The following is a 46,582-nucleotide window of genomic DNA, read 5'->3' on the forward strand; positions in this document are numbered from 1 at the left end:
TTCCGATAGAATGCCCAACAACCGAATCCCGCCTCCAATCGTATCATGTTTTTCGGGCTACGTCCAGCGGAAATTTATTGCGTTGTAGTGCTAAATGGATTGCTTCAATCGCCATCGCTTCACCATCTTTCCTGTTCTACAAGAATATTAATACGTTTACATTTACCTCAACTACAATTTTGACCAATCCAACATAGTGGATGTATGTACATGCTACTCAAATTCCTTCCATAGTTCAATAGAGTTCTTCATATGAACGACTTCGTCAAGGTATGGAAGTTTTCAAACGCCGTCCCCCGTGGTACAACAAGCCTTGTCACGCCCGAGGAGTCAGTTTGCACCCGTATTTCACGCCAACTTGACCACAAGTCGGAACTTCACCTAAGCCACCCAAGTAGATTAGGCTGGCTTTGCGCAAATATTGAAGACCGGTCTTCCCAAAGGACAACAGAATGGAAGCACACCCGCACTTGATGCACTGGATGCACACATGGAAACAAGGCGACGAGGCCAGTGCAACGCGCCTCATCGAGCAGTTTCAGCCGCTCCTGCGCAATGTTGCCGCGAAATATCATTCGCTCTCTTATGAAGATGCGTATCAGGAAGCTTGCTTAGCCCTGCTCGAAGCGGCGAAGCGTTTTGATGAGACCCAGGGCACGCCAATACTCTGGTATTTACAGCGCATGGTTCACGCGAGTGTGCATACCGCCATGCGGCGCATCTGGACACACCAGCGCCGGATGGTCTACGTACAGAATCGAGACGAAGACACGGAAACGGACAGTTGGGAGGAACTACCGGACGAATCGTCCGCTGTGGCAACTGCACAATGGGAGGACGCATTCGTGCTGCAGCACTGGATGAAGCGTGCCAAGCTGAGCCCCAACGAGACCCTCGCTGTGTCCGCCCGGCTCAAAGGATGGTCCTTGTCCGATCTCGCTGCGAAACATGGGGTTTCTTCCGAGACAGCGAAAACTTGGAATAAGCGGGCCGTGCGGAAATTGCGACAACAATGGGAGCGTGAGCGGGATTGATGCCTGAAAGCGGGCTTTTCAGGCCTTTGCGAGGCGTTCCATGGGGAGAAAGGTGCGTTATGATGCTTGGCCAATCTGCCGATTTGTTCCTGAGTGGGAGGCGAGCAGAGACGGACATACTAGCGCTACCGTCTGACAGAGAGCTCATTGGACGAACTCGTTGGGTGGAGACAAAACTCCGCCGAGACAAAGGCTCTACTCAGACTTCGCATAGATACGGAGCGCGATGCACCGCGGCAGTAGCGGCGGGACGCTGCAGACTGTTCCGGTCTGAAGGGTTGTCCCGGTCGGTTCTCTGATGGTGGTCGCGCTCCGTCCGGCCATGCCGGGCCGAGTAGACCATGCGTTACAGAAGGCGCCGACGAACTGTAATAATTTCCATGCTCGCGGTGTAGAGAAAGAACGCAATGTACGAGAGGACCACTGTAAACCAGAGCAGCGTCTGCGTTACGGCGTGATTCGGCCAATCGAGAATGACCGAACAAATCGCCGTATAGTAGAAAACGGTCGTCACTTTTCCCCATACGTTGGCTTTCGGGACAGCGCGCTTGCCTTGGAAATAGAAAAATGCGGCTCCGACAATCATGAGGGCGTCTCGGAACAACAATAAGCCGGCCACCAGCCACGGCACTCGTCCGGATTGAATCAGAGAAAACAAGACCGCGACCATCATGAGCTTGTCTGCCAGCGGATCGAGCAATTGACCGACTTGCGTCTGCCACGAAAACCTCCGTGCTAAATAGCCATCGAGGATATCCGTCAGTCCTGCAACGAGCAGGACGAGCAGGGCGACTACTTTGTGCGTGCTGGTCGTCGCGTAGAACGACCAGAGATAAATTGGAATAAGGACAAGGCGAAACAAAGTCAGGATATTTGGGAGATTCAATGGTTTGCCCCCTAGCATTGGAACTTGTCGCTCCCGTTGGACAAGCTCAGAAACATTATACAGATGCATCTACTGGGAGGCAAAAGTGCAACAAGGCGCGCGGAGTAAATGCAATGTGGCAGTCCGTGATGGCGTCAGGGCTTACAGAATATTATTCGCAATTCCCATCATTTGATTGGAAATCTTCAGGCTCTCGGTGTTCAAATTGTACATTTGCTGTGCCTCAACCAAATTGGCCAAATCGTCAGTCGCGTTGACGTTGCTCTCATTGAGAAATCCCTGATGCACCGAATACTGCCCAGCCGGTATAGCCTTCCACCCTGGTGCAACGGCATAGTTCGTGCCGCTCACCGCAATCAGGCTCTGACTTGGCACGGGTACGTCAACCACTTGCAACGTTGGGCCAGCAACGGCCGCACTGCCACTTTGGTCACCAAAGGTAATTTGCCCATCTTGAGCAATGGTCATGCTCGTTGGTTTTGAAGGAGCTAGAATGGGCTGGTTTTTCGTGTCCAAGACGAGGTCTCCGTTTGGCGTGGCTAAAGCAAAAGAGCCGTTTGCCTGCCGACTCCACTGAAAACTCCCCGCCTTTGTCAAAAGCGTCTCTCCACTCGGCGTGCGAACTGTGAAAAAGCCATTGCCTTCGATGGCTGCATCGGTCGAAACACCCGTGGATTTCATCGACATTTGTGAAAAGTTGCTTTCTAGGCCTGTGGCATAGACGCCAGAAGGTGCCCACCAACCGGGCAACGTGTATCGTCCCGCGAGCGCTGGCGCCGTCGCTTGACCGCTCATCTGGCGGGTGAGCGCGTCCGCGAATGAATTCCCTTCACTAGCAAAGCCTGTCGTATTCATGTTGGACAGATTTCCGGCAATCGTGTCGAGCCAAGTGGAGGAAGCGTTCAACCCCGACAGGCCAGCCCACAGTGACTGCATGCCAATTCACCCTTTCGCGCTATCTCAAATATGCCGAGAGAACATGAAGAAAACCATCAAGAACGATGAGCGCACTCGCTCTCCCGTCCGTCAGCGAATACGCCGTTCAGTACTGAGTGCTTTGCCTCACACCTTGCCCACGTCTTGTACCGCCAAACCGAGTGTGGTGTTGATTTGCTGTAACATCAACTCATTCGCTTGGTACTGATTGACGACTTGGAGCATCTGCGCCATCATCTGCGTGGCATTGACGTTACTCTCCTCCAAATATCCTGGTTTCAGCGTACCCGTCCCTGCCGAGAGCTTCGGCAACACGACCGTCGGATTGAAGGAATTATCCACTTGATACTCGGTCGCACCAAGCGGTGTGACTTGTGTCACATCGACATTAACAGTGCCTAGGCGCGCACCAGCAATGGGCTGCCCATTAGCTCCCAACACCCGATAAGACGGCTGCCCGGCTGAATCGTACACGGGGCCCCCATCTGGCGCAAAGAGTGCCGTCCCCGTATAGTTCGCGTTGATGACAATCCTACCGCCTGGAAGGACTTGTCCATTCGCACCCACTGGCAAAAGAGCATGACCTGCTGCGTCGACTAACTCATGATTCTGTGCCACGCTGAAATGCCCATCTTGCGTCAATGCAATACCGTGCGGTCCCTGATTGGACTGGTACGCCACGGCGTAGAACGAATGCGGCCCCATATCCGCATTCGTGCCAATGCGAAGAGACCAAGCCGCCGCAGACACATCGGACGGGTTGGCCATCACTTGTCCTTTGGCATTCTCAAAAAGATAGGATGGATTGCCTTTGGCATCATAATCCGGTCGGCCATCGGCGCCATACAGAGCCTGACCTTGATAACTCGGATTTTTCACCGCATACCAACCGGGCACAGCTTGACCGCTGCTGTTGACAACCGCCAGCGGGCGCCCATTGATTTCGAGGCGACGATTGGCTCCGACTGTCACTTGTCCCAACTCGGAGACCGTGCCTCCTCCGGCACCAGCAGCGACGGCCCCATACGTGCCGATAGGCGTGTTATCGTCAATCGCAACATCCAGATTGCGATTGGTCTTTTTCAACTGGCCCTCAAGCCAGAGGGGAACACCTTCTTGGAAAACCACTCCGGTGCCCATCTTCCCGATGGACTGGCCCATCAGCTGGCCGTTACTAGCCTCGTACAGAGACTGCACAGGGTACTCGGAGGCAGCCCCCAGCGTCTCCTTGAATCCTGGCGTTTCCAAGTTAGCGAGGTTGTTGGCCAGTGCTTGCTGCATTCGCTCGTCCACGACCATGCTGGACGCAGCGGTTGTCAATCCACGAATCAACGTGCATTCCTCCCAGGAAAACAAAAACTCACCGCACACCCTGAAAAGAAGGACGAGACCGCCCGAAGGCGGCAGACCTTAACGCCTTCCTGCCACTTTCCCACCGTTGCGCAAGGCTTTTGTCCGCAAAGCATCGCGCATCTCCAAGAATTTCCCTGTACCAATGACGACGCATTGCATAGGGTCTTCCGCAATGTGGACGGGCACTTGAAGCTCATCGACCATCAGCTTGTCTAAGCCTGCAATGAGCGCTCCGCCTCCCGTCAACATGACGCCTTTATCAAAAATATCGGCTGCCAACTCTGGTGGAGTGCGCTCCAAAACGGATTTCGTCGCGCTAATAATGGCAGCCACCGTGTCTGCCAACGCTTCGCGCATCTGTCCGGCTTTGACTTCAATCGTCTTCGGCAAGCCCGTCATCATGTCACGCCCGCGGACTTCCCTCGACTTGTCATCATGGCCGGGGTAGACCGTGGCCAGTTCTTTCTTCAACTCTTCCGCCGTGCGCTCACCAATCATCAGGTTGTATTCCCGCCGAATAAACTTCACAATCGCTTCGTCGAACTTGTCCCCCGCGACGCGAAGAGAAGAGGACGTCACCACGTCCCCTAGCGACAGGACCGCAATGTCTGTGGTCCCACCACCAATATCCACAACCAAACTGCCACTCGGCTCGAAGATATTGAGTCCAGCCCCAATAGCTGCGGCCTTTGGCTCTTCAATTAAATCAACCTGCTTGACTCCACAAGCCTCTGCGGCTTCTCGAACCGCTTTCTGCTCCACCGACGTAATACCAGCAGGTACACATATCATCAAACGCGGACGCAACATAGAACTCTTTCCAATCGTCTTGCGCAAAAAATGGCGAAGCATGATTTCCGTCACATCAAAGTCCGCGATGACACCTTCACGCAATGGACGAATTGCCACAATATTGCCGGGTGTGCGACCCAACATCTGGCGAGCTTCCTCGCCGACTGCAACGACTTGTTTGGTCACTTGGTCGATAGCCACGACACTAGGCTCATTGAGCACAATGCCCTGCCCGCGCACGTGAACCAAGACATTGGCCGTACCCAAATCTACCCCAATTTCCTTAGATAACATCTGTAGCAAGTCCTCCCTGGTCAATGATGCCTGCTGTCGCAAATGCCGAATACTCACCTATGTCGATGGGTGAAGCCACGGTCATCCAGAGTGTGGAATAGGCCGATGACCTGCATGGCGACGCTCGGTACGTTATTGGCGAATGCGAACCGCACCCGTAGCGTATGCATGACATATGACATACGTTGTCCAGGTTTACTTTCTACAATCCACTACAAAACTCCTGTTCATTCGGCATAAACTTTTTCTGTCTCGAATTCTTCCTCCTCGTCTTTGTGATATTTGAGTTTCGTGGCCTCCCCCCCGCGCAGGTGCCGAATCGATTTGTGATATTCCAAGATTTCCTTCACTCGATTTGCGAGCTCTGGATTGATTTCCGGCAAGCGCTCCGTCAGGTCTTTGTGGACAGTGCTTTTCGATACCCCAAATTCGCGTGCAATGGTGCGCACCGTGTTCCTCGTTTCAACGATGTATTCCCCAATTTTGATGGTGCGCTCCTTGATGTAGTCATGCACTCCCCTCGCCTCCCCGATCCCCGTTGTCAACTGGTTTGGTGCCTGGTCTGATACACTATATGAGACGATGTACACCGTATTCCTGGGGATGCGCCATCCAGGCGAATTAGCTCTTCCTACTTCCTGCAATCTCCGAATCTCGCTGTCCTACGCGCCGGGAAATAATCTGGGAAACTTTCAGCCTATTGGACATCCTGCAGGGGGCCATCTCGCCCTGAGAGCGCGCGCAGACACCCGCACAAAGCAAATAGAGAGAGTCACCTTCCGGTGCTCTCTCCGTCATGTCCTTCTCTATAAGTTATTTATCGTCACGTTCTTTATCGTCCAGTTTTCGGTGGTCGACGGTCCGCTCGCGGAAAACGGCTCAGGCTTGCTGATGAGATAGACGAGACACGCGTTGACGGCGACGAGACTTTCCAAATTCGACAAAACTCAGCATGAACAAGGCGACGAGCGGCGCAAGGTTGACGTCTGTGCCAAGTCCTCCGAGCACGCCAAAATCTTGACCCATCCACCACGCGAAAAACAGGAACACAAGTGAGACCACGACCGCTACGTGGCGAGTACGCTGGAAGTAGAGGAGCACGGCAACGGCCAACATGAGCGCACTGGCGATGGCGTTGACGAGGACTGGGTGAGCCGTGACAACGCTCATAAAGCTGTCGATCCCGCTGGCAACCCAGTGCGGCTGTGACATCTGCAACTCGGACGTGAGGGCAGAGCGCCATTCGGCGGCAGACCAATACCCGTTGACCGGCGCAATCTGCCACAGAACGCCTAAGACCCACAAGCTGATGAGCATCCACAGGCCGATGGTGCGAATGTACCCCTCAATCCACCACCGCTTCGGCAACATGAGGAGGACGGCCGCGAGCACGTACATCAGCACTCCTCCAGGCGTACCCTGCATAATAAAGGACGCGCCATTGGCAAATGTGTTGCCGAAACCTTCGCCAAACGCCCAGACGAGGGTTCCCCAGATGATGGAGGCGCCAAGCGCAGTCGGGCCAATCCAGGGGTTCTTGCGGTAGACGAGCAGCAATGCTCCGATAAACAATTGAATGGTGAGGCTGTCGATGTTGCACTTGACAGGGTCTTTACTCCAAAATTCCATCAGCCCATGTTGCCACGACAACAGCGCAGGAATTTGAACATTGGCAGCAGACCCTAGTACACCTGAGACGAACGAATGCGTGAACATCATCGGTTGCGCTTGGAGAATCCCTGCAAGCAGCCACAGACCACCGACACCATACCAGAGAATGTTGTACCCTATGGGCAACGACTGCTCAATTTGTTGCCGCCGCTCCGCGCGCAGGCGGCGTTTAGCGGCCGCCGGAGTCTCCGGCACGTCGCTGCCGATGGCTTCCTCGAGCTTGGCAGTATCGTCGTTATAAATTTGCATAGCAAGGCGGGCACCGTATCGAAAAATGAGTTCCGAAAAAATCCAGACAAGTCCAAAGACTATGAGGACATTAAACATAAAGTGATAAGGCGAGATGGGCCCACTGGACATCAAGTAAATCTTCCCCCTCTCCGTCGACCAAACGGCCTGCGATGGCTTTTCCACGCGCAACTACAAGCGCAACGAGCCGTTTTGACATCTTGCGCCTAGTATACCTGCTCAGAGCAAAACTCCACCGCCAAGGACCACAACATCTGTGGATAAATGGTGAAAAAAGCACGGATTCCGCCTCATTTCGGAAGAAATGGGGAGCGGATTTCCGCGCCATCTGGGTGTCTCAGCAGTTCTTGCCGAAACTGGCCGTCCATCGACGGAGCCCTCTGGTGACACAGTGCGTCGGCGTCTGCCGACACACGTCGGTTCTTTCTAAACCTTGATAGTCTTCCGGCTGACAATGACAGTCTTGCAACTTACAATTTTGGAAGCAAGTCCATCGGGTTTTGGACCTTGCCATCCTGGTTCACTTGGAAGTAGAGATGGTTGCCCTGACCTTCCTCGAATTGGCACGTACCGCTGGTACCAATCGCCTCTCCTTGGCTGACGTCTTCGCCTTGCTTGACGGAGACATCTCCGAGGGATTCATACTTTTCCACATATCCGCCGGGACTCGAGATTTCGACCGTCTCCCCGTAGAGAGGGTTCTTCTCGACCTTCGTCACTTGCCCACTGAGAGCGGCCGTGACGTTGAAAGCGGCTGCCGTATCGCTCTTGATGTCAATTCCTTGGTGCGCGTAGTACGAATTATCGTACTTGACAAGTGCGGCTGCTTGTTCGCTGGCGGATCCGTTCGGCTCAAAGTACCCTAGACTCACCTTAAACCCGGTTCCTCCGCCCACTGGCCAAACGAACGTTTCTGCTGCTGTCGTGGGTGCGGTGGTATTCGTGTCAATGGCGTTGGGTGACACGGCCGGTGCCGCGCCGCCAAACTGAGTCTTGGCGTACACGAGACCGATGATGACTGCGGCTGCCCCAAGGTACAAAGCTGGGTAAAGCCAACGGCGACTGCGAGTAGTGCGGGTGCGCTTTCCGACCGGAGCCTTCAGATTTGGCTTCTCAGGTTCGGGCGCGCTGTCATTCGTACCATGACTTCCTTGTGATGGAGTAGGATGCTTTTTGTCATCCATATGGCGCTCACCTCAATATCGAGTGTCGCCACGCTCTCTCCAATCTATACCTGTTTCGTAGGCACAAGTCACAAGAATTCACAATTTTTCTTATCTAGCAAAGATTGCAGGAGGAAGTGAACTGCCGAGGAACGACACATCGGGTTCATCCTTGGTGCCCGGATAGAAGGTGGCGAGTATGGCCCCCCAAGTTTCCCCTTGCTCCGCGAGCGCGTTGGCTTCATGCAGACTCATGCCAACCTGAAGACCGCGACCTTCGCAGAGAAAAGAGAGGGAATGCGCGGAGGCATGGACACGAAAGGCAAGCGACGGCAAATGGAGCTTCGCGGCGAAGGCAGACGCCGTCAACGCCTCTTTGCCGACCTGCACCTCCCGGACCACTCCGCTCTGGCCCTCATACCGCACATCGACCAACTTGGACATGGCAGCGCGAGACTTGGGCAGCGGATTCGCCGGGAAGACCGCATCCCACTCAGCGGGATCGACCTTGATTATTTCTTGGTGGCGGGGAGATGCGGCATCTGCAGGACAAGGTACGGAGGGAAGGTAGGGGATGTCTTTTCCAAACGCCTGCAGTGCGCTGACGGTGTGCCCTCCCGAAATGGGGAACTGAAACGCGAGAATCGGACTACCGTGATACGTCACGACCATGCCATCCGTGCGCTCAATACTCGTCTGCAATCGCGCAATAAACAAGTCGGCTGCATTGCCATACGCTCGTTGCACTTCTGATGCGCTCCACATGGGCAAATCGGTTTCGGGACTGTCGGTCAAGTCATCATGATGGCTCGCGGCCAGACCATCGCCTTGGCCGTGCAGCATGTCCGCCCGAACCGCGTACGTCCGGCAAGCGACTGCCGCCGCTTCCATCGCGGCCATCTTCGACTTGGGCGTGAGTTCTGCCGATAAAACCTGCAAAATGTAGTCGTTCATCGGCAACATTTGGCTTTTGCCCGTTTGGATGGAGTATACGCTGAGCAGAACGCGCGCATCGGACATGTGTGTCCAACTCTCTGTCCCGCGAAGTGGACCGGCGTGGGCCACCATGGCAGCGCCCGTCGGCAGTCCGACGGCACCCACCACCAGCGCAACAACGGCGCCCACACTGCGAATCGCATGCCGACTCGAATCCGAACGTCGCCACCACCACCTACCTACGGCCCGCAAGCCCTTCTCTGTAGCCTCTAGGCAACGCACCGCGGATATACGCTGTGGACGCTTTGGTCGACCGCTTCGACCGCGCCGACTTGTGCGATGCCCAGCGTGCCGGCGCCCGCGAACACTCTGTCGTGGATATTGAGTTGGCATACGGCTCTCTCCCCATCTCTATGAAGTCTATGGGGGAGTCTATGACGCCGATTGATAGATTATGCACTCTTGTGGCGAGAAAGAAACTCAGGCAGATTCTGCTCCAGTGTCTTCGGTTGGCGTCTCCAAGCGGCGAATGTGAGCGCCAAGTTGCTGGAATTTCGAAACGAGGTTGTCATACCCACGGTCAATGTGGTGAAGACCGAGCACTTCCGTCTCGCCTTCGGCGACCAATCCAGCAAGCACCAGTGCTGCCCCAGCGCGAAGGTCCGTTGCCGTGACAGCGGCACCCGACAGTCGGTCGACGCCTTCGACAATCGCCATCCGTCCCTGTGTGTGAATGTTGGCGCCCATGCGCGCTAGTTCAGCGACGTGCATGAAGCGATTTTCGAACACCGTTTCTGTCACCGTGCTGGTTCCTAACGCCACTGACAGCGCCGCCATGATTTGCGCCTGCATGTCCGTTGGATACGACGGATAGAAGTGAGTTTTCACGTCAATCGCGCTGAGCCGACCGCGCTCTGCAGGCCACACGCGAATACCCACGACTTCATCCTCCACCCTAGCTCCCGCTTCTTCGAGCTTGGCGATGAGAGACATCAGGTGGTCAGACACGGCATTCTCGACGTACACTCCGCTGCCGAGAAGTGCGCCGGCAACGAGGAATGTGCCTGCTTCGATTCGGTCAGGTATCACCGTATGATTAGCTCCGTGAAGCCTCGTGACGCCATCAATGCGGATGGTATCCGTCCCTGCTCCACGAACGCGAGCGCCCATTGCGTTGAGGTAATTTGCGAGATCTACATTTTCGGGTTCTTTCGCGGCATTCTCAATGACGGTGTGGCCTTTGGCAAGCGACGCGGCCATCATGAGATTCTGAGTGGCACCGACACTCGGGACATCCAAATAAATGCGAGCGCCGCGCAAGCCTCCGGCTGGAGCCTTGAGGTGAACGTAGCCGCCCTCATGTTGTGCCACAGCTCCCATTGCTTCAAAGCCTTTGATGTGTAAGTCGACCGGACGATTGCCGATGTTGCAACCCCCGGGGAGGGAAATTTTCGCCTCTTTGAAGCGCGCGAGCAACGGCCCTGCCACTACGAACGAGGCGCGCATGCGGCGCACCAAATCCTGCGGAGGCTCCACGCTATGTATGCGATTAGCCTGAACGCGAACCGACGTCCCTCGCCTCTCCACTCGTGCGCCAATCGATGAGATGGTCTCTGCCATGTTGCATACGTCCAATAAATTGGGTACATCGTCTATTTGACTCATCCCGCTCTCGGCCAACAAACTGGCAGCAAGGAGTGGCAAGACTGCATTCTTCGCACCGCCTACACGAACGGTACCAGAGAGGGGAAAGCCTCCCTCAATCACTAACTTTGGCATGCCGTAACCCCCGTTATTTACATGACCGTAGTCTCTCACGAAGCGTTACGAGGACGATTCTTCATCAGTACGTTGTTGTAATGATGGGCGTTCCGACCAAGACGTTCGTGTCTTGTTGATATCCGTCATAGTGAACAGCCACTTGCAAGTTCATGCGATGGTCGTTGGTTATAATATAGGTCAATTGCCGCGGAGCATACCCGGAAATACTCGTTTCCAGTCCACCACTCTGAAACGTTTGGAGTGGAACCGCGCCAACCGTGTGTAGTGCGTGGTACGCCAAATTTTCCGCATGAACGCCCATGATTTTAGCATCGAGATGCCCAATCAGACAACTACTGATTTGTGGCGGTTGACCTTCGCTCTGAAGGGCCGCCTCGAACCGCCGCTCATCGCGGACGAAATTCGCTTCGCTGTATGCTCGGTTCTCATCGGTTAAAACCAGAACGGTGGAAGAGTCGACCAATTCTCCGGCCGAGGTTCCCTCCACAGAGGTGCTTGGCGCAAACGACGTGAGGACGATGTTGACCTGGCCACCAGACGGCAGTCGGCCTGAGGCGAGCACGTAGTGTTCTACCGAACTTGCCTGCATGGACCATTTCGCGTTCTGCACGCCCATTTCCTGCACTAATTTCTTTGCGGCGCTCATTAATTTTTGTTCACTAGAGAACGTATGGTTCAATCGCGACCAAGCATTTAGCAAATACTCGCTCGGCGTGGCTCCAGTGGCTGCCATAGTTTGGCGAAGAAAGTCGACCTCGCGAACCGCGAGACCTTGGCTGCGACTCGTTGCTGCTGCCAGCGCCCCCGCCGTGAGCTCCCCTCTGCTCGTTTGGTTTGCAGTTTGGTTTGCGCCCTGTGTGACAGATGTCCCTGCTGCCTGCAAGCTACTCGACTGCTGGACCGCCTCAACGGGATGAGTCCAGAGAATCAGCGCCGCGGTTCCGAGGGCAATACCCCACATCCAGCGTCTCCGTACTTGCTTGCGGCGCTTCGCAGTCCGTCGTTTGGTGCCTGTTCCTGCCATCGTTTCGTTTCCCCCGTTTCGCATCAACTCTGTTCTTCTGCAGTGTTGACGAAACGGGCTACTTCTATACGATGTCTCTCATGCTTATTTCATTGAGTCGCTAGAGCATTCGCCGTATGTGAGTCCAATACGGGGGTGCTCTCTGTAAAAGCTCAGAGAAGACGCATGACGTCAACGCTGTAAAGAAACAGCGCCGCCAAACCAGTCCACAAAAAACCACCGAACATGGCCATGAGAAAGCGGAGCATCTGCGCTTGCGATGACAGCGGCAGGCGTGTAAAAGACTCCCACTTCAAGACGCCGAGCGCCCACCACGTGAGCAGGAGCCCGACGAAGAAAAAGAGCACGAGGACAAATCCTTCCGATGCTAAGGAGACATTGTTGGCGCTAGACAACACGGTGAGCCACCTCCCAGAATGCTAGAACCACTGTACCAAAGCCAGTGGATGGAGCAAAATTCCGGGTACTACGCCGAGTGCCACCGTACCGAACAGACAGAGGGCGATAACAATCCCAGTGGCAACTGGCACAGGCGTCCTTCCCTCGGCCTGCCCTTGCGCTGCATCGCCATAGGTCGGCAGCGGGGACTGAAACATGGTACGAATGAGACCGAAGTAATAGAAGAAGGACAGCACGCTGGTGGCAAAAAGCACAATGCCAAGCCAAAGCACGCCCGTTTGTACGGTCGATGTGAAGATATAAAACTTGCCCACAAATCCGCCAGTCAGCGGCATACCAGCCAACCCAAGTAGAAACACAATGAAGCTGGCCGCAAGCCACGGAGATTTTTTTGCAAACCCAGTCAGCCCATCCGCCATCGTCACATCTCGGTGGTGTTCAAGGAGATGCAGGACCGCGAAAGCGCCGATGGTCAGGAACGTATAGACTGCGAGGTAAAAGAGCAAATTGTCGTAAAGGTCGGGCCACTCACGCACGGAAGCCGTACCAAACAATGCGATGGGAATGAGAAGATATCCCGCTTGAGCCACACTGGAGAACGCAAGTAGGCGGCGCAGATTGTGTTGTGTCAGCGCGAGCCAGTTGCCCGCCAACATCGTGATGGCCGCGAGGACCGCAATGTAGGGAAATAGGTCGTGCGCGCCCCCGTTAAAGATGTAGACCAAGACGCGCAGGGCGAGGGCAAAAGTAGCTGTCTTCGAGAGCGTCGAGATGAGCGCGGCAACAGACGATGGCGCGCCTTCGTAGGCATCAGGCGTCCACATGTGAAACGGCACTAAGGAGAGCTTGATGCCAAGTCCGACAACGATGAGCAGAAACGCGATGACAGCGATAGCTGCATCGTGTTGCCACAGCGACAAACTCGCTTGAGCGAGTGCGTAGAGGCTGGTCTGCCCGGTCAATCCGTAAATGAACGACACGCCGTAGAGGAAAACGGCAGACCCTATACCACCCATCACTAAGTACTTCATGCTTCCTTCCACGGAAGCCTGTCGATGCCGTTTACGGAGTGCAACCAAGACATAGGAACTGACCGACAGAAGTTCAAGCCCAATGTAGAGCGCGACGAGATTGACCGCAGTCACCATAGCCAGCGCCCCGACCAGAGCGAATAAAAGTAGAAATGAGCTTTCTCGAGGCATCTCCTCCGACTCATTGACATCCAAATGGAGGAGCAAGACAAGCAGTCCCGTGGCGAGCAGCAGCATGCTCGAGACCGTCGCCAGACCATCCGACACCATCGTGTCGAGGCTCAATTCGGGCGGTACGGACATCGTGTGAACGAGCACTACCCCCGCGACCACCACACCGAGGGCTGCGAGAAGGACGATAAATTTGCGCGATGCCGCTGGCAAAAAGAGTTCTAGCACCATGACCACAATGGCGGTCATCCCGACCACGAACAGCGGTCCCATGGTCGTCCATAGATGAGCTTGAAGAAGCGTTGCGAGACTCATGGGTCACCCTCCTATCGGCAACAAACGGTGGACGGCCGACAAGAAGACGTGGCCGAGTGGATAAGGGACAATTCCGATGAACAGTACGAGCATCGTCAAAAGGGCGATAGGCCACCATTCGGCCATGCGGGCATCTTCATACGCGGCTGCGGCCGCTCGGTCCGTGAACGGACCAAACGTCGTTTTGCGAATGGCCGTCAGACTATAGACAGCAGACAGGATGAGTCCGAGCAATCCGATAAAGGCAAAGGTCGGATGCACTGCAAAGCCTCCGAAGAAGGACTGAAATTCGCCGATAAAACCACTGGTAAGAGGCAATCCCAGGGTTGCGAGAGCGCCGAACAGCAGAAATCCGGACAAAATAGGCAAGGGTTTAGCGAGTCCAGAGAGTTGCCGCCACTCCAGAGTCAAGGTGCGCGCTTTGACACGACTCGTGGTGAGAAGCAACAAAGACGTGATGAGCCCAGAGGACACCAACAGAAACATGGCCCCTTGTATCGCATCGGCTTGCATCGTCCCGATGGCGAATAAGACCAGCCCCATGTGCGAGATGGACGAGAACGAGATGAGCCGCCGCCAGTCGCGCGCCGACCACGCGGCAAACGCTCCATAAAGTAAGTTTCCAATTCCGACGGTCGCCAGCACATAAGTGAAGATTTTTACATCTGCTGGCATCATGCCCACGCCAAAGCGCAGCAAAGCGTACGCGCCAGTTTTGGTCAAGACGCCACCGACGAGCATGGCGGTACCCGTATCCGCATTTTTGATGGCGTCGGGAAACCAATTGTGGAGAGGTACAAACGCCTCTTCAATGAACACACCAAGAAGGAGCAGTAAAAATATCCACTGCGGTGCTGAGTAATGCGCTGAAAGAGCAGCATTGGCAGTCGCAACTCCCTGCGCGCGCGCCGCCAATTGCTGATAGCCCAACGTGAGAGGTTCGGCCATCGTTGCGGCAGAGGAGAACGCAAATCCGACCAGTGACACAATCAGAAAGACGCTTGCCACGCCGCGATACAGCAAGAATTTTATGGCTGTACGCTGGCTGTCGGCCTCCGATAAGCGCAAGAGCAGAAAGAACGTTGCAAACAGAGTCACTTCGATGGCGAGCAAAAAGGTGAAGATGTTCAGCGCCGTGAAAGTAGCAAACACTGCAAACGACGCCAGTTGCACCCACATGGCGCGCGCCTTGCCGAGACCCTCAGGAACTCGGGTAGATACAGCGATGAGCCAGAGAACGACCGCTGCCAAAGACAACAAACCGAGCGACAAACCATCGATGCCAAAATTCAGACCAATCGTCAAATTCGCGCCATGCCAGGCATCGGGGAATGAGAACCAAGGCAGGCGAACCACCGCCTGATAGTGACTGCTCGCCGGATGAAACCGCGACCATAACGCGCCAACGGCTACCAGCGCAACGCTCTGCAAGACGATATGGATGGCCTGATACATCCTGTCCGAGAGGCGAGGCAACAGCGCCGTGGCAAGGAACCCAATCCATGGTGCGAACAAAACAATCCATAGCAAGAAGGCCATCAGAAGACACCTCCGACTCGAAACACGGCAACGACCAAGAAGACAACCAATCCAACCAAGGCAAACGTGCCGTAGGTCTGAATTTGACCCGTTTGCGTGTAACGTAGGACGTTGCCAATGCCATAGAAAAAGAGTCCCACTAGGCGAGTGAGGCCTTCGATGAGGTATCTGTCAACGAGATCGACCAAAGCAGCCAGTAGTTTTCCGCCTCGAACAACAGTCCAACTGTATACCTCGTCCACGTAGAACTTGTTGCGTGAGAGCGCGTACCAAGGTTTGAACGCGGAGGGAACCTTTCGAAACCCTTTGCCTCCTCCATACATCCAGGCAGCAAGACCGATGCCGCAGAGCCCTACGGCTAGGCTGATGGCCATGGACGTGAGCGGCCAGTGACTATAGCTGGCAGGAATGGGCTTGGGAGTTTTTGTGGCTGTCAGAAAGCGGCTGAGAAAATCGTCGTTCCACGGCGTGTTGATAAAACCCGCAAACGTGGCAAAAAGGCCGAGGATGACGAGAGGAACGGTCATCACCCATCCGCCTTCGTGGGCATGTGCGTGCAAGTCTTCATCCCGCGGTGCACCAGCGAAGGTCAAAAAGACCACGCGGAATATGTAGAAAGCAGTACAGAACGCAGCGATGAGTCCGAGTAGATAGAGTACCCAATCGCCTTTCGCCATGGCTGCGCCGAGAATCGCGTCTTTTGACCAGAATCCGGCGAACGGGAATATTCCGGAGAGCGCCAGAGCTCCTGCCAAGAAGGTGTAGAAGGTGATGGGCATCTTTCTTCGAAGTCCGCCCATCAAGGCGAGGTCCTGTGTACCACCGAGCGCATGAATCACGCTACCTGCCGCGAGAAACAGGAGTGCCTTGAAGAATGCGTGGGTGAAGAGATGAAACACCCCATCGGCGTAAGCGCCGATGCCGAGCGCCAACATCATGTAACCAAGTTGGGAGACCGTGGAATAGGCAATGACTCGTTTGATGTCCTGTTGGGTGATGGCGATGAGCGACGCAAACAAAGCGGTCACCGCACCGACGTAGGCGACGACCGTCATGGTCACATGGGACTCAGCGAAGAGCGGGAACTCACGGGCGACTAAATAGACGCCCGCCGCAACCATGGTCGCCGCGTGAATCAGGGCCGACACAGGCGTTGGACCTTCCATGGCATCCGGCAGCCAGACGTGCAGAGGGAGTTGCGCGGATTTTCCGACAGCGCCGATAAAAATGAGCAGTGTGGCAAGGGTGACAAGATACGGCTCGCTGAGCCATGGCAAGGCGAGCGTCCCGTGCCGCGCAAGTATGCTGTAGTCGGCATCGTTGAACGTGCCCGCTGCAAAGCCGAGCAAGAGAATGCCCGCAAACAGGCCCGCGTCTCCAATGCGTGTGACGACAAACGACTTGCGAGCCGCGCGCGCGGCCTCCGGCTTGGCAAACCAGTAACCCACCAATAAGTAGGAACACAGTCCGACCATTTCCCAGAAAAGATAAAGTTGCAAAAGATTCGGCGAAAGAACGAGTGCCAGCATCGAAAAGACAAATAAGTTCAAGTAGCTGTAGTAAATAGACAACCTCTCGTCCGTCCGCAGATACCCGTAGGAGAACATAAACACGAGAATCGAGACGAACGTGACGATGACGAGCATCAGTGCCGTTAAGGCGTTCACTTGAATGCCGACATGAATCGAGAACGATGGGAGCACAAGCCAAGGTATCACCTGGCGAAGGACGACTCCCGGATGGGCGTGAACGTAGAGGAACAACACGATGGCAAAGACGACGGACGGAATGAGCAAGACGACCGAAATCGTCGCGTGAAACGCTCCCGGAAGGCGACGGAAGAAAAACGAAATAACGCCGGCTAAGAGCGGGAAAAGAGGTACCAGCAGAGCGAGCATGGACACAAAATCACCTCCACGGCGACAGCAATCTTACTTCTTTTGCGAATCTGCGTCTTTGACCTCCGTCGACTTGCGCAAGCGAAAAAACGCGAGCACGAGCGCGAAACCAACGGCGATTTCAGCAGCTGCCACCGTGATGCTGAACAGAGCAAACACTTGTCCAGTCAAGTTAGGCGCAGCGCCGAGACGGGAGAACGTCACGAGATTGATGTTGACGGCACTGAGCATCATCTCGATGGAGACGAGTACCATGATGAGATTGCGTTTCGTGAGAGCCCCGTACAGACCAATACAGAACAGGACTGCTGCAAGCGCCAAGAGAGATGCGACTGGCATATGAATCATCGGGAGCTAGTCCTCCTTTCTTTCGCGCGCGATGAGAACCGCCCCAACCAAGCTCACCAAGAGAAGCAACGACACCAACTCGAAGGGAATAGTGTATTCGCGAAACAAGTCGAGTCCGATGGCGACTGGATTCGCGTAGCCGTGATTGATGTGACGACCATCCCCAACGACCCAGTGGGTGCTGCGAATGACCAGCAGCAAAACCGCTCCAAGCACCACCGCGCCGATAGCCGAGAACGCTTTCTGCAGACTCCAGCGCGCCTCTGGTTCGACCGCCTCATGGTTGGTCAACATAATGGCAAACATCATCAGAATGGTGATAGCTCCGGCATAGATCATCACCTGGGCAATCCCCACAAAGTCAGCGCCTAAAAGGAGAAACAGAACTGCGCAACCGACGAAGACGCCGCCCATGGCCAGCACCATGTATATGACTTTGCGAAAGTTGAGCATCATGACGGCACAGACGAGAATGACGAGTGACACCAAGTAGAAGACAAGGGTGTCGAGGTGCTCGAATGCGCTGAAGTTCATTCCGTCACCTCCGCGCCGTCTTCGCCGAGCACAGCATCCAAAGAGGGAACGCGGTCCGGGTACTTCTCTTCATACTCCTCCTCACTCTCTGTCAACCACTGCATGTCGAGTTTCAGGTGGTCTCTCGATTCCACCGCCAACTCGAACGTATCGGACATGAGGATGGCGTCGGTTGGGCAGACTTCCACGCAGAGGTCACAGAGAATGCAAATCTCAAAGTTGATGTCGAACGTATCGATGTGCATTTTGCGGTTCTCATCGCGCGTCCCCGATAGCGTGATGCAGTCGGTAGGGCAAATGCGCGCGCACTGGTTGCAGACGATGCACAGGTCCGGAATAAACCGGTGAACCCCGCGGAAGCGGTCCGGCAACTCCGGCATGACTTCCGGATATTGCAAGGTGACTTTTTTCTTTGGCAACTGTCCCATGGTGACGCTGAGCCCCTTCAAAAAGCCGAGCATGGCGACTCCCTCTTCCTAATGATTTCTCGTGTCTGTAAAATCCAAATAAAACACGTTTACCAAAGCGTTGTGACGATAGCTGTCCCGACCAAATTGAGCATGGCGATAGGCAGTAGCACCTTCCAACTGAAACTCATCAGTTGGTCGACACGAATGCGCGGCATGGTGGCGCGCAGCCAGAACTGAAAGAAGATAAAGGCGAACACCTTGATGGCAAACCACAGCCAGCCCGGCAAAAATGGACCGCTCCAACCTCCGAGGAACAGTGTGGCCGCCAGACAGCCCATCGCAAAGACGTACACATATTCAGTCAACATGAAAAACGCGAAACGAAAACCAGTGTACTCCACGTGATAGCCAGCAACGAGTTCTGACTCGGCTTCGGGCAAGTCGAACGGAGTCCGATTCAACTCCGCCGTGGCGGCTACGAGAAAGACGCAAAAGCCGACAATCTGCGGAACGACATACCAAACCGTGCGCGACTGCGCGAGGACAATGTGGTTTAAATTGAGCGATCCGCTCATCAGCGCCACACCTACCAGCGACATGCCGAGCGGCACCTCGTAGGAGAGCATCTGCGCCGCACTCCGCATACCCCCGATGAGCGCGTATTTGTTGTTGGACGCCCATCCCCCAAGCATGACCCCGTGAATCGTGATGGCCGAGAGAGCCAAGTAGTACAAAAGTCCCACGCCAAAGTCCGCCGTGAAAATGTGTCGCATGGTAAAGGGAATGACGGCGAGCGTCATAAACGAAGGCACAAAGGCGATAATGGGCGCCAGAAGGAACAAAGACCGGTCTGCCTTCTCAGGCACAATATCTTCTTTAATCAGGAGCTTGAAGATGTCGGCGAAAGACTGCAAAAGTCCAAAGGGTCCGACACGATTCGGGCCGATGCGCCCCTGCATCCAGCCGATGACTTTCCGTTCTGCGTAAATGGTGTACGTGACCACCCCGAGTGTCACTGCGAGTGTGACGATGGCACCGAGAATCATGACGAGTACGTGTGGCCATGTAACCGGGCCGTGTTGCCACAACCAAAGGGCTGGCATCAGGCATCCACCTCCCCAAGCACAATGTCGACCGCGCCGAGAATAGCAATCAGGTTGGAGAGACTCTGACCACGCAGCAACTCTGGCAAAAGTTGCAAGTTCACGAACGACGGTTTGCGAATTTTTAGGCGGTATGGCTTGTCTTTGCCATCCGCTACGATGTAAAACCCTAGTTCTCCGCGCGCACCCTCCACGCCACAGTAATATTCTCCCGCCGGAACGCGAATGATTTTCGGAACCTTTCCAAGAACCGGACCATCAGGCATCTGGGCAAGGACCTGTTCGATAATCCGCAAGGACTGTTCCATCTCCAGCAAGTGCAAATAATAGCGGTCGAAACAGTCACCATGCTGTCCTACCGGGATGTCGAACTCAAAGCGGTCGTAGATGCTGTACGGCCGATTGCGCCGCAAATCCCAGCGCATCCCCGTGGACCGGAGATTGACGCCGCTGATGCCGTAGGCGAGGGCGGTCTTGGTGTCAAACACACCAATCCCCCGAACGCGATTGAGAAAGATTTCGTTTCCGGTGATGAGTCGGTCATACATCTCCAACTTGCCCTTCATCCAGGGGACAAAGTCTCGCACGTCGTCCAGCCAACCTTCTGGCGCATCGTATTTCACACCGCCGATGCGCATGTAGTTGTAAGTCAACCGCGCTCCACAGATGCGATTGAAAAGCTGCACAATTCGCTCTCGCTCTTGGAAAGCGTAGAGAAACGGAGACATGGCACCGAGATCGAGCAAATAAGCGCCGATAAAGAGCAGGTGCGATGCAATCCTCTGCATTTCCATGACGAGTACGCGCAAATGCTCGGCGCGCTCGGGAACCTCTAAATCGATAGCCGTCTCGACGGTGTGGCAGAGGGCGTAATTGTTAATCATGGAAGCGAGATAGTCGAGCCGGTCCGTGTAAGGAATAATTTGTGTGTACTGTAGATTCTCCGCCAACTTCTCTGTGCCGCGGTGAAGATAGCCGATGACCGGGTCAGCCTCGACGATGGTCTCACCGCGCGCCCGAACCAACAGGCGCAACACGCCGTGCGTGCTCGGGTGCTGGGGCCCAACGTTGAGCAGCATCTCCTCCATGCGAATGTCGTCGACCGCCGGGCCGCCGTAGGGCATGGGTGCATGTCCCTGAGCGGCGGGAGCGGAGTTTTGCGCCGCAGCGCTCCCCTTCTCTGACCGCATGGGTTCGCGGTCCGTCCCATTAGGAATCAGCGCCATCGCGGTTTACCTCCTCGGTCAGGGACGGATCGACAAAATCTTTGCGAAGCGGATGCCCCACGTATTCATCCCACATCATGATGCGGCGCAAATCCGGATGGCCCGTGAACTCAATGCCAAACAGGTCGAACATCTCGCGCTCTTCCCAGTTGGCTCCGGGGTGCACGGAGACAATCGAAGGGACGCTCGCGGCTTCACGCTCAGTGCGCGTCTTGATGCAGACCATGTGCCCGAACTTGGTGGACTCCACATAGGCGACCACCTCGAGATGCTCCTTATAGTCGGTCGCCGTGTAGCAGACGAGGTAGTCCAACTCCCACGAAGGCAGGGCATGCGCCGCTCTAAACACTGCTGGAAAGTGCTGCTTTCGAACACGGAGCATGGGCTGATGATGCACCGCCCCCACTTCCTCCAGCCACCCATTCGGCAACTGAGAAGCGAGCGCCTGCGCCAATTCCTCCGCTTTGGCCTTGGCGGCCTCCACCCATGGATTAGGTGGTGGAGGCGCTTTCTTTGGCGGTGCAGCCTTTGCCGGCGACGGTGAAGTGGCGGCGGAAGTCTTCGCCGATGACGCCTTCTCTGGGGCGGCGTCCGCAGAGGCCGTAGAACCCGCTGTGGACGCTGCGCTAGCCGCGTCTGGAGGGCCAGTCATGCCTGGAGCGGCTGGTGGCATAACGGCGGCCTCCGAAGAAGGGGGCGAAGATTCTGTCTTTTGTGTCCGGTCTTCCGTCATGCGCCTTGAACACTCCTTCCAGCGTCTCGGCGAATTTTCTTTTGCAGCAGGTTAAGGCCATAGATGAGGGCCGGCGGCGATGGTGGGCAACCTGGAATGTAGATATCGACTGGCACCACTTCATCGACACCTTTGACCACACTGTAGCTCTTGACATACGGTCCTCCCGCCGTGGCGCAGGAGCCCATAGCAACGACCCATTTCGGGTCGGGCATTTGGTCATAAAGCCGACGCAAGAGTGGAGCCATTTTCTTGGTCACTGTGCCTGCAACAATCATGACATCCGACTGGCGAGGCGAAGCCCGAAACATAATGCCAAACCGGTCCAGGTCGTAATGGGATGCCCCCGCCCCCATCATCTCAATCGCGCAACAGGCGAGGCCGAAAGTCATCGGCCACAGAGAGTTACTGCGCGCCCACGCCTTCAGTTGCTCCAAGCTGCCGAGCAACAGTCCAGCGCGATTGAGCACCGCATTCTCTTCCGGCGTCATCCCCTCAAACTCAATCTGCCTTGGCTGCATGCGAGGATTCAGTTCCATTCCAACACCTTCTTTCGCCAAGCATATAGAAGCCCAATGGCTAGAAGTACGATGAACAACACCATCTCCAGCAGTCCAAACTTGCCAAGAATGTGGTTGGCAACCGCCCACGGATAGAAAAAGACCGTCTCGACATCAAAGACGACAAAGAGAAGGGCAAACAGATAGTACCGCACATTGTAGCGTACGTGTGCGTCCCCAATCGGTTCCGCGCCACTTTCATAGGTGGTCTGCTTGGCTTTGCTGGGACGGCTCGGTCGAAGGAGCGGCCCGAGTCCCCAGAGGGCCCCGATGGGCAATAAGAGTCCTAAAAGAAGAAAAATAAACAAGTACAAATCGGTGCTCCAAGTGGACCCCAAGGGGCTATCCCCCTTTCTCGTGACGATGAATGGGAACAAATCTCTGCCGCAGAGGCGGAACATCTTACAGGCAGACCTTTCTGAATTATAGCATGGATTGGAACTATTGGGGTGTGGAATGAATGTCGAAGTCGAGGCGAGACCCAGAGAGGAGAGAGCCCGATGAAAGGGGGCGTATCCATGCAACATCCCCCATGTTTCGCAGGCAAATGCCTGGCTCATGGGGGATGCACGACGAGAGGACGGGGGACTTGCAGAGAGTGGGTTTAGGCACCACTGGTCAAACCCCCGGAGCTTGTGTCTTCGCTCTTGTCATATTGCTCACCGCGCCTTCTCTTTCTCGCCATCTGCACGCGACAGAGGAGGATGCTGATTTCGTACAGCGCCATCATCGGCACCGCGACACTCAGATGGGAGACCAGTTCCGGCGGACTGATGAAGGACGCGAAGACCACGATGCACAAGTACGCATATTTGCGCATACCCACGAGCCGCTTCGGTGTAATGACACCAATCTGAGTGAGAAAGAGCAACAGGATGGGCATTTCAAAAATGAGCCCAAACGGCAACGTCAAGGTGATGAGAAATTTGAAGTACTTCTGCGCGGTGAGCAAAACGATAAAACTCTCATTCGCCAAACTGAGCAAGAAGTGTAGCAGAATCGGGAAAATCAAGAAATACGAGAACAGTACGCCAAAGACAAACATGAAGGTCGCAAACGGCAGAAGACTCAAGGCGTAGTGACTTTCGCGCACAGTAAGCGCTGGTTTGATGAACATCCAGAGTTGAAACAGGAGAAACGGCAACGACAAGCCCAGTGCAACCATGCCGGCAACGCTAAAGTAGATTTGAATGACGTCTCCTGGTCCCAATACCGCCAGCCGCACCCCTTTTAGGGGGTACTCGAGAATGCCGAAGATTTGATGAACAAACACGAGAGCGGCGATGAAGGTGGCAACCAGGACAATCAAGCTGAAGATAATCCGCTTGCGCAAATCCGACAGGTGCTCCACCAACGTCCACGTGGGTTCCATTAGCCGACGGTCACCCGGTCAGCAGTCGACTGGGCACTGAGGTCCGTCGGGTGGACTTCAGCGGTTGATCCGGTTGCAGCTGCAGCAGTTTGCACACTTGCTGGGGTTGGGGACGCCATGTCCATGGATGAACTTCCTGTGCCAGCGGACGCTTGTGGAGCGGCTTCTGTCGATGCGGCGACGGCCGAAACGGTTCCCGTGCTCGGCACTTCGTCGTCTCCGGTCAGACCGTGCGTCGCCGACTTAAATTCTTTCAAGGTCTTTCCCATAGAACGACCAAGTTCAGGCAGTTTCTTGGGTCCAAAGACAATCAGTGCAAACAATATGATAAGAATCAGCCCTGGCACTCCGATATTTGAAAACATGTCATCATCTCTCCTTTGATAGTGTTCTGCTCGTTCATCAGTTCGAGGGGCGACCCCTTACCCGCCGCCACCTCGATGGTTTGCCCTGCTTCACGTTGCGGATTACGCGTTTGGATTGTAGACGCCACCGTCCACGGCGATTTTGATTTCTGCTTTGGTCGGCATCCAAAATGGGCCGTCTGGATTGGTCTTTGACTGCGAAAGGAACGGTACCAAGGCTTTCGCCACGTCTGCCACTGTGGCACCTTTCGGCGGAGCCTTTTCGAGGGTGAGATTGTTCGGAACACTCTTGTTCAAGATGACACGGCCCATCACGCGATGCTCCGCCTCAATCCCCATGATTTGGCCAGCCAGCTGCGCGAGGTCTGTGCGACCATTCATGCTGAACTGATAGATGGCAGCTAGATATGCCTCAATGAAAGCCGTCTCGAGCGCTTCGAGAACTCCGATGAACGCTGCGTCGCTGTCAAACGTGCCCTTCGGGAAGTAGAACTTCGGATGATTGCCAACGACAGACTTGGCTCCGGCACTCGCCAGCAGTTCCGCATGGAACCATTCTTCTTCGATAGCGGCGCGGACGTAAGGTTGATTGTCTTGATTGTTGGTCATGGTGAGTTTGCTCGATTTGACACCGGTGTAATAGAACGTAGTTGCGAGTTGCTCGGCGGTCAGAGCAAGATTGATAATTTCTTGAGTGGACTCTGCCATCGTGGCTGCAAACACCTTCGTGGGACCTGCGAGCAGTGGCTCAGCCAATCCCCCCATCGTGGCGGCTGCCCCCATGAAGCCAGCCTTTTTCAGAAATTCTCGACGCGTTGTACGAGTTTCCAAACTTCTCACCCCTGTGAATGGATTGGTAGACATTTCAGTGAGGTATACGGCAGGGTCGTATGAGCGGATCATAAAAAACAGGGTGATAGGAAAGTTTTTTTGGGGGAACTTTGCGCCGGAGTATGTGGGAAATTCCGTGCGAGGGGATGACGGTCATGAAGTGACCACCTGTCGGTCACGTGGAGACCGTAAGATAGGGTCGGTACATGCCGTCGCATCGAGTAGGGCGCACATTAAAAAGAGTCAGGCCCATGGGCCTGACTCTTGCGGTCTGATACCAGTCGTGGCCGGCCCACGGATGGGCCGCTCGACTCGACTGGCGTTTATTCGATCTCGTTGGTAAGCAAATGACCATACTGGGCCGCCCAATCGACCGCTTCGAGGCGGAGCTCGGCGCGCAGGCGCGCCGCCAACATGCGCTGCATCTCCTCGGCCTCGAGGCCCCCCCCAGCAAGGCGGGCGTTCGCCCGGTCGAGAGAGGACCGAGCGCGATCGACATCAATATCTTCAGGAAGTTCCGCAGCATCTGCGAGAAGAGTGACGCGGGTGGGCAGGACTTCTAAGAAGCCCCCTGAAACGGGAACTTTCGCCTCGCCACCGGGAACCCGGAGCTTGACGAGACACGGTTTGACCGTAGTCGCCAGCGCCATATGCCTGGGCAGAATGCCGAGTTCGCCGTAGCCGCCCTTGACGGTGACCATCTCGACGTCGCCCGTGTAGACCACTCGGTCCGGGGTGACGAGTTCAAACAGGACTGTACTCATTCGGACGACCTCCTACTTCCAGCGAACTTTAGGCCGTGATGCCGTCTTTCGCGGCTTTTTCCAGAACTTCTTCGATGGCACCGCAATAGCGGAAGTATGTCTCTGGAATGTCGTCGTGCTTGCCGTCGAGAATTTCGCCAAAAGACCGGACGGTATCGGCGACGGTGACGTATTTCCCGGGAATTCCAGTAAATACTTCCCCGACGAAGAACGGCTGGGACAGGAAGTTTTGCATCTTCCGGGCGCGAGCAACGATGAGTTTGTCATCGTCCGTCAACTCGTCCATACCGAGAATGGCAATGATGTCCTGCAACTCACGGTAACGCTGCAAAACTTGCTGAACGCCACGGGCGACGCGATAATGCTCATCGCCGACAATATCCGGCTGGAGCGCACGCGACGTGGACGCCAGCGGATCGACCGCGGGGTAGAGACCCATATCGGAGATTCGACGGTCCAAGTTGGTGGTGGCGTCGAGATGGGCAAATGTGTTGGCTGGTGCCGGGTCTGTATAGTCGTCCGCAGGCACGTAAACAGCCTGGATGGACGTGATGGAACCTTTGACCGTGGAGGCGATGCGCTCTTGCAACTGCCCCATCTCGGTCGCCAGCGTGGGCTGGTAACCGACGGCGGAAGGCATGCGTCCGAGCAGAGCAGACACTTCCGATCCCGCTTGTGTAAAGCGGAAGATGTTATCTACGAAGAAGAGTACGTCGCGCTCCTCCACGTCTCGGAAGTATTCGGCGAGAGTCAGTCCAGCGAGACCCACGCGAAGTCTGGCACCCGGCGGCTCATTCATTTGACCGAAGACCATGCTGGTCTTGTCGATGACGCCGGAGTCTTTCATCTCATGATAGAGGTCGTTTCCTTCGCGCGTGCGTTCGCCGACGCCTGCAAAGACGGAATAACCTCCGTGCTCTTTGGCGATGTTGTGAATCAGTTCCTGAATCAGTACGGTCTTACCCACGCCCGCGCCGCCGAACAATCCGACTTTTCCGCCCTTGATGTACGGTGCCAGCAAGTCAACGACCTTGATGCCCGTTTCAAAGATTTCGGTTTTCGTCGTGAGTTCGCTAAATTCTGGCGCGTTGCGGTGAATGGGCCAACTGGTATCGGCCTCGACCGGACCAGCTTCGTCGATGGCTTCTCCGAGCACATTGAAGATGCGACCGAGCGTCCCTTGGCCCACCGGCACCGCGATGGCGCGCCCCGTGTCTTCAACGTCGACGCCGCGAATCAGCCCATCCGTCGACGACATGGCGACCGAGCGGACGACGTTGTCTCCGAGATGCAGTGCGACCTCAAGAGTCAAATGAATAGAAACTTCGCCTTCGTAGTCAATGCGCAGTGCGTTGTTGAGTAGAGGTAGTTCGCCCTCTGGAAACCGCACATCCACGACCGGGCCGAGTACCTGTACGACTTGTCCTTTACTCAATCTATTCCCTCCCTTACTCGAGCGCCTGTGCGCCGCTAACCACTTCGACAATTTGCGTGGTGATAGCCGCTTGACGCGCACGGTTGAGTGAAAGCGTTAAGTCCGAAATCATTTCCTTCGCATTCTCTGTGGCATTGCCCATCGCCGTCATGCGAGCGGCGTGCTCGGAAGCTTTCGCGTCGAGCACGGCTTGGTAGACTAACGTCTCCGCATAACGCGGCAACAGAGCGGACAGAACCGACTCTGCATCCGGTTCATACAGATATTCCACACGAGTCGGCTGCGTACGGTCAGCGCTGAAGCCACCCACCCCAGCAGGGTCTGCAGCGCCCAAATCTTCGAGCGGCAGTACGCGTTTGACGATGGGCCGTTGAATGACTGGATTGATAAACTCGTTGTAGATGAAGTACAGTTCATCAAACTGTGCATCACCATAGGCCTTCACCACTTGTTCGGCCAGTTCTGCCACCGAGCGATATTCGGGCGCATCGGGCAGACCCGTGACTTCTGCGGCGATAGGATAGTGGAGGCGCCGAAAGAAATCGCGGCCCTTACGACCGACAGCAAAAATAGTGAACGCTGACTTGTCTTTGTGGCGGAACTCCTCAAGGGCCCGCCGAATGACCTGCGCGTTGTAGGGACCTGCTCGACCAGTGTCCGCCGTGATGATGAGATAGCCGGTTCGCTTGACAGGCCGCGACTGCAAAAGGGGATGCTTGACATAGCGAGCGGAGGCAAAGACGCCCGCCAACATCTCCTGCATTTTCGCGAGATAAGGCCTGGCGTTTTGCACCGCGCTCTGCACTCGCCGCAACTTCGCAGCAGATACCATCTCGAGCGCCTTCGTAATCTGCGCCGTGCTGCGCACGCTGCGAATGCGTCTGCGAATTTCGCGTGGGTTTTGCGCCACCTATGGTCACCGCCTTTCCTCTTTGGCGCGATTAGGCGACAAACGTCACCATGAATTTACCAACTGCTTCCTTCAACAAGTTGGCTGTGTCCTCTTTAATATCGTTTGTTTCCACGATGTTCGCGTAAATTTGTGGATAGGTAGATTCCACAAAGCTCAGCCACTGCTCCTCGAATTTCCCGATGGCAGCTGGCTCAATGTCGTCCAAATATCCATTGACCGCCACCCACAGCGATACCACCTGGCGTTCAAACGTCAGTGGGTGATATTGCGGCTGCTTGAGGATTTCCATCATGCGTGCACCGCGCGTCAATCGCTGTTGTGTCGCTTTGTCCAAATCGGACCCAAACTGGGTAAACGCCTGCAGTTCGCGATATTGAGCCAAATCGAGGCGCAGGGTCCCAGCCACCTTTTTCATGGCTTTCGTCTGTGCGCTACCGCCTACGCGCGACACCGACGAACCCACGTTGACGGCTGGCCGCTGACCGGAAAAGAATAGGTCGGATTCGAGGAAGATTTGACCGTCCGTGATGGAGATGACGTTGGTCGGAATATACGCCGAAATGTCCCCAGCTTGTGTTTCGATGAACGGCAATGCGGTGAGCGATCCCGCTCCGCGCGCATCACTCAGTTTCGCTGCGCGTTCGAGGAGGCGTGAGTGGAGATAAAAAACATCGCCAGGGTAGGCCTCGCGACCAGGCGGCCGACGCAGCAAGAGCGACATTTCGCGGTAAGCTGCGGCCTGTTTGGTCAGGTCGTCGTAGATGATGAGGGCGTGCTCGCCATTGTACATGAAATACTCGCCCATAGCGCACCCCGCGTAGGGTGCCATGAACAAGAGCGGAGCGGGATCGGACGCATTCGCGGCGACAACAATCGTATACTCCATAGCGCCATAGCGCTTCAATGTCTCAACCACCTGCGCGACGGTCGACTGTTTCTGACCGATGGCGACGTAGATGCACTTGATGCCCGTATTCTTTTGATTGATGATGGCGTCAATCGCAATCGCCGTCTTGCCGGTCTGCCGGTCTCCAATGATGAGCTCGCGCTGACCGCGACCAATGGGAATCATCGCGTCGATGGCTTTAATGCCCGTCTGCATCGGTTCATGCACGGACTTGCGGTCGATAACTCCGGGCGCTCTGGACTCAATGGGCCGAAAGACGGATGCTTCAATCGGACCGCGGTTGTCAAGAGGCTGACCGAGTGGATTGACGACGCGACCGAGCAACTCCGGACCCACAGGTACTTGGGTAATGCGTCCGGTCCGTTTGACAACGTCCCCTTCTTTGATGCCAAGAACCGAGCCGAGCACGATGACACCCACGTTGTCTTCCTCGAGGTTAAAAGCCATCCCGTAGACGCCATTTGGAAATTCAATCAATTCTCCAGCCATGACGTTGTCCAGACCGTGAAGACGGGCAATACCGTCGCCGACCGTGAGGACGACGCCCGTATCATACACTTCAACCGTCGATTGAAAGGACTCTATTTGTTGTTTGATGAGCCGACTGATTTCATCTGGTCGAATGCTCAATATGTTCACTCCCTTGCACAGAGTCTTGCAAATTTGCTCAGTGTCTTACAAAACAGCGCAGACCAGCGCATCTCCCCGCCGTCCGCGCCCACGATATCTAGCGAAGGCAACTGATATTATTGCGCCGACGAAACACTGGACACTCGCTGTCCGAATTGCACAAGAGCGCCAGCAACGGTGGCATCCAACACGCGATTGCCGAGGCGGGCACGATAGCCAGCCACGAGCTCCGGCCGAATTTCCACATGGGCGCGAACCGTCTTTTTCAGCTGCTCCCCTAGCTTCTGCTCCATTTGCAATCGATGCTCCTCAGTGAGCGGTTGAGCCGTCTCAATCCACACGGACTGAATGCCAGCTGCAGCCTCCACTAATTTGTCAACGCGCTCAGCAATGAGGTACAGATATGAAGCGCGCCTGCGATGGAAAAGGACTCTCAAGAAGCGATAGAGGACGTCCGGCAACGTTTCGCCATAGTAATTTCTCAGAAATTCCGTCTTCGCTTCTGCAGGAATGAGCGGATGCTCAAGGAAATCTCTAGCCTCCGTGCTCTCATGCAACAATTGTTTCAAGGCCTGCAGTGCTTTGGCCACCGACTCCGTCTCTTTGTGTTCCACAGCCCACTCGAAGAGCGCCCGCGCATATCGATTGGCGACCGCTCCATTCAGCATGCGAGTTCACCCAGCTTCTCTTCTGCCTCTTGAAGCATTTTGGCATGGGCTTCGGCGGTCACATAGTTGTGGAGCAACTTCGTCGTCAATTCGACGGTCAGCTCTGCCACGCGCTGGAGCGCCGCATTGAGGGCCTCTTCGCGCTCTTGTTGAATCAGCTGCCTACCCTCCGCCAAAATTCGTGCCGATTCTTCCTCCGCCTGACGAATGAGGTTGCGCGACTGTTCGTCGGCACGCATGCGGGCAGCGTCTAAAATTTCCTTTGCCTCTTTGCGTGTCTGTTCCAGAAGGCGTTTTTGCTCCGCCAGTATCCGCTCTGACTCAAGTCGATTGTGTTCTGCCTCTGTCAATTGACCCGTGACATAGACGCGACGTTTTTCCATAATGCCTGCAAGGGGTTTGAATCCCACTTTAGCAATAATCCAGAAGACGATTAGGAAGGAAACAATAGATACGATAAACGTTCCGACCTCAAACACCCGCGACACTCCCTCCTATCTCCGGCTTACTCGTTCTTGCAGCCGGCAATTACAGAGAACCCTGTGTGAAGAGCATGATGATACCGAACGCAAGCGCGATAACCGGGAAAGCCTCAACCAAAGCAACACCGAGCAAGGCGCTCGCAAAGATGGAACCGCGAGCCTCTGGCTGGCGAGCAACGCCCTCTACATACTTGCTCATGACCAAGCCGTCACCAACACCAGAACCGACAGCGGCAAGTCCAAGAAGAAGAGCTACCGCGATATCATAAATTGCCTTAATCATGTCTTTCTCTGCCATTCTTGTTCCTCCTCAGAAATTGAAGACTGAATTTTCGTAGGTTCTCCCTCATGGGATGGACGTGCACACACGGGCTATGCCGTTCGTGAGACCTTGAATGAACACCTTACTTTCAGTGATGTCCCGGCCCATCAAAAGATTTGTTTCCCACATATAGACACATCAAGATGGAAAACACATAGGCTTGAATCGTGCTGACAAACAGAGAATAAAGGAGCCACACCAGAATCAGCGGCAACGTCCAAGGAATCCAACCGAGTAGGCGCGGAGCCGTGACCATGACCGTCAACAGCGCTTCTCCCGCAAAAATATTGCCGTAAAGTCGCATGCCGTGCGTCAGTGGATTCGTGATTTCTTCAATGACGGCGAGCGGAGACGGACTGTAGAAGTGCTTCAGCCACTTCTTCGGGTGACGAAGACCGCGCGCATGCGAGAGAATCCAAACCATGACCGCCAGGCCGAGAGTCATGCTCATGTTGGCCGTTGGAGAGTCGAACAGCACTACTTCTCCTTTGGACTGACTCAAATCGTGCGCGGTAATGCCCCACATACCGGATGGACTGTGCAGGTGCAAGGCAATGATGCTGATGAGGCCGAGCCAATTGCTGACGAATAGGAACGTCAACATGGTAAATGCTAAGGGCAAGATGAAATTGACAGCGCCTTCAGTCGGCATGGTATCGCGCGCCATCGTGCGCGTAAACTCCACAGCCCACTCAAGAATGTTTTGCAGTCCCCTCGGATTGCGCATATCCATCCGCCGCAAGCCAATGCGCAAGACCACAACCACCACCAGTCCGGCGAGAAAAATCATCGCAATCGTGGTCAAGTTGATTTTGAAAATCGAGTTGGGGAAAAGCGTTGGAAAAGCTGGCATCTAATCACCTGCTTTCGCTGGAAGTTGTATCTTGGTTTCTGGCGATTCCGTAGAGGCCTACGAAAATGAAAACAAACCCGAGCAAAAAACCGACGAGGGTCATGTAAGGGTTGAACACGGTGTGCCACTTGGAAGCAACCACCATCACGACCGCGAGGGTACCAAACCGGAGAATTGTACCCACAATTCCGGACAGCAAAAGTGGTGCCCCAGTCGTCTGGCTGTTGGGCTGTCCCCCACGGATGAGTGTGAGCACGACCACCGCACCACCTAGCTCGCCGAGCAGCAGACCGCTGACCCAGACTCTCTCGGCAGACAACACGACCCACGCGATGCACGTCAGAGCGATGAGACCGAGACCCCACCACTGGATGGCGCGCAAGCGAGCGTTCAATCGGTTTTCCTTCATGGCCTGTCTCCTAAAATGTTTTTGATGAGGAACGCCAACCCCGATGCGCCAACAACGACTCCCACTACTACACCGAGTGCAATCATCCATTCATGGTGTGTCTGCACCGCCAGTCGATGGCCGAGATATCCAAACACAAGGACTGATACAGCTAACTGCAGCGTGGCACCAGAATAGACTGCAAACGTTTTCCACATTCTTGGCTCACTAGGCTTGTCTGTGGGCCTCTTCGGTGAACGTCGGTCGTTCTCGAATTTGTACACCACCCATTGTGAATCCAGAGAGGTCTATCGTCAGAGAGTCGATGAACAGCGCGGCAAACCAGGCTTGAATAGGATAAATTACGACATCTGCATCCATCCTGCCCGATGATGGGCTTCCGTAACCTCGTTCAAGGGCAAAAAGTGTTTCTGGAAACCTTCGTTTCGTAGGGTGAAACACCTGTGCCTCAGAGTGAAATGCCTGAACCCACGCTAATAGTACACTAGCAAAAAAGTTAGTGTCAACGAACCCGGCGCAAAAATCGTCATATTGCGCCGTATTGGCTCGTTTGTTCATAAAATCGACGCCTTTTCGATGTTTTTCTCTGTACAGTTCCGTTTCTCAAAGACGCTCGACGACCATTGCGACTCCCTGGCCTCCGCCGATACAGAGTGTCGCCAACCCCAGACGTCCTTGTCGCTTCTGTAATTCGTGCAACAACGTGACCAAAATGCGCGCTCCGCTCGCACCGATAGGATGGCCTAATGCGACCGCCCCACCGTTGACATTGACTTTGGCATAGTCCCAGCCGAGGCTTTTGCCGACTGCGAGAGACTGCGCGGCAAAAGCCTCATTCGCCTCAATCAGGTCGATGTCCGCCAGCGTGACCCCCGCCCGGGCAAGCGCCTTTTGTGTCGCTTCGATGGGACCGAGCCCCATCACTTCTGGAGAGACACCAACACTCGCGTAGCCCAACACTCGCGCCAACGGTTTCAGTCCGTGGCGAGTGGCAGCAGCTTCGCTGGCCACCACCATCGCCGCCGCACCGTCGTTGATGCCACTGGCATTTCCCGCGGTGACCGTTCCATCTGGTTTAAAGGCTGGCCGCAAGCGCGCCAACGTTTCGACCGTCGTGCCTGCACGCGGGAATTCGTCCGTGTCAAAGAGAACCTCCGGACCTTTACGCTGTTTGACGGGAACTGGCACAATCTCGTCGCGAAATCGCCCCGACTGAATAGCCGCCGCAGCCCGTGACTGGCTCTCGGCTGCAAATGCATCTTGCTCCTCTCGACTCAGAGAATACCGCTCTGCCACGTTCTCTGCGGTGATGCCCATGTGTACGTCGCAAAAGGCACACCAGAGACCATCGCGAATCATGCTGTCCACTACCACTCCATCGCCCATGCGATAGCCAGTACGAGCTTGCGGCAACAGGTAAGGTGCATTCGACATACTCTCCATGCCACCAGCTACCAGTAACTCCGCATCTTCGGCACGAATAGCTTGACTGGCCAACATGACGGCTTGAAGACCAGAACCACAGACTTTGTTGATGGTCATCGCAGGAATCGAGTCGGAAAGTCCGGCGCGAATGGAGGCTTGGCGTGCGGGATTTTGTCCCAACCCGGCCTGCAACACATTTCCCATCAGCACCTCTTCGACGGAAGCGTCCGGTGCTCCGGCCCGTCGCAACGCTTCTCGAATGACCAACGCTCCGAGGTCTGGAGCGGAAATGCTGGACAGTGCCCCCATAAAATTACCGATGGGCGTACGCACTGCTCCTGCTAATACAACGGATGATGGCATCGCTCATGTTCCCTCCTAAAGTCAAGCATAACGTATTTTTTGACGAAAGACGACACAAAAGGCATTGAATGCGTTTTCACCACTCCGCACAGACAAAGCTGCGCATCATCCCTCCGCAATAGCGTCAGCCATACCGTCCGTGCTTTTGTCATAGACGAACGGATTGGGCGCCGGCCCCCGCTGAAAGTGGTGGAGAATGGCTTGCACGATGCGCAGAGAGGCCACACCATCGCCGTACGGATTTTTTCGCATCGCCATGTCGCGATAGGCATCCTCGTCCGTCAACAAGCGCGTAGCCTCAGCGACAATCGCCGCTTCATCGGTCCCAACCAACTTGAGTGTACCCGCTTCAATGCCCTCCGGACGTTCTGTCGTGTCACGTAGGACCAAAACTGGCACACCAAGCGACGGCGCCTCCTCCTGAATCCCTCCAGAATCGGTCAAAATGAGCTTGGAGCGAGCCATGAAATTGTGATTTTCGACCACTCCGAGCGGCTGCATGAGATGAATGCGAGGGTGATTTCCCAAGTGTTGAAACACCGTCTCCTGAACGTTCGGATTGAGGTGGACAGGATAGACCAAATGCAGATTAGGAAAGCGCTCCACCAGAGTTAGAACCGCACGACAAATATCACTGAGCGGTTTGCCAAAATTCTCGCGGCGATGAGCGGTCATGTAGACCACCTGACCGTCTTCTGGCATGGATGCTAAGATGGGATGCTCGAAATTCGGACGAACCGTCGTCTTCATGGCATCAATCGCGGTATTGCCCGTGACAAAAATGGAGGCATGCGGTTTTCCCTCTGCTCGCAATTGATGTGCAGCCAGTTCTGTCGGTGCAAAGAACAAGTCGGACAGAACGTCCGCCAGTTGCCGATTCATCTCCTCCGGAAACGGACTATGCTTGTCATAAGTGCGCAGTCCAGCTTCGACGTGGCCAATGGCGACGCGCTGATAGAAGGCTGCCAGTGCTGCCGCAAAGGTCGTCGTAGTGTCGCCGTGAACGAGCACAATGTCTGGCTTTCGCCGCTCGATGACCGCTTCCATCCCCTCGAGCGCCTTGCGCGTGGTCAGCCCAAGCGTCTGCCGCTGCTCCATGATATCCAAGTCGTCGTCTGGAATGACTCCAAAGACATCCAAGACTTGGTCCAGCATCTCCCGATGCTGTGCCGTCACGCAGACCAAACCCTCGATGTCCTCATGATTCGCCAATGCGCGCACAAGCGGTGCCATCTTGACCGCCTCTGGACGTGTTCCGAAGACCGTCATGACTCGCAATTTGTCCATGCTCTTCGCCTCCTTTACCATGTCCCATACAGGCGGTCCCCGGCATCGCCCAGCCCGGGGACAATATATCCATGCTCGTTTAAACCCTCATCCACTGCTGCCGTATATATCTGCACATCTGGATGTTCACGCATAATCCGTTCCACACCTTCCGGTGCGGCCACGAGACACATCAACTTTGGCGCAACCGCCCCGTGCCGCTTCACGACCTCCAACGCCGCAGAGGCAGAGCCGCCTGTCGCGAGCATGGGGTCGACCACAATCACATCGCGGTGCGCCAAATCAGACGGTAGCTTACAATAGTATTCGACAGGTTGCAGTGTTTTCTCATCTCGATACAGTCCTACGTGTCCCACTTTCGCTGCTGGTACGAGGTTGAGAATTCCATCGAGCATGCCCAGTCCCGCGCGAAGAACGGGCACAAGTGCCAGTGTCTTACCAGCGATGACCTTCGCCGTGGTGGTTGCGACGGGCGTCTCGATGGTCGTCTCACGAAGAGGCAAATTGCGAGTCAATTCGTAAGCCATCAACATGGCGACCTCTTGAACAAGAGCACGAAATTCCTTCGTCCCAGTTCGTTTGTCTCGAAGTAGGGTAATCTTGTGTTGAATTAACGGGTGGTCCAAAGAATGGATGTCGCCCAAAGGGAAGCACAATCCTTTCGTCCGCGGGTCCCCCGACGTTTCGACAGTCGAACGTTGGAGGGCACACCAGGGGTTGTCCACCACAGTATATCAGACGCATACCTCCGTTCCGAATAGAGGATGGGTGCGGGGGGTTGCAAACTCGAGATTTTTTTCTGAGAATGGTATGCAAGGGCGATCTTTAGGCCGAAGATGGGAAAAGGCATGAACTTTTCACAGAGACTTAAGATCGAGAGGTGCGATGTATGACGCGTCTATCGCGGCTCCTCATTTTGTCGGCCTCTTACGGCGACGGCCATCAACAGGCGGCGCGCGCTGTGGAAGCAGCCGTGAACGCTTCAAGTCCGGAGACAGATGTACAGATTCTCGACTATTTGCGTGTGGTACACCCAACCATCGATTGGATGGCAAAACACTTTTATATTCAGAGCGTCAAGTACGCTCCTCTGCTGTACGACTGGTTCTATCGGGGAACGAGCCAAATTCCGCCGACCTCGCTCATTCAGCGGCAATTAAACTCGCTTGGCATGGAAGATTTGGCGGAAACACTCGCAACATATCGGCCAGATGCAGTGCTGGCCACTTTCCCAACGCCTGCTGGCGTCTTGTCCGCATTGAAGCAGCAGGGGCGAACAACGGTTCCACTCACCACTTTGGTGACCGACCATGCTGTACATAGTCAGTGGATTCATGCGGGTACCGACTTGTACTTCGTACCCTCTCACTATGTACGCGAAGGCTTGATTGCGCGAGGCACGCCCCCGGGAGCGATTGAGGTCACAGGAATTCCAGTGCGACCCTCCTTCCAGGTGATGCCGAATCGGCCGCAACTGCTTGCCAAGTATGGCCTCGATGAGCGCGTTCCGACCCTGTTGGTGATGGGCGGGGCCTACGGCGTACTTGGCGATATTGGTATTCTCTGCGAGGAAATCGCTCGCTGTAGCGAACGCCTGCAACTGCTCGTGGTAACCGGGCGCAATGACCGATTGCTACAGCAGGTTTCCATGATTGAAACCGAACCGCATATTCATATGCAAGTGTTCGGTTTTGTTCGCGAAATTCACGAACTGATGGCAGTGTCTGACCTTATGCTGACAAAAGCTGGCGGACTGACGGTGTCCGAGGCCGTCGCTCTGCAATTACCGATGCTGCTCTACCGTCCAATTCCCGGGCAGGAGATTCAAAACAGCGCCTATTTGGTGAAATCGGGCGTAGCTCGCTGGGCCAAGTCTCGGGACGAAGTCGTGGAACAAGTGCGGCAGTTGCTCTTCAATTCTCCCGAGACGCTCGAAATCATGCGCAAAAAGGCACTCAGCATTCGACGATTGGACGCAGCCGCCGTCATTGCCGACCGTCTGCAGGCACTGGCGCGGGGAAACACGGTCTACCCCTCGTCGCACTACGCGACCGTCACCGCGAAATCGTCTGGGGTGGCCCATTGAACGCCACCTCCAAACCTGCCAGCCGATTCTTCAAGCCGACCACAAAGCGGGAAGTTCGGGGAGGTTTCCGCGGAGACCTGTTTCAGCCCTACCTGCTTGGCATTTTTAGTGCCTTGGCGCTGTCTGAGTTCGTGCGCGGCGCCTTGACGTTCTCGGTGTTGCCCACCTATGGGACGGGCGTTCTCGGCATTCCGGTACAGTGGACAGCATTGGCCATCTCTTTGCAATACCTCGTCGACACCATTTTTCGCGCCCCGTTTGGTTGGATGATTGACCGAATTGGGCCCCGTTATCCGCTGCTGATGGGTTTCGCGGCGGCCATGGCGGGAGTCTTACTGGCGCTTCGGTCCGGAACCGCTACTCACCTCATTTTGGCCGCGATGCTCTTTGGCTTCGGGGTATCGCCCATGTGGCCCGCAGCGATGGCTGGCATCGCCCGCTCCATCGCGCCTGAGCGGCGAGCATCCTTTGTGGGTTATCTTTACATCTTCTGGCTCTGTGGCACCGGGCTCGGCCCAGTCACAGCAAACTTTCTCATCGCCCGCTCCTACACCGCCGCATTTCTCGCTCTTGCAGCCGCTGATGCTCTAGGCGCCGCCGTGGTTCTCATCTTTGTCCATCGGGCCCGCGACCGCAGCCGAGAGTTTGCTAAAGACGTGCCTGACGGACAAGCTCTCCTCCAAAGCGCGCACGGCGGTCATGCTCGCGAGGCGTCGCCGCGAGCGCGGTTGAAGGCCATTTGGCGCAATGTTCGCGATGCCAGCTACCTCTTCCCCGGTATGTTTGCTCAGACATTCGCCATTACGTCGCTGGTCCCCATTCTCTCGCTTTACGCCAAACTGGTGCTGCACTTATCTCCCACGCTGTACAGCAGTATCCTCGTCGGAGGTGGCCTCGTGACAACCGTCACCTTACTCCCGGCGGGAAAATTGGTCGACCACTTCGGCCCACGGCGCTTTCTTATCGGCGGTTTTGCTCTTGCCGCTGCCGCGCTCATCTTGTTTTCGTTCTACCACACCATCGCTTCGACGTTCCTGGTGGTGGCAATGATTGGCTTGGGCTATGGCATGGTGCTGCCGTCTTGGAATAAAACCGTGGACAGTAATATCGATCCCGATAAAAAAGCCACCCTCTGGGGCATTTTTATGACGGTGGAAGGCATTGGTTCCGCTGTGGGTCCATACATCGGCGGAACCGTTTGGGATGCCATCTCACCGCAAGCCCCGTTCTGGGTAGCAGGTAGTGTCATTCTCGGTATTTGTTTGCTCTATGCTCTCTTGCCGTCACACACAGGTCATGCGCGGTCGTACGACAAGCTGGTGTAAAACGGAAATTTTGCGGTCAACTCGCGCACGCGCTGACGCGCCTCTGCCTTCGCCGACTCCGTATGCTCAGGACGCAGCGTCAGGTCAAAAATTGCCGCAACTTCGCGCATGGCCTCTTCGTCAAAGCCCCGCGTGGTCACTGCCGGAGTGCCAACGCGAACGCCGCTGGTGACCATGGGGCTGGCGGGATCGAACGGAATAGCATTTTTATTGACGGTGATGCCAATCTCATCGAGTCGGCGTTCCGCCTCTTTGCCCGTCAACTCGCGCGAACGGACATCGATGAGAATGAGGTGGTTGTCGGTGCCACCAGAAACCAATTGCAAACCATGCGCCGAAAGAGTCTCCGCAAAAGACTTCGCATTTTTCACAATTTGTTCAGAGTACTGTTGGAATTCTGGCTTCAGCGCCTCCCCAAAGGCAACTGCCTTGGCGGCGATGACGTGCATCAAGGGACCACCCTGAACTCCTGGGAATATAGACTTGTCGACACCTTTGGCGAATTCCTCGGTGGTCAAAATCATGCCGCCGCGCGGGCCACGGAGGGTCTTGTGAGTCGTCGTGGTGACAAAGTGGGCGTGAGGCACAGGCGATGGGTGCACGCCGCTGGCCACCAACCCAGCAATGTGCGCCATGTCCACCATCAGATAGGCGCCGACTTCGTCGGCAATCGAGCGCATGGCTGCAAAGTCGATGATGCGCGGATAGGCACTCGCCCCCGCAACCAACATGCGCGGTCGGTGTTCCAGGGCTTTTTGCCGGACTTCGTCGTAGTCGATGACGTGTGTCGTGGGATGAACTCCATACGACACAAACTCATACAACTGCCCGGAGAAGTTGACCGGACTCCCGTGCGTCAAATGTCCGCCGTGGGCTAGGCTCATGCCGAGTACCTTGTCTCCCGGCTTGAGTACGGAAAAGTACACAGCCATGTTGGCCTGAGCGCCTGAGTGTGGCTGAACGTTGACATGCTCCGCACCAAACAGTTGCTTGGCTCGGTCGCGCGCCAAATTTTCAACCACATCGACATGCTCACAGCCGCCGTAATAGCGCCGTCCCGGATATCCTTCTGCATATTTGTTGGTCAACACGCTACCCATCGCCGCCATAACCGCTTCGCTGACGAAATTTTCCGACGCGATGAGCTCAATATTGTCCTGCTGACGCCGTAATTCTGCTTCCATCGCGACCGCTACGTCTGCATCCCACGCTGACAAATTCACCGGCATACCCCTCTCCCATGCAACTCAGACATTCCATCTGCGCTTTGCTTCCGCCTCATCGTACACTGCACGGGTCCCACCAATCAATGGGGGTCTCGTTTTGGCCATGACCACATGCGCTTCCCCGACCGCGTCCGTGTGTCCGCGGACCGGTACGGCCACACGGCGAAGGTGCATGCCAATCAGCGTGTCCCCGATGTCCATGCCCGCATCTGCAAGTACCGTTTCGACGAGACATGGGTCTTCCAACCGTTCATACGCTGCAGCCGCTACAGCACCTCCCGCTCCGGGTACGGGGATGGCCCTCACCTCTTGCCAACCGCGCTCGCGAGCAAGATGTCGTTCCACGACCAAGGCTCGGTTTAAATGCTCACAGCACTGGAAGACCACATGACAACCAAACTCTTGCCCCGCTGTTTCGAGCACGGTCTGCACCACGAGGCGCCCGAGCGCCAGAGACGTGGCCGTGCCAATATGCTGACCGATGATTTCGCTCGTCGACGCTCCGAGTACGAATACATCGCCCGGCCGCAGCGGAGCTTCGGTTCGGAGATGACGCAACAAGTCCCGCACTGTGCTCGCCACGTCTTGAAAGTGTTGTTCATCCGCCATCATTTTGCCCCTCCGTCTCGAGTCCATCGTCCTCCCCATGTTCGCCCGGCCGCGGCGGCTCGTTGCCAGCGTCCGAAACGGACTGCTCAGGGACATCTGCCACCTCTGCCGACAGTCGGCTGAGCATCTGCTCAATGCTCCCCTCCAGCGCTTTTGCACAGAGTTCGTAGCGGTCGTCCGAGAACCCGAACGGATCCGCCAAATCATACTGCCGAATCTCACGCAGCGGCTCGTCTGGCGCAGCCCCTGCCGCGAAAGCGCCGAGCACGTGCACCTTATGCGCCATATGGGGAAAGCGGCGCACCACTTCGGAGCGGTGAGCCGCGGTCATCGTCAGAACAATGTCAGCAGACGCCAGCATCTCTTCATCCACGGGGCGCGAACTATGAGCGTTTAAGACCACGTGGCGACGGACGAGCGCGTTGACCGCCGGAGCAGACATCGGCATGCCAGGTGCCGCATGCAATCCGGCGGACGCAACCTGCCAGGAAAGCCCGCGTTCCGCCAACTGGTGCCTCGCAATGTGTTCCGCCATCGGACTGCGGCAAGTATTTCCAGTGCACACGAAAAGAATCCGCACGACAGGTCACCTCCTTTCCTGAGGTTGCGGAAACCGCTGAAATGTTGCCTCTATGCACATTGTATCCTCATCGAACCACTCTACTCAAACAAAAAACGCAAACCGAGCGCAATCAGGATGGCGGCTCCTATCCACTCGCCCACTTTTCCCGACACACTGGTAAACCGCTTGCCGATGATGAGCCCCAGACCCGTCAAGAGCGCACCCGCCAATCCAAAACTGACCGCGGACACCACGCCGTAGGCGGCGCTTCGCAGGCCTAGTGTAAAGCCGATGGACATGGCATCGACGGACACGCCCGCGGCAAACGTCAACATGGCCAGCGTACTCCGGACCGTGCGATTGCCGGACGACGGTTCCGCTCGCCAAGAGACGAGCAACATGTGCAGTCCGAGGCCAATCAGCACCACTGCTCCAAAACCGTTGGCAAAGCGGCCGATCCGGTCTTCAATCCACACCCCAATAACCAGTCCGATGAGTGTCAGCAACACGTGGAAGACGCCTATCCAGAAGCACAGCTGCAACGCTTCCTTGCGCCGTATGCCGGCAAGCCCGATGCCAATGGATAACGAAAACGCATCCATCCCCAGCGCCAGAGCCATCATGACAATCTCGAACAGGTCGTGTAGATGGTTGCCCACTCCACATCCCCCTCAGGCCGTAAAAGCGCCGCGCCGCGAGCTGGCACGCAGAAGGACGACCTGTTAAGGAACTTATGCGGGAATGCGGACAAAGATGATGTCAGCGCTCTGGGATGTCAAAAATGCGGCCTTCGGACGCTTTCATCAGCCGATTCGTGAGCGCGAGACTCCACTCCTGTCCAGCCGGTACTCCGACGACATAAATCGCGTCCACGCGATGGCGGTCGGCCTCGCGGAGCGACGCATAGAGGGCCTGAGCCAAAGCCGGTGCGTACGTATCCCAGTCATTTCCATCCAATGCGTTCGTCCAGACCGGGGCGATGGTCGACTCAGCCCGCAGAACGAGGGCACGCGGACCAATCAGCGCCACGCGGTGATGATGGACGGACTGCATCGTGGCCGCCATGGCTTGAACCATCTTGTCAGCAGGGCCAGACCATACGAAGACCGGAGCATCCGGCGCATAGTGCCGGTACTTCATGCCGGGCGCGAGCGGCGCTGACGCATCTCTGGCATCGCCGTGCGTAGGGCCAGTGGAAAGGAGCGGATCGACCCGGATGTCAAGGCCTAACGTTCGCTCGAGGGCCGCGACGGAAATGGCGCCCGGACGGTAGACGGTGGCGCCCGTTGCGTCCAGTCGCAGAACTGTCGACTCAATGCCGACGGCGCATGGGCCGCCATCGACGAGGGCGTCGAGGGCTGGCGCCAAGTCCAGGGCGACATCGGCAGCATGAGTGGGACTCGGTCGACCCGAAAGATTGGCACTCGGCGCGGCCACAGGTACGCCCGCTTGGCGAATGAGTTCGAGCGCAACCGGATGATTCGGCATGCGCACGCCGACAAGCGGCTGCCGCTGATAGACGTTCACTGCGATGCGCGCGCTCGGCGCCAAAAGCAGCGTGAGCGGGCCTGGCCAGAACTGCGCCATGGCCTCCCGGACCTCGGCCGTCAGCGCCTCTCTCTGCACCACTTGCTCCAACATCTCCAGACTCGACACGTGAACAATCAGCGGATTGTCGGACGGCCTGCCTTTCGCCGCAAAGATACGCTCCACAGCCGCCGCATCGAAAGCACTCCCGCCGAGGCCATAGACGGTTTCCGTCGGAAACGCAACAAGGCGCCCGGACCGCAGCCATGCCGCCGGACGCTCGAGATGATGTTGCCAGCCCTCTACTGCCCAGTTGACCGTGTACTCTTCCACCCTCCCGTGCCCCCTTGGTCAGGGTCGATCCCGCCGTCAGGCGTGGGTAGGGAACTTTGGCGGATCGACCTTATTTTTAATGGTGTGCCACAACTCTTCCCCATAATCGAGGGCTGCGATGCGCACCTGCACTTTTTCCATCTTGCCGTTTGGACCCATCATCCGCAAGACTTCAAGCGGAGGTATGTCTGGAAAACTTCCGGTGTTGGGAACGGCGTCACCTTCTGCGATGTCGACGAAGCAGAGAGGCGGAAACAACACGCACCACCAATTCGCTCCTTGTCCTTTGCCGAGAATGATGCGAAGGGCCTCGTAGCGACCGGCCGGATATATTTGATTGCCGTAAATTTTAGTAGGAAAGTGTACTTTAGCGACAGCGGTTTGAACGCCGTAGTGGAAGCCGTGCTCGCGCACGACGTGCAAAGCGATGCTTTGCAACTCTGCCACATGCGATTCGACAATGTCGCGCGCTTCGGTGGATGAGGTGACTCCGTGCATCCACTGTCCAACCTGTAACACGATGGCGTTGCGGACTTCGCGCTTAAGCTGTTGGTCGGCGGGACTGTCACTATTGGCGATGATGCGCAGACGCAACGCTTCCTTGGGGATGGGCGCGTTGTGGGGAACCGCCGGATTAAACGGTGCTGCGTGCAACTGCCCGGTCGAACTCATCCACAATCTCGCTCCTGTGCAAACACACGCCACCACCGCCACGAGTATCAACATCCGTCTCCACATCACACCGCGCCTCCTATCGTCTCTAGCAAAAGCATCGCCAGAAAACGATAGATTTATTCAAAGGCGCGGGCGCACAATAGAAACAACGCGGTCCACTTGGCGCAGGTCCTGGGACACGGAGACATGGTAGTCGCGAAACTGTTGGTTCTCGGCGAATAAGGCGGCCACTGCGGCAGCTTGTCCGGCGCCAACCTCCAGAAACACTGCGGCAGGCCCTTGCTGCGGCAGCCAAGCAGGACTCAGTCGCGCGATTTCGCGATAAAAGTGCAGGCCATCAGCATGACCATCAAGCGCTAGTCGCGGTTCAAAGTCGCGCACTGAAGGTTCCAATTGGTCCAACTCCGCGGTGGGAATGTAAGGCGGATTGGACAACAGCACGTCGAAGCGGCGTTCTTGTTCCAGAGCCGTATGGACGGGTGCCGGGGCGGACGCATCACGGGAAGGGGTGACTGGGCTTTCGAGGTGTGCCAGGCCATCGACGAGGCGAAACGTCACATTGGCGCAAAGTCGCTTCGCGTTGCTGGCGGCGACTTCGAGCGCGCCGGGCGACACATCCCATCCCTCGACCTTTGCCCGCGGACAGAAGAGCGCCACGCTGATGGCCATGCAGCCGCTGCCACAACCGAGATCGACCAGAGAGGCCGTGGGATGATGCACGGAGACGAAGTCCACGGCGGCCTGAACGAGCCACTCCGTGTCTGGCCGCGGAATCAGGCAGCGCGGGTCTACGGAAAACAGATGCCCGAAAAATTCGGCCTGGCCTGTGATGTAAGCGACCGGCTCGAAACGCATGCGACGTGCAGCCAAATCATCGATGTGCTGGACCTCATCCGCAGAAACAGTCTGCTGGAAACGAAGTGGCAGTTGGCTTCGGTCGCCTCCCACGGCAAAAGCGACGAGTTCCATGGCTTCTCGCCGCGCCTGTTGCTCGCGCTCTGGGCGAGGCCAGTCGGCATAGAGGGAACTCCCCAGAAAGTGGGCCGTTACGCGCTGCACCACCTGGGCAATGGTCGATCCGTTGCAGAGCACACGGTCATCGTGCCCGCCCCTTGCCTCCTGCGAATCTCCGCTACCTGACGCCATCACGCCTCCATCGCTTCCGACAAACGCTCCGTCTGGTCGGCCACGATGAGATGTTGGACAATCTCGTCTAAATCTCCGGCCAAAACGGCATCGAGCCGATGGAGGGTAAGCCCAATGCGGTGGTCCGTGACTCGGCTCTGCGGGAAATTGTAGGTGCGGATGCGCTCGCTGCGATCTCCCGTGCCGACCTGACTTTTGCGAGCTGCTGCCTGTTCTTCCTGTTGCTCCGCCTGATACTTTTCAAAGAGGCGGGCCCGAAGCACTCGCATCGCCTTGTCGCGGTTTTTCAACTGCGACTTCTCGTCCTGGCAGGACACCACGAGACCTGTGGGCAGATGGGTGATGCGGACAGCAGACTGGGTGGTGTTGACGCTTTGCCCGCCTGGCCCAGTCGAGCAAAACGTGTCAATGCGCAGATCCTTCTCATGCACCTCGACCTGTACATCCTCCACTTCGGGCAGCACGGCCACGGTTGCCGTAGACGTATGAATGCGCCCTCCCGACTCGGTCGTCGGCACGCGCTGAACGCGATGTGCGCCACTCTCGTATTTCAATTTGCTGTAAGCACCTTTGCCGAGAATCGACAGCGTGGCATCTCGAAAACCACCGATGTCTGTGTAACTGGCATCGATGAGTTCTGTCTTCCATCCATTCGCCTCAGCGTAGCGCGTGTACATGCGTAGAAGGTCTCCGGCAAACAGGGCCGCCTCTTCCCCGCCCGCCGCTGCACGGACTTCAAGGAACACGTTCTTGTCATCGTTCGGATCCTTTGGCAACAACAACACCTGGAGCCGATTGCCGTACTCCTCCAACCGGCGAGAGACTTCGTCCACTTCCTGTTTCACCATCTCACGCATCTCATCATCGAGCTTCTCGCTCAACATCGCCTTTGTCTCCTCGAGTTGGCGCTCTGCCTCTCGGTAAAGACGGTAAGTTGTGACGGTCTCTTCTAAATCCGACTGTTCTTTGGCGTACGTTCGCAGTTTCGTTGGATTCCCAGAAATGTCCGGGTTACAGAGCCACTCACTGAGCTGCTCATACCGCTTTTCCATAGACTCTAGTTTGTCAAACACGGCAATTCCTCCTTCCGTTCAAAATCGTCCGCAAAACGCGCCATGCATCGACACCAGCACGCATCCACCGACATGAGTCCCGTCAACATGAACCTACATGAATAACCTCGAAAAGAGCCATTACAGGCGCGCAGCACAATCGTGCCTGGGGTGACCATAAAAATGGCACCCCTGCAACCAGAAATGGCTCTTCTCGAGGAAAGCGAACTACTGAGCTGTCTGAGTTTGAATTCCGTACTTTTTGTTGAAACGGTCGACGCGTCCGCCCACATCTATCAGCTTTTGCTTTCCTGTATAGAACGGGTGGCATTTCGAACAAATTTCAACGCGAAGATTGCCCTTCACCGAACCGGTCTCAAACGTCTCTCCGCACGCACAGGTAACCGTCACCTTTTGATAATTCGGATGTCCCTCTGATTTCATGCCGTTCACCTCTCTCAAAAACCACTTTGTAGACACTGCGCTCTATACTAGCACACTGATTACAATTTGTCACGCCCATGCGCGCGTGAAAAAATATTGCAATTTCTCCTCTCTCAGGAAAAGTACGTTTTTCTCTCATTTCCTCATTCAATCGCACCATTTCGCATTTGACCATTTCGCGTCC

General features: G+C 55.9%; 51 protein-coding genes and 1 pseudogene. 3 read left to right on the forward strand and 49 right to left on the reverse strand.

From position 1 onward, the window contains the following. Positions 1–482: 482 nt before the first annotated feature. Complete coding sequence (locus tag M4I36_RS07060; protein WP_258111029.1) at positions 483–1,034, forward strand: sigma-70 family RNA polymerase sigma factor; 552 nt, start codon at positions 483–485, stop codon at positions 1,032–1,034. 346 nt (positions 1,035–1,380) lie between these two features. Here M4I36_RS07060 and pgsA read toward each other — a convergent pair whose 3' ends face one another. The 39 genes and pseudogenes from pgsA to upp all read right to left on the reverse strand — a co-directional run bounded on the left by pgsA (position 1,381) and on the right by upp (position 36,057). Continuing rightward, positions 1,381–1,920 (reverse strand): CDP-diacylglycerol--glycerol-3-phosphate 3-phosphatidyltransferase, encoded by a 540-nt coding sequence (pgsA, locus tag M4I36_RS07065; protein WP_258111030.1) that lies wholly within the window; start codon positions 1,918–1,920, stop codon positions 1,381–1,383. A 141-nt stretch (positions 1,921–2,061) separates the two neighbouring features. Continuing rightward, entirely contained in the window at positions 2,062–2,856 is a 795-nt protein-coding gene (locus M4I36_RS07070) for a flagellar hook-basal body protein (RefSeq protein WP_258111031.1), read from the reverse strand. A gap of 126 nt (positions 2,857–2,982) precedes the next feature. Continuing rightward, positions 2,983–4,188: a flagellar basal body rod C-terminal domain-containing protein gene (locus M4I36_RS07075; protein ID WP_258111032.1), complete on the reverse strand. Its 1,206-nt coding sequence runs from the start codon at positions 4,186–4,188 to the stop codon at positions 2,983–2,985. Positions 4,189–4,266: 78 nt separating this feature from the next. Beyond that, the gene (gene mreB, locus M4I36_RS07080) at positions 4,267–5,295 is read right to left on the reverse strand and encodes a rod shape-determining protein (RefSeq protein WP_258111033.1); all 1,029 of its coding nucleotides are present in this window, start codon (positions 5,293–5,295) and stop codon (positions 4,267–4,269) included. Positions 5,296–5,522: 227 nt separating this feature from the next. After that, entirely contained in the window at positions 5,523–5,810 is a 288-nt protein-coding gene (spoIIID, locus tag M4I36_RS07085) for a sporulation transcriptional regulator SpoIIID (protein WP_258111034.1), read from the reverse strand. 364 nt (positions 5,811–6,174) lie between these two features. Beyond that, complete coding sequence (locus M4I36_RS07090) at positions 6,175–7,329, reverse strand: hypothetical protein (RefSeq protein WP_258111035.1); 1,155 nt, start codon at positions 7,327–7,329, stop codon at positions 6,175–6,177. 356 nt (positions 7,330–7,685) lie between these two features. Next, the gene (locus M4I36_RS07095; protein WP_258111036.1) at positions 7,686–8,399 is read right to left on the reverse strand and encodes a M23 family metallopeptidase; all 714 of its coding nucleotides are present in this window, start codon (positions 8,397–8,399) and stop codon (positions 7,686–7,688) included. 90 nt (positions 8,400–8,489) lie between these two features. Then, positions 8,490–9,707: a SpoIID/LytB domain-containing protein gene (locus tag M4I36_RS07100; protein WP_258111037.1), complete on the reverse strand. Its 1,218-nt coding sequence runs from the start codon at positions 9,705–9,707 to the stop codon at positions 8,490–8,492. A gap of 87 nt (positions 9,708–9,794) precedes the next feature. After that, positions 9,795–11,093, reverse strand: a complete 1,299-nt coding sequence (gene murA, locus M4I36_RS07105) for a UDP-N-acetylglucosamine 1-carboxyvinyltransferase (RefSeq protein ID WP_258111038.1) — start codon at positions 11,091–11,093, stop codon at positions 9,795–9,797. A 64-nt stretch (positions 11,094–11,157) separates the two neighbouring features. Beyond that, positions 11,158–12,120, reverse strand: coding sequence for a YwmB family TATA-box binding protein (locus tag M4I36_RS07110; RefSeq protein ID WP_258111039.1), 963 nt, complete (start codon positions 12,118–12,120; stop codon positions 11,158–11,160). Positions 12,121–12,272: 152 nt separating this feature from the next. After that, positions 12,273–12,518: a DUF1146 family protein gene (locus M4I36_RS07115; RefSeq protein WP_258111040.1), complete on the reverse strand. Its 246-nt coding sequence runs from the start codon at positions 12,516–12,518 to the stop codon at positions 12,273–12,275. 21 nt (positions 12,519–12,539) lie between these two features. Further along, a complete protein-coding gene (locus M4I36_RS07120) occupies positions 12,540–14,036 on the reverse strand; it encodes an NADH-quinone oxidoreductase subunit N (protein WP_258111041.1) in 1,497 nt (498 codons plus the stop codon). Between the two features lie 3 nt (positions 14,037–14,039). After that, a complete protein-coding gene (locus M4I36_RS07125) occupies positions 14,040–15,575 on the reverse strand; it encodes a complex I subunit 4 family protein (protein ID WP_258111042.1) in 1,536 nt (511 codons plus the stop codon). Beyond that, positions 15,575–17,473, reverse strand: coding sequence for an NADH-quinone oxidoreductase subunit L (gene nuoL / locus M4I36_RS07130; RefSeq protein WP_258111074.1), 1,899 nt, complete (start codon positions 17,471–17,473; stop codon positions 15,575–15,577). Before nuoL ends, M4I36_RS07125 begins: the two co-directional genes overlap by 1 nt. Before the next feature lie 33 nt (positions 17,474–17,506). Next, complete coding sequence (gene nuoK, locus M4I36_RS07135; RefSeq protein WP_258111043.1) at positions 17,507–17,821, reverse strand: NADH-quinone oxidoreductase subunit NuoK; 315 nt, start codon at positions 17,819–17,821, stop codon at positions 17,507–17,509. 6 nt (positions 17,822–17,827) lie between these two features. Beyond that, the gene (locus M4I36_RS07140) at positions 17,828–18,355 is read right to left on the reverse strand and encodes an NADH-quinone oxidoreductase subunit J (RefSeq protein WP_258111044.1); all 528 of its coding nucleotides are present in this window, start codon (positions 18,353–18,355) and stop codon (positions 17,828–17,830) included. Beyond that, positions 18,352–18,816 (reverse strand): NuoI/complex I 23 kDa subunit family protein, encoded by a 465-nt coding sequence (locus M4I36_RS07145; RefSeq protein WP_258111045.1) that lies wholly within the window; start codon positions 18,814–18,816, stop codon positions 18,352–18,354. Before M4I36_RS07145 ends, M4I36_RS07140 begins: the two co-directional genes overlap by 4 nt. A gap of 56 nt (positions 18,817–18,872) precedes the next feature. After that, positions 18,873–19,868, reverse strand: a complete 996-nt coding sequence (gene nuoH, locus M4I36_RS07150; RefSeq protein WP_308661106.1) for an NADH-quinone oxidoreductase subunit NuoH — start codon at positions 19,866–19,868, stop codon at positions 18,873–18,875. Continuing rightward, on the reverse strand, positions 19,868–20,992 hold the full coding sequence (locus tag M4I36_RS07155; protein WP_258111076.1) for an NADH-quinone oxidoreductase subunit D: 1,125 nt from the start codon (positions 20,990–20,992) through the stop codon (positions 19,868–19,870). Before M4I36_RS07155 ends, nuoH begins: the two co-directional genes overlap by 1 nt. An 85-nt stretch (positions 20,993–21,077) precedes the next feature. Next, positions 21,078–21,827 carry an NADH-quinone oxidoreductase subunit C gene (locus M4I36_RS07160; protein ID WP_258111046.1) on the reverse strand — a complete coding sequence of 250 codons (750 nt, stop codon included), beginning with the start codon at positions 21,825–21,827 and terminating at the stop codon, positions 21,078–21,080. Continuing rightward, positions 21,824–22,366 (reverse strand): NuoB/complex I 20 kDa subunit family protein, encoded by a 543-nt coding sequence (locus M4I36_RS07165; RefSeq protein ID WP_258111047.1) that lies wholly within the window; start codon positions 22,364–22,366, stop codon positions 21,824–21,826. Before M4I36_RS07165 ends, M4I36_RS07160 begins: the two co-directional genes overlap by 4 nt. Then, a complete protein-coding gene (locus M4I36_RS07170) occupies positions 22,357–22,725 on the reverse strand; it encodes an NADH-quinone oxidoreductase subunit A (protein ID WP_258111048.1) in 369 nt (122 codons plus the stop codon). The genes M4I36_RS07165 and M4I36_RS07170 overlap by 10 nt, the downstream gene beginning before the upstream one ends. Positions 22,726–22,991: 266 nt before the next feature. After that, the gene (gene tatC, locus M4I36_RS07175; protein WP_258111049.1) at positions 22,992–23,759 is read right to left on the reverse strand and encodes a twin-arginine translocase subunit TatC; all 768 of its coding nucleotides are present in this window, start codon (positions 23,757–23,759) and stop codon (positions 22,992–22,994) included. A gap of 206 nt (positions 23,760–23,965) precedes the next feature. Further along, positions 23,966–24,124 (reverse strand): annotated as a pseudogene (locus M4I36_RS16840) (twin-arginine translocase TatA/TatE family subunit); the annotation flags it as partial. 102 nt (positions 24,125–24,226) lie between these two features. Beyond that, on the reverse strand, positions 24,227–24,955 hold the full coding sequence (locus M4I36_RS07185; RefSeq protein WP_258111050.1) for a ferritin-like domain-containing protein: 729 nt from the start codon (positions 24,953–24,955) through the stop codon (positions 24,227–24,229). 323 nt (positions 24,956–25,278) lie between these two features. Then, positions 25,279–25,719: an ATP synthase F1 subunit epsilon gene (gene atpC, locus M4I36_RS07190; RefSeq protein ID WP_258111051.1), complete on the reverse strand. Its 441-nt coding sequence runs from the start codon at positions 25,717–25,719 to the stop codon at positions 25,279–25,281. Between the two features lie 28 nt (positions 25,720–25,747). After that, positions 25,748–27,154: a F0F1 ATP synthase subunit beta gene (atpD, locus tag M4I36_RS07195; RefSeq protein ID WP_258111052.1), complete on the reverse strand. Its 1,407-nt coding sequence runs from the start codon at positions 27,152–27,154 to the stop codon at positions 25,748–25,750. A 13-nt stretch (positions 27,155–27,167) separates the two neighbouring features. After that, positions 27,168–28,064, reverse strand: coding sequence for an ATP synthase F1 subunit gamma (gene atpG / locus M4I36_RS07200; RefSeq protein ID WP_258111053.1), 897 nt, complete (start codon positions 28,062–28,064; stop codon positions 27,168–27,170). A 31-nt stretch (positions 28,065–28,095) separates the two neighbouring features. After that, complete coding sequence (gene atpA / locus M4I36_RS07205; RefSeq protein WP_258111054.1) at positions 28,096–29,604, reverse strand: F0F1 ATP synthase subunit alpha; 1,509 nt, start codon at positions 29,602–29,604, stop codon at positions 28,096–28,098. A 116-nt stretch (positions 29,605–29,720) separates the two neighbouring features. Continuing rightward, the gene (atpH, locus tag M4I36_RS07210) at positions 29,721–30,272 is read right to left on the reverse strand and encodes an ATP synthase F1 subunit delta (RefSeq protein WP_258111055.1); all 552 of its coding nucleotides are present in this window, start codon (positions 30,270–30,272) and stop codon (positions 29,721–29,723) included. Next, positions 30,266–30,751: a F0F1 ATP synthase subunit B gene (gene atpF, locus M4I36_RS07215; protein ID WP_258111056.1), complete on the reverse strand. Its 486-nt coding sequence runs from the start codon at positions 30,749–30,751 to the stop codon at positions 30,266–30,268. Before atpF ends, atpH begins: the two co-directional genes overlap by 7 nt. A gap of 49 nt (positions 30,752–30,800) precedes the next feature. Further along, positions 30,801–31,052, reverse strand: a complete 252-nt coding sequence (atpE, locus tag M4I36_RS07220) for an ATP synthase F0 subunit C (protein WP_258111057.1) — start codon at positions 31,050–31,052, stop codon at positions 30,801–30,803. Between the two features lie 112 nt (positions 31,053–31,164). Beyond that, on the reverse strand, positions 31,165–31,929 hold the full coding sequence (gene atpB / locus M4I36_RS07225; RefSeq protein ID WP_258111058.1) for a F0F1 ATP synthase subunit A: 765 nt from the start codon (positions 31,927–31,929) through the stop codon (positions 31,165–31,167). Positions 31,930–31,933: 4 nt separating this feature from the next. Next, positions 31,934–32,338, reverse strand: coding sequence for a hypothetical protein (locus tag M4I36_RS07230; protein WP_258111059.1), 405 nt, complete (start codon positions 32,336–32,338; stop codon positions 31,934–31,936). After that, positions 32,335–32,535: a hypothetical protein gene (locus tag M4I36_RS07235; RefSeq protein ID WP_258111060.1), complete on the reverse strand. Its 201-nt coding sequence runs from the start codon at positions 32,533–32,535 to the stop codon at positions 32,335–32,337. The genes M4I36_RS07230 and M4I36_RS07235 overlap by 4 nt, the downstream gene beginning before the upstream one ends. A gap of 10 nt (positions 32,536–32,545) precedes the next feature. Then, positions 32,546–32,896 carry a hypothetical protein gene (locus M4I36_RS07240; protein WP_258111061.1) on the reverse strand — a complete coding sequence of 117 codons (351 nt, stop codon included), beginning with the start codon at positions 32,894–32,896 and terminating at the stop codon, positions 32,546–32,548. 45 nt (positions 32,897–32,941) lie between these two features. Then, positions 32,942–34,126, reverse strand: coding sequence for an acetyl-CoA C-acetyltransferase (locus M4I36_RS07245; protein ID WP_258111062.1), 1,185 nt, complete (start codon positions 34,124–34,126; stop codon positions 32,942–32,944). Positions 34,127–34,231: 105 nt separating this feature from the next. Further along, positions 34,232–35,413: a non-hydrolyzing UDP-N-acetylglucosamine 2-epimerase gene (gene wecB / locus M4I36_RS07250; protein WP_258111063.1), complete on the reverse strand. Its 1,182-nt coding sequence runs from the start codon at positions 35,411–35,413 to the stop codon at positions 34,232–34,234. A 14-nt stretch (positions 35,414–35,427) separates the two neighbouring features. Further along, on the reverse strand, positions 35,428–36,057 hold the full coding sequence (gene upp / locus M4I36_RS07255) for a uracil phosphoribosyltransferase (protein ID WP_258111064.1): 630 nt from the start codon (positions 36,055–36,057) through the stop codon (positions 35,428–35,430). 245 nt (positions 36,058–36,302) lie between these two features. Between upp and M4I36_RS07260 the strand changes: the two genes are divergently transcribed. Together M4I36_RS07260 and M4I36_RS07265 are read left to right on the forward strand one after the other, a co-directional pair. Further along, on the forward strand, positions 36,303–37,499 hold the full coding sequence (locus M4I36_RS07260; RefSeq protein WP_258111065.1) for an MGDG synthase family glycosyltransferase: 1,197 nt from the start codon (positions 36,303–36,305) through the stop codon (positions 37,497–37,499). Continuing rightward, positions 37,496–38,824: an MFS transporter gene (locus tag M4I36_RS07265; RefSeq protein ID WP_258111066.1), complete on the forward strand. Its 1,329-nt coding sequence runs from the start codon at positions 37,496–37,498 to the stop codon at positions 38,822–38,824. The genes M4I36_RS07260 and M4I36_RS07265 overlap by 4 nt, the downstream gene beginning before the upstream one ends. Here M4I36_RS07265 and M4I36_RS07270 read toward each other — a convergent pair. The 10 genes from M4I36_RS07270 to M4I36_RS07315 all read right to left on the reverse strand — a co-directional run. Next, complete coding sequence (locus M4I36_RS07270; protein WP_258111067.1) at positions 38,794–40,053, reverse strand: serine hydroxymethyltransferase; 1,260 nt, start codon at positions 40,051–40,053, stop codon at positions 38,794–38,796. The genes M4I36_RS07265 and M4I36_RS07270 overlap by 31 nt on opposite strands. An 18-nt stretch (positions 40,054–40,071) precedes the next feature. After that, entirely contained in the window at positions 40,072–40,659 is a 588-nt protein-coding gene (locus M4I36_RS07275) for a TIGR01440 family protein (protein WP_258111077.1), read from the reverse strand. Further along, positions 40,649–41,239, reverse strand: a complete 591-nt coding sequence (locus M4I36_RS07280; RefSeq protein ID WP_258111068.1) for a low molecular weight protein arginine phosphatase — start codon at positions 41,237–41,239, stop codon at positions 40,649–40,651. Before M4I36_RS07280 ends, M4I36_RS07275 begins: the two co-directional genes overlap by 11 nt. 80 nt (positions 41,240–41,319) lie before the next feature. Then, a complete protein-coding gene (locus M4I36_RS07285; RefSeq protein WP_258111069.1) occupies positions 41,320–41,880 on the reverse strand; it encodes a manganese efflux pump MntP in 561 nt (186 codons plus the stop codon). Positions 41,881–41,980: 100 nt separating this feature from the next. Then, on the reverse strand, positions 41,981–43,081 hold the full coding sequence (locus M4I36_RS07290) for an L-threonylcarbamoyladenylate synthase (RefSeq protein ID WP_258111070.1): 1,101 nt from the start codon (positions 43,079–43,081) through the stop codon (positions 41,981–41,983). Positions 43,082–43,117: 36 nt separating this feature from the next. Beyond that, complete coding sequence (gene spoIIR / locus M4I36_RS07295) at positions 43,118–43,819, reverse strand: stage II sporulation protein R (protein WP_258111071.1); 702 nt, start codon at positions 43,817–43,819, stop codon at positions 43,118–43,120. 57 nt (positions 43,820–43,876) lie between these two features. Further along, positions 43,877–44,902: a peptide chain release factor N(5)-glutamine methyltransferase gene (gene prmC / locus M4I36_RS07300; RefSeq protein ID WP_258111078.1), complete on the reverse strand. Its 1,026-nt coding sequence runs from the start codon at positions 44,900–44,902 to the stop codon at positions 43,877–43,879. Then, a complete protein-coding gene (gene prfA, locus M4I36_RS07305) occupies positions 44,902–45,975 on the reverse strand; it encodes a peptide chain release factor 1 (protein WP_258111072.1) in 1,074 nt (357 codons plus the stop codon). The genes prmC and prfA overlap by 1 nt, the downstream gene beginning before the upstream one ends. A 207-nt stretch (positions 45,976–46,182) precedes the next feature. Continuing rightward, a complete protein-coding gene (rpmE, locus tag M4I36_RS07310; protein WP_258111073.1) occupies positions 46,183–46,398 on the reverse strand; it encodes a 50S ribosomal protein L31 in 216 nt (71 codons plus the stop codon). Continuing rightward, positions 46,331–46,582: hypothetical protein (locus M4I36_RS07315; protein WP_258111079.1), on the reverse strand; the 252-nt coding region annotated here is incomplete at its 5' end. The genes rpmE and M4I36_RS07315, both read right to left, overlap by 68 nt.

The sequence above is a fragment of the Alicyclobacillus sp. SP_1 genome (assembly GCF_024706985.1).
Taxonomy (GTDB): Bacteria; Bacillota; Bacilli; order Alicyclobacillales; family Alicyclobacillaceae; genus Alicyclobacillus_I.

Coding starts and splice junctions, on each gene's coding strand:
- M4I36_RS07125 (WP_258111042.1), bottom strand. CDS start 15,575: ATGGCCTTCTTGCTATGGATTGTTTTGTTCGCACCATGGATTGGGTTC.
- atpH (WP_258111055.1), bottom strand. CDS start 30,272: ATGCTGAATGGAGCGGTCGCCAATCGATATGCGCGGGCGCTCTTCGAG.
- M4I36_RS07245 (WP_258111062.1), bottom strand. CDS start 34,126: ATGCCATCATCCGTTGTATTAGCAGGAGCAGTGCGTACGCCCATCGGT.
- atpE (WP_258111057.1), bottom strand. CDS start 31,052: ATGGCAGAGAAAGACATGATTAAGGCAATTTATGATATCGCGGTAGCT.
- rpmE (WP_258111073.1), bottom strand. CDS start 46,398: ATGAAATCAGAGGGACATCCGAATTATCAAAAGGTGACGGTTACCTGT.
- nuoK (WP_258111043.1), bottom strand. CDS start 17,821: ATGATTCATATGCCAGTCGCATCTCTCTTGGCGCTTGCAGCAGTCCTG.
- prmC (WP_258111078.1), bottom strand. CDS start 44,902: ATGGCGTCAGGTAGCGGAGATTCGCAGGAGGCAAGGGGCGGGCACGAT.
- murA (WP_258111038.1), bottom strand. CDS start 11,093: ATGCCAAAGTTAGTGATTGAGGGAGGCTTTCCCCTCTCTGGTACCGTT.
- nuoL (WP_258111074.1), bottom strand. CDS start 17,473: ATGCTCGCTCTGCTGGTACCTCTTTTCCCGCTCTTAGCCGGCGTTATT.
- M4I36_RS07240 (WP_258111061.1), bottom strand. CDS start 32,896: ATGAACAAACGAGCCAATACGGCGCAATATGACGATTTTTGCGCCGGG.
- M4I36_RS07060 (WP_258111029.1), top strand. CDS start 483: ATGCACACATGGAAACAAGGCGACGAGGCCAGTGCAACGCGCCTCATC.
- M4I36_RS07235 (WP_258111060.1), bottom strand. CDS start 32,535: ATGTGGAAAACGTTTGCAGTCTATTCTGGTGCCACGCTGCAGTTAGCT.
- M4I36_RS07160 (WP_258111046.1), bottom strand. CDS start 21,827: ATGACGGAAGACCGGACACAAAAGACAGAATCTTCGCCCCCTTCTTCG.
- M4I36_RS07110 (WP_258111039.1), bottom strand. CDS start 12,120: ATGGCAGGAACAGGCACCAAACGACGGACTGCGAAGCGCCGCAAGCAA.
- M4I36_RS07140 (WP_258111044.1), bottom strand. CDS start 18,355: ATGAACTTCAGCGCATTCGAGCACCTCGACACCCTTGTCTTCTACTTG.
- nuoH (WP_308661106.1), bottom strand. CDS start 19,868: ATGCCAGCCCTTTGGTTGTGGCAACACGGCCCGGTTACATGGCCACAC.
- M4I36_RS07230 (WP_258111059.1), bottom strand. CDS start 32,338: ATGAAGGAAAACCGATTGAACGCTCGCTTGCGCGCCATCCAGTGGTGG.
- atpC (WP_258111051.1), bottom strand. CDS start 25,719: ATGAGTACAGTCCTGTTTGAACTCGTCACCCCGGACCGAGTGGTCTAC.
- M4I36_RS07165 (WP_258111047.1), bottom strand. CDS start 22,366: ATGGAACTGAATCCTCGCATGCAGCCAAGGCAGATTGAGTTTGAGGGG.
- M4I36_RS07120 (WP_258111041.1), bottom strand. CDS start 14,036: ATGAGTCTCGCAACGCTTCTTCAAGCTCATCTATGGACGACCATGGGA.
- M4I36_RS07070 (WP_258111031.1), bottom strand. CDS start 2,856: ATGCAGTCACTGTGGGCTGGCCTGTCGGGGTTGAACGCTTCCTCCACT.
- M4I36_RS07155 (WP_258111076.1), bottom strand. CDS start 20,992: ATGCCCTACGGCGGCCCGGCGGTCGACGACATTCGCATGGAGGAGATG.
- M4I36_RS07275 (WP_258111077.1), bottom strand. CDS start 40,659: ATGGCGGATGAACAACACTTTCAAGACGTGGCGAGCACAGTGCGGGAC.
- wecB (WP_258111063.1), bottom strand. CDS start 35,413: ATGGACAAATTGCGAGTCATGACGGTCTTCGGAACACGTCCAGAGGCG.
- tatC (WP_258111049.1), bottom strand. CDS start 23,759: ATGGAACCCACGTGGACGTTGGTGGAGCACCTGTCGGATTTGCGCAAG.
- M4I36_RS07260 (WP_258111065.1), top strand. CDS start 36,303: ATGACGCGTCTATCGCGGCTCCTCATTTTGTCGGCCTCTTACGGCGAC.
- spoIIR (WP_258111071.1), bottom strand. CDS start 43,819: ATGTGGAGACGGATGTTGATACTCGTGGCGGTGGTGGCGTGTGTTTGC.
- M4I36_RS07145 (WP_258111045.1), bottom strand. CDS start 18,816: ATGCTCGGCTTTTTGAAGGGGCTCAGCGTCACCATGGGACAGTTGCCA.
- mreB (WP_258111033.1), bottom strand. CDS start 5,295: ATGTTATCTAAGGAAATTGGGGTAGATTTGGGTACGGCCAATGTCTTG.
- atpB (WP_258111058.1), bottom strand. CDS start 31,929: ATGCCAGCTTTTCCAACGCTTTTCCCCAACTCGATTTTCAAAATCAAC.
- M4I36_RS07095 (WP_258111036.1), bottom strand. CDS start 8,399: ATGGATGACAAAAAGCATCCTACTCCATCACAAGGAAGTCATGGTACG.
- M4I36_RS07270 (WP_258111067.1), bottom strand. CDS start 40,053: ATGCCGGTGAATTTGTCAGCGTGGGATGCAGACGTAGCGGTCGCGATG.
- M4I36_RS07100 (WP_258111037.1), bottom strand. CDS start 9,707: ATGCCAACTCAATATCCACGACAGAGTGTTCGCGGGCGCCGGCACGCT.